This window comes from Streptomyces sp. NPDC014764, from assembly GCF_043082785.1.
Classification (GTDB): Bacteria; Actinomycetota; Actinomycetes; order Streptomycetales; family Streptomycetaceae; genus Streptomyces; species Streptomyces althioticus.
In genome coordinates this window covers 115,344-165,829 of record NZ_JBIBXY010000014.1, presented here as the reverse complement: position 1 = coordinate 165,829, position 50,486 = coordinate 115,344, and the positions used below count along the sequence as shown (strand labels likewise).

Genomic DNA, 50,486 nt, shown 5'->3' with positions numbered 1-50,486 from the left:
GCAAGACGCTCGACTGGGATACCCCAGCCGAGCGTCTACGTGATCTACTCACCACCTGAAACCAGGCGGTGTTGCGACGACCCCTTGAACCCAAGCGGAGACGGGGGCCTTCCGCGTGCTCGTTCACTCCGGCTCGCGTCCGGTGCGAGGGTCGGTTCGGAGGTGGGTGCGGACGCCCTGGAGGCCGAAGAGGACGAGGAGTTCGACGGCCTTGCCGTCGGCGGTGCCCAGCCAGTGCGGCAAGGAGGTGTCGAACTCGGCCGCCTCGCCGGGTGACAGGGTCAGGTCGCGCTCACCGACGAGGAGCCGCAGACGGCCGGTGAGGACGTAGAGCCACTCGAAGCCCTCGTGGGTCTGCGGCGTCGGCGCCGCGGGCGCGGACCGGGCGGGGATCATGAGCTTGAAGGCGTGCACGCCGCCCGGGCGGCGGGACAGCGGTACGAAGGTCATCCCGAACCGGGTGACGGGCTTCAGGTGGATCCGCGGGTCGCCGGTGCGGGGCGCCCCCACCAGGTCGTCCAGCGGCACGTCGTAGACGCGGGACAGCGGCAGCAGCAGTTCGAGCGTCGCCCGGCGCCGGCCGCTCTCCAGCCGGGACAGGGTGCTCTCGGAGACGCCGGTGACGGCCGCCACGTCGGCCAGTGTGAGTCCGCGGTCACGGCGCAGCGCGCGCAGCCTCGGGCCCACGGCGTCCAGTACCTCGTCGTCCGTCGTGCCGTCCATCGCGCCAGCTTGCCACAACGGCAAGATTCCGTGCCGTTGCGGTGGTCGGCTGCCGAGACTGGGCGCATCGACGACGACCTGAGGGAGTTCCCGATGAGCAGCACCAGCGCGGTCACGTTCTGGGACGGCGTCCACGCCGCCCGCCCCGCGACGGACAGCCCGTCCCCCAACGTCCGGCTGACGGAGACGGTGACGGGTCTGCCGCCCGGCGAGGCCCTGGACCTCGGGTGCGGCAACGGCGGTGACGCGCTGTGGCTGGCCCGTGCCGGGTGGCGGGTCACCGCGGCCGACATCTCGGCCGTCGCGGTCGACCGGCTCACCGCGCTCGCCCGCACGCACGGCGTCCACGACCGGGTCACCGCCGTACGGACCGACCTGCGGACGTCGTTCCCGGCCGGTGCGTTCGAGCTGGTGAGCGCCCACTATCTGCACACCCCGTACGACCTGGACCGGTCGGCCGTGCTGCGCGCGGCGGCACACGCGCTGCGGCCGGGCGGGCGCCTGCTGGTCGTGGATCACGGCTCGACGGCGCCCTGGTCGTGGAACCAGGATCCGGGCGCTCGCCATCCGTCCCCGCGGGAGGTCGCCGCGGGGATCGGGCTCGACCCGGCGGTCTGGACGGTGGAGCGGGCCGACGCGTCCCGCCGGACCGCGACGGGCCCGGACGGCGTCACGGCCGAGGTGACCGACCATGTCCTGCTCGTCCGCCGGGCCGGGTGAGGGTCAGGACACGGGTGTCGCGGCCAGGAAGTCACGGATCTCGCGGACGACGCGGTCGGGCGCGTCCTCCATGAGGAAGTGGCCGGCGTGGGGCACGACGACGAGTTCGGCGCCGGGGATGTCGTCGCGCAGGCGCTCCGCGTAGTGGACGGGCTGCCACTGGTCCTCCGCGCCCCAGAGGATGCGCACGGGCATCGTGAGCTCCCCGAGCCGGCCGGCGATCTCCTGGGTGTAGCGCGCGTCGTAGTGGCGCACCTGGTGCTCGAAGAAGGAGGTGCGGCCGAGCCGTGACGTGTGGGGCGCGAGGTACGCGCGCAGGACGTCGCCGCTCATCCGCGACGTGTCGGCCACCGTCATGGAGAGCTGACGGGTCAGCAGGGCGTCGAACTCCTCCTGCGGCAGGGCCGCGTGCGAGTCCAGCTCCTCGTCGATGATCCGGCGCCAGGTGGGCGAGGGCCAGGAGTCGTAGCTCACCGAATCCATGATCATCAGGCGGCGCACCCGTCCGGGGTGGGCGAGGGCGAAGCGTAGGGCGACGGCTCCGCCGATGTCGTGCGCCACCAGGGTCGCCTCCTCGACGCCGAGGGCGTCGAGGAGGTGTCCGAGCAGGTCGGTCTGGCCGGCGACGGAGGTGTCCCGGTGGACGGGTCGTTCGGAGAGGCCGTACCCCAGCAGGTCGTACGCGACGACGCGGTGGCCGGCCGCCTCGATGCGGGGGACGACGTCGCGCCACTCGTAGGAGTGGGAGGGCGTGCCGTGGAGGAAGACGACCGGCTCTCCGCTTCCGCTGTCGCGGTAGGCCAGGCGTACTCCGTCGACGACGACGTTGTCGGTCAGGAACGACATGGTGCCCTCCTCGGGGCCGGGGGCGGTGGAGCCATCGGAGTGACACCGACGGTAGACTAGGTAGACCAGTCTACCCAGAGAGGGGTGCGTCATGTCGAGGGAGCAGGACCCGGCGGCAGCGGTCCGGCCGGAGAGGAGACGCCCGGCGCGGGAGCGGATCCTGCGGGCGGCGGCGCGGCGCTTCTACCAGGAGGGCGTGACGGCCACGGGCATCGACACCATCACCGCCGAGGCCGGCGTGGCGAAAATGAGTCTCTACAACAACTTCTCCTCCAAGGCGGACCTCGTCAGGGCGTACCTGGACGACCGGCACGAGGACTGGCTGGTGCGGTACCGGGAGCGCGTGGGGACGGAACCGGACCCCCGCGACGGCGTGCTGGGCGTCTTCGACACCTACATCGACGGCGCGGACGCCCCTCCCACGGGCGACTTCCGGGGGTGCGGACTGCTCAACGCGGCCTCGGAGATGCCCGCCGGGCACGAGGGGCGGGCGCAGGTGCGCCGGCAGAAGGAAGAGGTGGAGCGGATGATCGAGGAGCATGTCACGGCACTGCTTCCCGGCTCTCCCGCCGCCGCCCGGGCCACGGCACGGCAGATCGCCTTCCTGCTGGAGGGCGCGATGGTGCGGGCGGGCCTGGAGGGCGACAGCCGCTGCCTGCGGGACGCGCGGGCGATGGCGGAGCGGCTGCTGGACCGGGGGTGACCGTTCGGTGAACAGGACGCGGCCGGTGTCCGGCGGGGCAGCCGCTGGGCGCGGTGGTGGGTGCGCAGCACCTTCCGGGGTGCCGGCGCGGTGACCATGCGGGCGAATCCCGGGTCGTCCGCGTTGCCGCCGGGACGCCGGGTGGTACATCGCTGGAGATGTCCACGCCCCCGGATCCGGCCGCCTCACCCCCGCCCGGCCCGCGCACGCGACCCACTGCCGCGCGGGTGCCGGGTGCTCTGCGCACGGCCGCCGCGTACGCATGGCGGCTGATCGCGGTCGGGGTCGTCGTACGGGCCGCGTTCTCGGTGCTGGGGCAGTTCCACCGCATCGCGGTCGCCGTCTTCCTGGGCCTGGTCTTCACGGCGGTGCTGCGGCCGGTGGCGGACCTGTTCGCGCGGTTCGTGCCGCGCGCGCTCGCCGTGGCGGGCGCGGTCGTCGGCGGTGTGCTGCTGGTGGTGGGCGGGCTGGCCCTGGTCGGCGAGGCGATCGCGGGTCAACGCACCACGCTGGAGCGGGAGTTCGTCTCGGGGGTGGAACGGATCGAACGCCGGCTGGAGCAGCCGCCGTTCCGGTTGTCGCCGACCGTGTTCGACGACCTTCAGTCCCGCGCCGGCGAGCTGCTGTCCAGTCACCGTGCCACGGTGCTCAGCACGGCGCTGAGCGGGGTGGGACGCGTGGTGGAGGTCCTCACCGTGCTCGCCCTGGCGCTGTTCTGCGCGGTCTTCTTCGTCCACTCCGGGGACCGGTACTGGCGGTGGTTCTGCGAGCAGGTGCCCACGCCGGCACGACGGACGTGGTCGGTGGCGGGCGACACCGCGTGGCGGACGTTCACCGGGTACACGCACGGCATCCTGCTGGTCGCCGTGACCAACGCGGTCCTCGTCGGTCTGGCCCTGTTCGCGCTGGGCGTCCCGCTCGCCGTGCCGCTGGCGGTGCTGGAGTTCGTCGCCGCCTTCGTACCGCTGATCGGCTCCCCCGTCGCCCTGGCGGTCGCCGCGGTCGTCGCCCTCGCCACGAAAGGGCCGGTGACCGCCTTGGTCGTGGTGGCGCTCATCGTGGTCATCGCACAACTGGAGGGCCATCTCCTGCACCCGCTGGTCCTGAGCTGGGCCGTCCGTCTCCACCCCGTCGTGGTCGCATTGTCGGTGGTGGCGGGCGCGGTGGCGGCGGGCGTCGTGGGCGCGGTGGTGGCCGTACCGCTGGTGGCGACGGTGTGGTCGGTCGGGAAGGCGCTGCGGGAGAAGGGGGCGGCGGGGACCTGAGGTCGGGGCGGAGTGCCGGCACCGGTCGCCGGAGCACGGGACCACCGGGCGTTTGCAGGCGTTCCGTACCCTGGTGGGCATGCGCGTGCGCCCCACTTTGAGATGGACCCCGGCGGAGGACCTGCCGCCGGCCACCACGGACCTGGAACCCGTTGTCGACGCGCTGCGTGCCGGTGGGGTGCTGGTGCTCAGCGGGGCCGGGATCTCCACGGAGTCCGGGATCCCCGACTACCGCGGCGAGGGCGGGAGTCTGAGCCGGCACACCCCGATGACGTTCCAGGAGTTCGTGGGCGGGGGCGCCGCCCGGCGCCGGTACTGGGCGCGGAGCCATATGGGGTGGCGGACCTTCGGCCATGCCCTGCCCAACGCCGGGCACCGGGCGGTGGCCGCGTTCGGCCGCGACGGCCTGGTGTCGGGTGTGATCACCCAGAACGTGGACGGGCTGCACCAGGCCGCCGGCAGCCAGGGTGTGGTGGAGCTGCACGGGAGCCTGGACCGGGTGGTCTGCCTCTCGTGCGGGCGCATGAGCCCGCGCAGTGAACTCGCGGAGCGGCTGGAGGCGGCGAACCCCGGCTTCTCGCCGGTGGCCGCCGGGATCAACCCCGACGGCGACGCCGACCTCACCGACGACCAGGTCGTCGGCTTCCGTGTGGTGCCGTGCGCGGTGTGCGGCGGCGTCCTCAAGCCGGACGTGGTCTTCTTCGGGGAGACGGTGCCGCCGCAGCGGGTCGAGCTGTGCCGGCAGATGGTGCGGGAGTCGGAGTCCCTGCTGGTCCTGGGTTCCTCGCTGACCGTGATGTCGGGGCTGCGGTTCGTGCGGCTGGCGGCGGAGAGCGGCAAGCCCGTGCTGATCGTCAACCGGGATCCGACCCGCGGCGACCGGCACGCCCGGGCTCGGGTGGGGCTGCCGCTGGGCGCGGCGCTCACCACCGTGGCCGGGCGTCTGGGCGTCACCGTCGAGGAGGCGGCCGCCTGAGCGGCGGGCGCGCCCCCCGTGGTCACGGGGCGGCGGCCGCCAGGCGTCGCCTGATTTCGTCCTCGCTCACGTCCTCGAGGTGGGTCAGGAACACCCACAGGTGCCCCGACGGGTCCCGCAGGATCACCGTGCGGTCGCCGTGGAACATGTCCGTCGGCGGCTGGAGGATCTCCGCTCCCTCCGCTTCCGCCCGCGCGGCCAGCGCGTCGACGTCCGGCACGAAAACGTGCAGCGTGACGGAGGTGCCGCCGCCGAGGAAGGCGGGCGCCGTGAAGGACGCGTCCTCCGCCTCCTTCACGCTCGCGTCCCCCAGCATCAGCGCCGACCGCCCGATGGTGATCTCGGCGTGCAGCACTCCCCCGCCCGGCGCCTCCAGCCGGAAGTCTTCCCGCGCGCCGAACGCCCGCCGGTAGAAGTCGATCGCGGCCGCGGCGTCGTCGACCATGATGTGCGGGACCACCGCGTATTGGTAGCGCGCGGGAATCTCCGCATCGACCGTACGCTCGTCCATGACAGGGCTCCTCGTGGGGCGCCGCGGCCCGTCGCCGCGGCTCTCGAGGACGAACGTAGGAACTCAAGCGGGGTTGAGGTCAACTCCCCCGGACGGACCGGCCGGCCGGCCGGTCCCTGACGGGACCCGACGGGCCGCGCGGCCCGCAGAGGCGACAGAGGCAGCAGAGGCGGCAGGCGTTCCCGTACCGCACCACCTCGCCGACGGGTTCCGCGCCGTGGCGGCGCAGTCGGGCGACCGTGTCGTCCAGGTCGTCGACGACAACGGCCACGTCGTCCGTCACGTCGGATCGCCACGTATCGCTCCCTGTCGCGTCGCGCGGTGCGTTCCGGCCCCTCGGTACACCCGGGGCGCGGCCCGTGCTCCGCTGTCGCGCGAACGGCGCGTGCGTCAGTCGAGGGCGGCGTCGAAGGCGTCGCGGGCCCGCTCGATGTCGGGCATGTGGGCCGTGGCCCACTCCAGCAGCACGTCGACCGGGCGTCGCATGGTCTTGCCGAGCGGCGTGATGCGGTACTCCACGGCGACGGGGCGCGAGCTGACGACCTCGCGCTCGACGATGCCGTTGCGTTCGAGTCTGCGCAGGGTCGCGGTGAGCGACTTCTGGGTGACCGTGGGGATGGCACGGCGCAGGTCGTTGAAACGGCAGGGCCGCTCGCAGAGTTCGTTGAGGACGCTGAGCGACCACTTGTCCAGCACCTGGTCGAGCAGCTCGCGGTGCGCGTTGTCGATACGCAGCTCGCCGCTCGCGCGGCCGCCTTCGGTTTCCGGCACGATACCTGGTCTCCTTGAAGTGTCCTTCGGCCACCAAGTATCAAGGGTATACCTACTGCTTCGACACGAGGAGACCCCCGTGACCGTCCGCCGTTTCACGCCCGAAGGCATGCTGCAGCCCACCCCGTACGAGCACGTCGCCGTGGGGACGGGCACCCGCCACGTGCACGTCAGCGGGCAGGTCGCCCGCGCCGCCGACGGCACTCCGCTCGCGCCGGGGGATCTCGCCGGGCAGGTCGCCCACGCGCTCCGGGCCACGGCGCGGGGCCTGCACGGCGCCGGCGCCTCCTTCGACGACGTCCTGCGCCTCACCTTCTACGTCACCGGCTGGGCGCCCGAGAAGATCGGCCCGTTCATGGCGGGCGTGGAGGAGGTCGCCGAAGAGATCGGACTGCGCCTGCCGCTCCCGCCGTCGTCCCTCATCGGCGTCGACCATCTCTTCGAGCCGGACGTGCTGGTCGAGGTGGAGGCGACGGCGATCCTCGACTGAGCCCGCAGCACCGCCGTTCACGGCTTTACCTTCTCTTTGCAACCTGGGCCCCCGCTCCCCCGTCTCTCCGCACGATCCATCCCCCAGCCCGCCGGACGACCGTGCGGGCGGACCCAGGAAAGAGAGCATTCCATGCGCCGAAACGTCCTGAGCGCGGCGGCACTCGCGTGCACCGCCGTGCTGGCCACCGCGATGCCGGCGTTCGCCGACGATCCCTCCCCGGTCCCCGACACGACGGCGGCGCCCACCGACTCCGGCGAGCAGGCGGCCGAGACCGGCCCGAGCCCGGTCCCGTCCGACCGCGGTGCCGCCGAGGCCACTCCGGCTCCGGCGGAGGACACCGACGGGGTCACCGTGGTGCCGCGCGGTGCGCCGGACACCGGTGACGCGCCGGCCGGACAGTCCGGCGGCGACGGCCTGCTGATCGGCGGGGGCGCCGCCGCGGTGCTCGCCGCGGGCGGCGCGGCGGTCTTCGTCGTACGCCGCCGGGCGTCCGGGGCATGACCCCGTTCTCCAGGCGCGCCGTCGCCGCCATGGCCGTGGCCTGCCTGGTCACGGGATGTGGCGGTGGCGGTTCCGCCGACGACGGGCCTGCCGCGACGGCGACGCCGGGCGACCGGCCGCCCGCCGCGGCGGGGTCACCCGTCCCCGGGCCGCGTCCCCTGGCGCGTTCGGTGCCGGTCGGTCTGGAGATCCCCGCCGTCGGGGTCGACACCCCGGTCGTACGGCTGGGTCTGGCCCCGGACCGCACGGTGGAGGTCCCCCCGATCACGGCGGACGACCCGGCCGGCTGGTACCGGTACTCACCCACGCCCGGCCGGCCGGGTCCCTCGGTGATCCTCGGCCATGTCACGGTCGGCGCCCACGGCGACGGAGTCTTCCGTCACCTGGCGGAGCTGCGGAGGGACGACGGGATCACGGTGCGTCTGGAGAACGGCAGGGCGGCGCGGTTCGCCGTCACCTCGGTCCGCACGGTCGCCAAGGCCGACTTCCCCACGGAGGACGTCTACGGCGACACCGCACAGCCCGAGCTGCGGCTCATCACGTGCGGCGGGCCGCTGGAGGACGGCGAGTACCGCGACAACGTGATCGTCTTCGCGGCGCTCCGCGCCACCGCCCCCTGATCCGGCGTCCGGGTGCCGGGCCGTCGTAGCGACGGCCCGGCACGCACGCCGTCCCCGCGTCCACGAGCGGTGCCCCGTCACCGGGGCCGCCCCGACCATGGAGAGCATTGAAACGGTCCCGCGAGCAGGCAGCGTCCGAGCTCTTCGCCGCCCTCTACCCGCGCCTCGCCGGCTGGTGCCGCCGTCTGGTCGACGACGACGAGACGGCCCACGAGATCGCCTCCGAGGCGTTCACCCGTCTGTGGTCGCGCTGGACGTCCGTGTCGGAACCACGGGCCTTCCTGTACGTCACCGCGGCCAATCTGGTGCGCGACCACTGGCGACGGCTCGACCGCGAGCGCAGAACCGTGCGCCGGGTCGGCACCGAGGCCGCCGTACGCCCGCACACGGAACCCTCCGACCCGTCGGTGCGGATGCTGGTGCAGGCGCTGCCGGAGCGGCTGCGGGTGCCGATCCTGCTGCACTACTACGCTGACCTGCCGGTCCGCGAGGTGTCCGCGGTGACCGGACGCAAGGAAGGAACCATCAAGGCCGATCTTCACGCGGCCAGGGAGCTGCTCCGTGCCCACCTGAGGAGAAACCTTGATCACTCACGCTGACGAGGACCCCGAGTTCGAGCCGGGCGATCCGCTCGCCGAACTCCTGCGGCCCACGGCCGAGCGTCTCGGCCCGCCGCCAGGCGGATTCGAGGCGATCCGCCGCCGTGCCGCGCGGCGACGGCTGGTCCGCACGACGGTCGGCGCCGGTCTCACATGCGCCATGGCCCTGCTCGTCGCGCTGCCGCTGCAGAACGCGACGACCTCCGACCGGCCCGTCACCCCGACCGTCCCGCTGGCCCCGCCGCCGGTGACCACCACGCCCTCCCCCACGACAGGGCCCACGGTGTCGCCCCGGCCCGCCGAGTCCCCCGTCGACGACCACCCCGGCACGAGCGGCCCGCGGTCACGCGCCTCGGAGCCACGGGCCCGTGATCTCGTCGTGCCCACACCAGGGCCGGTGGTGTCGGACACGGCCCCGGAGGACCGGCGGAGGCGCTGACGCGAGGTCGAGGGGTGGTACTCGCGGGCGGAGTGCGGCTCGGGCCGCCCGGGAGGCCGGCGGGCGGATCGGGTCGGGAGGCCGGCGGGCCGTTCGGGGTCAGCCCAGCTTCAGGACGTAGCCCGCGTGGTGCAGTTCGTCGCCCTTGAACTCGCCGTAGGCCCAGAAGCCGAGGTCGTCGAGGTAGTCGATGCGGTCGCCGTCGATCCAGAACCGGCCCTGGTAGGCGTGCGGCCGGCCGCCACGGGTCTCGTCGTAGCGGCCGTCGGCGCCGAGCTCCTGGTGCAGGAAGTCGTTGACGTCGATCCAGACACCGACGCGCGGGCTGCCGGTCAGGTCCGGAGCGGCGGGGACGCCCGCCCCGGGCGCTGCGGCCCGGCCCGGGACGTCCGCTCCCGACCACAGGACGGGACGGCCTGCCGCGATCAGGGCGCGGACCTCGTCCCGCCGGGACAGGAGGGTGGCCACCGCGCCGGGTACGTCCGCGGCGAGCGCGTCGGGCACCACCAGGAAGTCGGCGGTGTTGCCCGGGGTGAGCGTCGCGACGTACTCCGAGCGGTGGCCGCGTCCGCCGGCCAGCGCCACGGCGTCCACGACGGCGGGGACGACGGTCATGCCCGTGCAGTCGACGACCACGGCGCCGTCGTCCTCCGCCGCGGTGACGATGCCGGGGCCGACGCCCACGATCAGGTCGCCGACGAGCAGGATGTCGGCGCCGGTCATGGTTCCGATCAGCGGGTCCGCCGTCACGATGCGGGCGTGGGTGAACAGGACGGGACGGCCGCCGTCGTTCGCGACGATCTCGTCCAGAGCCGAACGGTTCCAGCTCACGGTGTCGGTGAGGGTCATGGTGGGCGTTCCTCGGGTAGGTCCGGTTCTTCGGTGGGCGGCGACGCACGGGCGAGCGGGGGCGGCTGCGGAGGTGGCAGCGGCTCGACGGTCGCGGAGTGCCGCGTGACTCCCAGGTTCGTCGCGGTGCGGCACCGGAACCAGGCCGCCGTCTGCCCGGGTGTGCGACCCCCACCCACCCCGTGCCCGGGTGTGCGGCACCCAGGGAAACGGCGACCTGGTGGCCCTCCGCACGCCGGGCCGACCATGGCGTCATGACCAGCAACGACACACCCCGCGCCCCGCACCCGCACGTCGGAATGTGGGTGACCGCGGACGGACACATCCGCCAGGAGCTGCTGCCGAACGGCCGCTACGACGAGGCCCGCGGGGACCGCCGGAGCGCCTACACCGGCCGCTACACCGTCACCGGTGATCACATCGACTACGTGGACGACACCGGTTTCACCGCCACCGGCGACGTCCGCGACGGCATCCTGTACCACGAACATCTGGTCCTCCACCGCGAGGACGACCGGCGCGCCCGGGAGGGAAGACGCGCGTCGCGCGGCTGACCGGTCACGTACAAGCGCCGGCTCCGGGAGCACCGTTCGGTGCTCCCGGAGCCGGCGCTGCCGTGAGCTCGGGGTGATCGCCCCTGTGCACGCCCGGTATGTGTTCAGTCGCGGGTGGCGTCCGACGCGGTGTCCGGTGCGGGCACGGAAGCGTCGCCGGGCACGGCGCTGAGGGAGCCGAGCAGGGCGAGGGCGTCGGCGGAGGGTGTTCCTGGTTCGGCCTGGTAGACGACGAGCTGTTGGGCGGGGGCGCTGTTGACGGTGAACGTCTCGTAGTGCAGGTCCAGGTCGCCGACCTGGGTGTGATGGAGCAGCTTGGCGTCGTGGGTCTTGCCGCGTACGTCGTGTCGGGCCCACAGCACGCGGAAGTCCGGGCTCTTCATGGACAGTTCACCCACGAGCAGGCACAGCCGCTCGTTGTCGGGGTCGATGCCGGCCGCTTGCCGCAGGGTCGCGACGGTCGACTCGGCGGCCCGCTCCCAGTCGCGGTAGAAGTGCGCTGCCGCCCGGTCCAGGAACGCCATACGCAGCAGGTTGTCGGCGTGGGTGAAGTCGGCGAACAGGGCGTGCGCGAGCCGGTTGCGGGCCAGGATGTCCAGGGCGGGGCCGAGGACGAAGGCGGGTGTGTCGTTCCACGTGTCCAGGAGCCGTCGCAGGGGCGGCGCGACGCGTTCGGTGCGCTGCGCCCGGCGCACCCGGCGGGGGGCCGGGCCGGCGACGCGGTGGAGGTGGGCCATCGCCTCGTCGTCCAGCCGCAGGACCCGCGCGACGGCCTCGAGTATCTGCCGCGAGGGGTGGCGTTCACGGCCCTGTTCCAGGCGCGTGTAGTAGTCGGTGCTCACTCCGGCGAGCATGGCGACCTCCTCGCGGCGCAGACCGGGCACCCTGCGGCGGCCGGTCGAGGCGACGCCCACGTCCTCGGGGCGCAGCCGTGCGCGCCGTGCGCGGAGGAAGTCTCCCGTCGCGTTCTCGGCGGTGGGGTCCCTGTCTGAGTCCATGTGTCGAGGCTAGAGCTTCGAAGTGCCAGGTTGGAGGGCTGAAGGGGGGTGCGCTTCACCCAGGGTCCGCGCACCCCCGGGACGGGGGGTGAGGTGCTCAGGCGGCCGGCGTGTTGAGCACGTGCGCCCGGGAGGCGTGGACCTCGTCGCGCAGGGCGGTGAGGTCGACGCCGAGGACCCTGCCGTCCCACTTGCGGGGCTCGCCGTCGACGAGGACGGCGGTGATGTTGCGTGCGTCGGAGCCCAGGACGACGGTGCCGATCGGATCGTTGAGCGGCATGTTGTTGATGTCCTCGGCCCCGATCACCAGCAGGTCGGCCTTCTTGCCCGGGGTGAGTGAGCCGGTGACGCCGGCGAGACCGTTGGTGCGGGCGCCCTGGAGAGTGGCGAAGTCCAGGACGTCACGGGTGGTGATGCGGCGGGGCGCCTCGTCGGTGCCGTACGTGGCGTTGACGGCGCGCATCCGCTGGAGGGTGTGCAGGGCCCGCATCTGCGTGAACATGTCGCCGGCCAGGGCGACCTCGACGTCGATGCTCAGTCCGGGGCGGATGCCGGCGGCCAGTGCCTCGTCGACGGCGGGAACCGCGGTCTCCAGGCCGATCTGGGCGTCGGAGGTGGGGGCGAGTGCCACGGTGGTGCCGGTCTCCCCCATCGCCTTCCACGCCTCCGGGGTCAGCCCGGTCGCGTGGATCAGGGTCACGTCGGGGCCGAGGAGGCCGCCCTCGGTCCAGCGCGCGATCGCCTCGGAGGAGGTGGCGCCGAAGACGGCGTCCACGCTGACCCCGATGCCCAGGTCGTCCGCGACGCGCGCGAGTCGGGGACCGAAGGCGAGGGCCGGTCCGGCGACCTCGTCGGTGGCCAGGGCCGCCAGTCGGAGGGTCAGCAGCTGGTCGTCGCTGCTGAAGTACTGGTCCCTGAGGCGCGCGAGGTCGCCGGGCCACTGCCCGTCCCAGTCCCCGAAGTGCGGGCCCATGGAGGCGTGCACGCCCCGGATGCCGGTGTCACGGAGCGCCTCGACGGCGGCGTCGGAGTGCGCGCGGGAACGGGAGTTGTGGGAGAAGTCGAGCATGGTGGTGATGCCGCTGTCGATCGCGGTGAGGGCGGCGAGCTTGGTGCCGGTGTACATGTCCTCGGGCCGGTAGACGGTGGCGTAGCCGGCCAGCGTGGACATCACGTAGCCGCCGAGGTCGTCGACGTCCGGCATGATCCGCCGCAACTGGGCCTCCCAGGCATGCCGGTGGGTGTCTACGAACCCGGGGCTGAGGATGCTGCCGGTGACGTCGACGACGACGGCGTCCCCGGCGCTGAGGTCCGTCCCGACGGCGGTGACGGTGTCGCCCTCGACGAGGAGGTCTCCGTGGTCGATGACGCCGAGGTCAGGGTCCATGGTGACGAGGGTCGCGCCCCGGAACAGCACCCGGCGTTCCGCGGTGGGGCGACGCCGGAGCTGTTCGAGGACGGCGGCGCTGGTGGTGTCGTTGACGTGCATGGCGGATCCTTGTCAGGTGGGCTGCGGCGTGGTCACCGCTCGGCACTCAGCCTCGATCGCCCCGGCCACGACAACCAGACCGCCGTCATCCCAGGTGCCGGGCACCCTGGGTGAGGGCGGTGCGGCTCGGTCCTTCGAGCGGGCCCGCGGCGGGCCCGGCCTGCCGACCGTCCCGGTGGTGCACCGGCACGGTCAGCGCGGGTCCCTTCGTCCCGGGGCCCGGTCCCGCGCGGCCCCCAGATCGGCCGAGATGTCGGCAGCCGCCTTGGTGACGCACTCCCCCAGCCGCTCCGTGCGGTCCCCGTCGAACATCGCCTTCGTCCCGCACACCGAGACCGAGCCGACGACCTGCCCGGTCGCGCCGTACACGGCGGCCGCGATACTTCCCGTCTCCGCCTGCCGTTCCCCGTAGCTCGCCGCGTAGCCGAGCCCGCGGATCCTGGTGATCTCCTCGTGGAGCGTGGCCGCCGAGGTGATCGTGGCGTCGGTGACGCCGTCCAGCCGGTGGTGGGCGATGTAGGCGTCCACCTCGGAGTCGGGCAGCGCGGCCAGGATGGCCTTCGACGACGACCCTGCGTGCAGCGGATGGCTGGTGCCCAGCGCCACGGAGATGCGGATCTCCTGGTGGGACAGGACCTGGTCCACGTATGTCCGGGACCAGCCCTGCCGTACCGAGAGCGTTGCCGTGTGGCCGGTGCGCTCGGACAGCGTCACCAGGTGGCGGTGCGCGACGGCGGGCAGGTCCAGCTCACGCATGGCGGCGAGCCCAACGTTCAGGGCGCCGGAGCCGAGCCGGTAGACCTTGGTCTCCTCGTCGAACCGCAAGAACTGCCCTGCGACCAGTTCCCGCAGGATGCGGTGTGCCACGGCCTTCGGCAGACCCGTCTCGCGTGCGATCACCGAGACACCCTGGCTCTGGGGTGATCGGCTGATGGCGTCGATCACGGCCAGGACACGGGCGATGCCGGAGCGGGTACGCCCCTGCTGCTCGTCGCTGTCGTCGATGGTCATGAGAACCTCGGGTTGCTCGGACGGCTGCCCTTGCGGGCGCCGCATGGACTGGGTCACGCCATAAGGTCTAGGCGCCCGCCGGCCCGGCCGCTGCCGATCACGTCGGTTGTGACCTCGATGTTGCCGTGCACCGCGGTGGCGCGCGGGCAGACGGCATCCGCGAGGGACGCCAACCGGTCCAGCCGCGCCGGCGGACGGCCAGGAGCGCTCACCTTCAGCCGGACGGCAAGAGCCTACCCCCCGCCGGGGGTTGTACCAGGGTTGACCGACGCGGTGACGGTGACCGGACCGGCCGCGGTCCGCTCCCCGCGCCCGGCCGCACCGAGAGCCCCGCGGAAACGCGCGGCGAAGCCGGCCGCGGACAACTCCTCTCGAACGGTTCCGGCAGCCTGCTCATTGCGCCCCGCCGGCCGCGTCCGGCCCTGCGAGCGAACCGGTCCGCGAGCGGCCCGTGCCCCCGCGTCCGCCGGCGGCGTCGGCCGTCGCCGTGTACACGGGCGTGAACGGGGGCGGGCTTGCGAGGGCGGGCGCGTGTGCCAGCACGTGCTCGGCGACCGCGGCCGCGAACACCTCGGGCTGCTCTTCGGCGACGAAGTCGGTTCCGCCCGGGATCGTGACCAGCGGCGCGTGGGGGAACGCCGCGGTGACCACGTCGTTCATCCGGTCGAGGACATCCTCGGTGCCGTGCAGGAGGAGAGTGGGGATACCGGCCAGCGCCGCGGGGTCCACCTGATACCGGAACACCGCCGGATAGGCCACCCCGTAGCGGGGGCCGACGCTCAGGTACTCGGCGACCTGCCGGCTCGCGGAGTCGGCCGAGATCGTCGGGTACAGGCCGCGGATACGGTCCCAGATCACCTTCAGGTGGCCGCCGTCCGCGTCCGTGGTGTAACTCGGGGCGTAGGTTTCGGCCTTCTCGGCCCGTTCCTCGTCCGTGTACAGCGGGATCCCCTGGAAGATCAGGCCGCTGACCCGCTCCCGGCCGGAAAGGGCCGCCTCCGCCGCGATCAGGGCGCCGGTGTGCTGGCCGAGCAGATGCACGGTGCCCAGGCCCAGCGCGTCGACGGCCTGCCAGACGGACGCGGCGTACTCGGACATGCTCCACTGCCCGGGCGTGGCGTCGGACATCCCGAACCCGGGGGTGTCCAGGGCTACGACCTGGATCCCGTGCCCGGCGAGCAGTTCCATCACGGGCTCGTACGTCGCGGACGACAGTGGCGACTGGTGCAGGACGACCAGCGCGGGGGCTCCGCTGCGGCCTGCCTCGCGGTAGTGGACCTGACCGTGCGGAAGGTCGAGGTAGCCGCGTCGCGAAGTGCCCTTCATGTGCGTGGTCATCGGGCCACCGCCGGCGGGGCCGTGATCTCGACGACGTGTTTGATGCCCATGCGGTAGTCCTCCAAGCGGTACGGCGGTCAGGACGGGTGGGCGGCTCGATCGGACGAGCCGGATCTCGACTTCGGCGGACGCCGTCGCGGGCAGGCCGGGGGTGACGTCGTCGCGGTCGCGGTCGCCGGTGAAACCGTGACGGGTCGGACGGGTGCGGACGGCCTCCACGACGGTGGCGTCGTGGTCACTCTTCTCCAGGTGAAGCCGGACCACACGACGAGCGACGGCGCGGGACCCGCCTGCCCGGTGTTCCCATGGGCATGAGGGCCCGCCCCTCCTTACCGCTCGTCGCGTGCCCATGGCTACTTGGCGGCCTTCGCTGCGGTGATCACAGCGGTGGAGTCGAAGTCGTTCGCTTCCTTCAGCAGGCTGCCGTCCCACACCTCGGAGAGCTTGATGTCCCTGGTGATCTGGCCCGACGCCTTGGTGTAGGCCGCCGTCTTGTTCCAGACCTCCTCGCTCATCGCACCCCAGTCCTTGAAGCTCTCCGGCTCACCGGTGGCGGGAATCGCCGTCGCGACCCACGCGTAGAGGTTCTTGCTGTCGTCGGCGATACGGTCCTCGGGCTTCTTGCCGGCCAGCAGCTGCGGGAACACCTTGTAACCGTCACGCATGGCGGCCTCGGGGCTCACCGAGGAGAACAGCAGGGCCTTGTAGGAGGCGCGCAGGTAGCGGGCCAGCACGTCCTTGTTGTCCTTGAGGGTCTTCTCGGTCACCGCGAAGGTCAGGGAACGGATGCCCTCGAAGGCATCGGAGTTGTCCAGGTAGCGGAACTCCTTGCCGGTGTTCTCGATCGTCGTGTACGCCTGGGTGTACAGCGCCAACACGTCGACCTTGCCGTCCTCCAGCGCGGAGAGGGCCTGGGCGCCGACGCCGACCGGCAGCAGCTCGACATCCTTGGCCGGGTCGAGGCCGGCGTCCTGGGCGTACGCCCGGGCGTAGATGGCCGAGCCCGAGGCGAGGCTGATGACCCCGACCTTCTTGCCCTTGAGGTCCGCCGGGTTCTTGATCTCGCTGCCCGGCTGAACGGCCATGCGCCAGGGCCAGTTCTGCACGAGGCCGCCGATGGCCACGACCGGGACGCCCTTCTCCCGTGCGGCGAGGATGGCGCCCGCGTCGGCGGGGGCGATGTCGGCGCTGCCCGAGGCGACGGCCTGGACCGCGGCGACCGAACCGTCGGTGCTGATCATGTTGACCTTGAGCTTCTCCTCGGAGAAGTACCCCTCGGCCTCGGCCACGGCATAGGTGGCGACCTCTTCCTTGGGGCCGATGATGGCCGAGGCGACGGCGAGGTCGAGCGTGGCCTGACCCGCGGCCTTGTCCTTGGACGACGAGGTGGTGGCGGAGCCGCCGCAGGCGGAGAGCGCCGCGAGCGCGGCAAGGGTGACGGCGCTGACGCCGAGTCTCAGGGAGCGCTTCATGTTCGGTACCTCGATTGCTCTGGTGGGAAAGGGTTTTGTCGACTGCTCGGGATGTAAGTCCCGGCCTCGGTCAGGTCGTTGTGGGCGCGCTGCCCCGGCGAGGGGACTGCCGCGGAGCGCGAAAGCGTGGGCGTACCGGACGACGCCCTCCGAGGTTTTTCGCCGGGCGGGTCCTCGCCGTACGGGATGCCGGGCGAGGTGGAGGGTGCGGGCGCCGTCCGGGGACAACGCCCTTGAAGCAGAGGTCACGGGGTGTGCGAACCCACCGGCAGCGCCCGCGCTGGGCAGCCGCCGTCCCGGTGGGCGAGCCGTGGGTCTCTCTACGGGGTGGGACGGTCCGTGTCGCGGGTGCGAGCGGTTCCGCCGCCCGGCAGGACCACCTCGCCACCGCGGTTCACGACCGCGTCGCGGGTGATCTTCCACGGCGCGGGGCAGAGCGTGTCGGACGAGCGCATGCGCTGCGCCAGGATGCAGTCGGCCGCCGGGCGTTCGTCGAGGGTCATCCGGTCCTCGATGTCGATCATCTTGCCTCTCCTGTCCGGGGGTGGAACGGCCGTTGCACTTCCGCCCCGGGGCAGGGGCGGCGGGGGAACGGCACGGCGCGGCGGGGGGAAAGACGTGCGGTGGGAGCCGGTCCGGGCCTGGTCGGGCGGCGGGCCGTGCGCTGCCGGTGGATCGGGTCCGGGCGCGGGGTTCAGCTGGTCCTGGCGAGTAGGTCGAGGCCGGTCACGGCGTCGGTGAGGAAGGTGCCGACGTGCCGTCCCTCGTGGGGAGTGCTTCCGGCGTGACGCGCGGGGCGTCGGTGTCGTCGGCGGCATGTGCGTGAGGTTCTGCGGACAGGCGCCGGGCGCCCGGCGGGCCTCGTTCGCGGCGACGGGATTCCCGGCGCCGGCCACGGCGGTCGTCCCGTCCGGATGTTCGGTGTCCCCGCAGAGGGTGTCGCGGGGATTCGGTCGCCGTCCACCGGGCCGAGCGAGCGCAGCTGGTGTGTGTGCCCGGCCCTCGGCTCACTCAGGTGGTGGGGTGGTGCGCCGTGCCGGCCTGGACCGCGTGGAGCCTGGCGAGGCCGGTGGCGCGGTGGGCGACGCCAGGTGGACCCGGGCGCCGCTCCTGGTGAGGAACGGATGTGTGTCCCGGCCGTCCGGACGGTGACGCCCGGGTCCCTGGCGGCCGTTCGGGTCGGGACGCCGCCGGCCTGGCGGCCCGTGTGCGGGAGTTGCGCGAAGGTCCGGGCACCGGGACGCGGGGATGGCACCGGCCGTGCCCGCATGCGCCGGGATGGAGGAGTCGCCGAAGCCGCCGAGCCCGGTCTTCCGTCCCGCACGGGTCGAGTGGCCCCGGGTCCCCTCGGTGGTGATCAGCCCTCCCCCTCCGCGGGCGCCTTCTCCGTGGTGGGCGGGGTGGCGGCCGGCCGGTCGGATTCCCTGGCCGAAACACGTGGTACATCCGGGCGCGGACGCCCGGTGACCCAGGAGCACCGGGCCAGGACCGACAGGCGACAGCGGCAGTGCCACATCAGGAATTGCCATCTGCACCCTCCCCATTTATCCGTTACTGCCCATATCATTGTTCGACTGGGCCGTACGGCGTTCACTGTGGCGGGACACTAGGGGGCACATGTGACGCCGTCAACGAATACCCATCAGTAACTTCCAAGGGCAATAATCCGCCACCAGCACACACCCCGACCGAGTAGCCACGTCACCCGGTAGCCCCCGCTCCTCAGGGCCCCCAAGGAGCTCCCCCCGCCGCCGCGCACCGCCCGGTTCCACACAAGAAGCACCACCGGCCACACAGTTGACCCGGGCCTCACACCCCCGGAGTGACGACACCGGCGACGTCGACGCCTGTCCCTGCCTGTACGTCGGCAAAGACGAACGCGACGCCACCGTGCCCACTCCGGCCGAAGAGAAGACCTCCGACCGCAGACCGCCCGACAGCGAGCCCGAACTCCGCACCGATCCGGCAGTTCGAGCACGGCCGGGTGCTGCATGCGACGGCCCAGGACCCGTTCCAGTTGCGGGTGGATCGGATCTGAACGAACAGGCCCCGCCGCCGGTTCGGCCGACGAGTCGCTTCCGTGGCGAGGCCGTCGACACCCGACACCCGACACCCGACAGAAGGGATGCACGGCATGGCATCGAACGTGGACAACACACCGATCGTCCCCACGACGTTCGCCGAACTCCGTACCGAGACGTACGAGGACCACGACGAACCGTGGCAGTGGAACTGGCAGCCCGGCACCGAGCGGACGGTCATCTCGACGGACGCCGCCACGGGCGCGAGCACCTACCTGCTGCGGTTCCCCCCGGGGTACGACCGCGGTATGCGCCACCGGCCCGACGGCGTCGCCGAGCAGTTCGAGTGGCACAACGTCCACGAGGAAGTCTTCTGCGTAGAAGGCCGGCTCACCTTCGGCGAGTGGTTCGAACTGCCCTCGCCCGGCTACCTCAACCACCCACCGCGCTGGCTGCACCCCGCCAACCAGTACAGCGACGAGGGCTGCGTGCTGCTGATCAAGAACTCGTCGCCGTTCGACTTCTGCTATACCGACGTGCCGCAGGACTGGAACGGGGTCGAGCACCTCGTGGACCGCGATCCTGACCAGCCCGCGGCCCCCGGTGACCTCCCCGCGGTCACGGCCCTCGCGGTGAATGACCTGCCCCGCCGCCCGGTGCGGACCTGCGCAGGCAAGGACACCGGGCTCACGGCAGCCGCCGTGTACCACAACCCCGTCAGCGGCTGGACCACGTGGACGGCCGAGGTCCCCGCCGGCTGGACCGGAGCGGCGTTCGACGGTGGGACGGACGCGGAAAGCACCTTCGTCCTCGACGGTGAGATCGACCTCGACGGCCGTCGCATCGGCAAATGGGGATACGGCTCCGCGGAGCACGGCCTGCTCACGTCACCCTCAGCGGCCTCACCCACCGGCGCGACAGTCCTCTGCTGGACACGCTCGCTCGGCAGCGTGGTGACCGGCCTCACGGAGGACCCGGTGGACCGCCTGACGAACGGCCAAGGCGGCCACACTCCGGCCGCCGACACTTCGAGGTAACCTCCGCGGCCGGGACCTCCGGGTCCCTCCGGTCTTCATCAGAGAGCGCACCACCAACGGGCTCCTCCCCCCGCGCCCGAACCCGCGGGTCCGAAGCCACGGCACCCGGCCCGGCCCGGCTCGGCTCGGACAGCCGTCGGACGGTGTCGGTTCCCGGGGGCCGTGTGCGTCCGCCAGGCGGCAACTCCCACTCTGCGGAGTCACGTTGCCGTGGGCCAGGATCAACCTCAGCCGACGACGGCACCGTTCCACCGGACTCGTCGGCACTCGTCGGCGTTCCCTGCTGTGAAAGGGCCCCGGTGAAGAGGGCAGTGGCGTCCGCCCGCGCGGAGCCCGGGAACGCCTGAGCGCCCGGTGTCCGTGGTCGGACACCGGGCGCTCGGCCGGGCGTGTCCTCCGCACCGGACACGCCCGGGGTGGCCAGGCAGGCACCGCCCGCCGCACCGGGACACGCCGGCCACCCTCTTCCCGGGGCCTCGCCGCCCCGGGAGCTGCAGGGCGGGCACAAGGCGGCAGGCGTCCCGACCCGCACCGGCGGCGGTCCCGGCGCGCCGGGACCGCCGGCCGTCCGCCGACGGCGCCGCCGAACGGGCCGACACCTGCGACGCCCTCCGCCGGTCCCGGGCCGAGCCCGGCAGGTGCAGGGCTTCCCGATGCGGGCCCGGACCCGGCCCGCGCGTCCAGGGCCCGTAGCTGCGGGCACCTCTCGGACGTACGGGCCGGACCGGGTGGACCAGGTGGCCGCCGGCCCTACCACCGGCCGCCACCCGGCCGCACCGACACCCGTCAGCGCCCCGACGGCACCGCCGCCAGGATGCGGCGTGCTCCGCGTATCACGGCCTCGTCGATCATGCGGCCGGAGTCGTCCCGGGTCACGCCCGAGCCGGCCTCCTCGAAGCGCCTGACCAGGGCGCGGGCCCCCTCCACCTCCTCCGGACTCGGGGTGAACACCTCGTTCACCACGGGAATCTGCGCCGGGTGGATGCACGAACGGCCGCCGAAACCGAGACGCTTGAGTGCCCGGGTCGACTCCCTCAGCGCGTCGAGGTTGCGGAAGTCGGTGCTGACCGGGGCCAGCGGGGCGGCCAGCCCGGCCGCCGCGCACGCCAGAACCAACTGAGTGCGCGGCCACAGCAGTTCGCGCTCGTCCGGCCCGGGCTCGATGCCCGCGTCGGCGCACAGATCCGCCTCCCCCAACTGCATGCGCGTGACCCGCGGGCCGCGGGCGACGAGCGGCGCCGACAGCAGCGCCGACGCGCTCTCCAGCAGGGGGCACAGGCTGATCCAGGGGGCCGCCTCCAGCTCACCGGCGACGGCCACGAGGTCACCCACCCGCTCGGTCTTGGCCACGATCAGCCCGGTGACGGCCGGTGAGGCCACGGCGCGCGCGTCGTCGCGGCCCAGGGCCCCCGGGTTGACGCGGACCCAGATCTCCGGGCCGCCCGGCCGCTCGTCCGCCGGCGGCAGCCCTTCCAGCCACGCGGCACAGATGCCGCGGGCCGTCTCCTTGGCGTCGGGCGCGACGGCGTCCTCCAGGTCCACGATCAGGCTGTCGGCTCCCCTGTCGAGGGCCTTGGCCAGCATGTCCGGGCGGTCGGCCGGCACGTAGAGGGCGGATCTCACGGGTCTCCTCCTTCGCGGGTGCCGGTGTGTCAGTTGCCGGTCGGGCGGTGCAGGTAGGTGCCGACCGGCTCGCCCGTCACCTTGCCGTCGGCGAAGACGCGGTTGCCCCGCAGGAAGGTGTCGGTGACGCGGGCGCTCAGCTCGAAGCCCTCGAACGGCGTGTACTCCTGGGTGGACTCGGAGTCGGCGGCGCGCACCGTCCAGGTCTCGCTGGGGTCGACGAGCGCGATGTCCGCGTCGAAGCCCTCCGCGATGCGGCCCTTGGTGGGCAGGCCGTAGCGGCGCGAGGGGTTGTAGGAGGTGAGGGCGGCGATGCGGCCCAGCGGCAGACCGCGGCGGGTGCCCTCGGTGACCATGCCGGCGAGCAGGTACTCGGCGCCGCCGAAGCCCGACTTGGCGAGGAAGATGTCGTCCTTCGGGTCGCCGAACTTGGCCTCCTCGCGGCAGCAGGCGTGGTCCGAGACGACCCAGTCGATGGTGCCGTCGAGCACGTACTCCCACAGCGCCTCGACGTCCTCGCGCGGGCGCAGCGGAGGGTTGACCTTGCCGCCGAGGCCGTGCGCGGTGTCGATGTCGGCGAGGAGGTGGCCGACCGTGACCTCGCGGCGGAAGTCGATGTGCGGGAACGCCTTGCTCATCCGGACGGCGGCGTCGACGGCCTTGCGGGACGTCAGGTGCAGCAGGTTGATGGTGGGCAGGCCGGTCTCGTGGGCCAGGTAGGAGGCGATGGAGACGGCCAGGCCCTCGGAGTGCTGCGGGCGGGAGGCACTGTAGGCGGCGAGGCCCGTCAGGTCGCCGGCCTCCTCGACCAGCTTGGTGTAGGCGGTCATGATCTCGGCGGTCTCGCAGTGCAGCGAGAGGGAGATCTGGTCGGCGATGTCCGGGTACTGCTCGCGGGCGGCCTGGATGCCGCGCATGACGAACTCGAAGTGGGCGTAGTCGTAGCGCTCGCCCTCCGGGGTCATCAGGAAGGAGCTCTGGTCGGCGGAGCGGCCGTGCAGGCCGTGGCTGCCGTAGAACATGAACACCTTGAAGGAGGTGACGCCGTGCTCGCCGATGAGGGCGGGGATCTCGGAGATGTGCTCCTTGGACATGGGCGCCAGGTGGTAGGCGTAGTCCACGTGGGCGCGGTTCTCGGTCAGGCCGAGGACGTCCGGGAAGAAGTCGGCGTAGGAGCCGCCCTTGTTGAGGTAGTAGCGGCCGGTGCGCATGTAGCTGAGGGCGGTGGTGACGCCGCCCTGGGCGCAGGCCTTGCTCTCGCTGACGGCGTCCTCGTCGAGCGGGTTGTAGATGCCCCAGTGCTGGTGGGCGTCGACGACGCCGGGGAAGGCGAGCTTGCCGCCGCCGTCGACGACCTGGGCGGCGCGGGCGGGGTCGATGCCGGGCTCGACGGCGATTATCTTTCCGTCGCGGACGGCGATGTCGGCGTTCTTCGGGTCGTCCTGCTCGTCGGTCACGACGCGGACGTTGGTCAGGACGAGGTCGAAGTCAGTCACGGGGGCCTCCAGCCAGGTTGGTCAGCTCGGCGAGGGGGGCGAGCAGATCGTGGATACGGTCGAGTTCGCCGAGGCGTCTGCCTCGGTCCATCACCAGGTCGATGTCGGGTTCCGACAGCCGGCCCCGGGCGTTGTCGCGGAACTTCAGCTCCAGCTCGTCGTCGGAGAGCGGGCGGAGCGAGCCGCCGCGGTTGCTGAGCACCTCTTCGCGCCAGACACGTCCGTCGGTGTCGTGGGCGGTGAGGACGGCGGGGAACTGCGCGGGGAAGATCGCGGTGGCCGTGTCGTCCTCCACCACCTCCACCTTCGCCATCAGCTCCCGGCGGACCGGGTCGCGGGCGAGGTCGTCGGTGAAGTCGTCCAGGCCGAGGCCCAGTCCGCCGCCTCCGCCGAGGAGTCCCGCGGCGACCATGTACGGGCCGGAGAACTGCGCCTGGTAGCCGGTCTCGGGGGCGCGCTTGCCCTCGATGGGCTGGCCGATGGTGCGGATCACCGGGCCGGGCACGCCGAGGACGAGGCGTTCGACGCGGGCCGGGTCCAGGCCTCTGTCCCGCAGCGCCATGGCGGCGTCGGCGGCGGTGTGGGTGAAGTGGTTGGCCGGGTACGGCTTGAAGAAGATGCCGGGGACGGCCCACTCGGTGCCCAGGCCCTCGGTGACGGCGGTGGGGTCGTAGACGCCGTGGAGCCACGCCTCGAAGAACCCGAAGCGCCCTTCGAGGACGGTGGGCGGGCCGGTGAAGCCCCGCCGGACGAGCTGGGCGGCGGTGACGGCGGACTGGGCGGCCAGCCCGCAGTGCAGCCGCTTGACGGTGCCACCGGTGCGGTTGGCCTCGATGATGCCGCCGGCCATGGAGGCGGCGATGCCGAGCACGCTCTCCAGTCCGTCCTCGTCGAGGCCCAGGAGCAGTCCGGCGGCGACGGCACCGCCGAGGGCTCCGCAGATGGAGGTGGCGTGCTGTCCGTGCTCGAAGAAGGTCGAGTTGCCGGCCTCGCGGTCGTAGCCCGCCATGCCGAGCCGGACGCAGACCTCCAGGCCGACGGCGATGGCGTGGACGGTGCCGCGGCCGTCGGCGCCGGACGATTCCGCCGCGGCGAGGGCGGCGGGCACGACCGAGGCGCTGGGGTGCAGCACGGACGGCAGGTGGGTGTCGTCGTAGTCCAGCGAGTGCGCGAGGACACCGTTGGCGAGGGCGGCGAGCGGTGCGGGCAGCGGGGTGGCGCCGCCGATGACCGTGGCCTGGGGCCGGCCGCCCTGTTCGCGGACGTGCTCGACGATGGCGGTGGAGGTGGGCAGCCGGTGGGCGGCCACGCACAGTCCGAGGACGTCGACGACCCGCTTGCGGACGCTGTCGACGACGTCGGCCGGCAGGGTCTCGTAGGAGGTCTGGGTGGCGAACTCGGCAAGCCGGCGGGCGAGGGTGTGCTCAGCCACGGTCCTCGTCCTCCTGCGCGGTGCCGACCACGGCGAGCGGGCGCACCGGGGAGCCGGTGGCGCCGAACAGCGGCAGCGGGGAGAGCACGAAGGTGAACTCGTGGACCTGCTGTGCGGCGATCTCCTCCAGGTCGAGGGTCTCGATGATGTAGATGCCGGCTTCGACGAGGAGGACGCGGTGGGCGGGGAGGCTGGCGTGTCCGGCGCCGGGGGCGAGGTGTTCGAAGGCGATGGTGTCGGCGCCTGCGGCGTGCACCTGGCGGGCGGCGAGCCACTGGGCGCCGGCCTCGCCGATGCCGGGGACGCCGGAGTCGTGGCCGATGTAGGTGTCGCGGTCGGGTGCGTCGAACTGGCGGCCCCAGCCGCTGCGGACGAGGACGACGTCGCCGCTGCCGACGGGGGTGCCCTGGCGCTGTTCGGTGGCCTCCAGGTCGGCGACGGTGATCTCGTAGCCGGGCTCGCAGACCTCGGCGCCGAGCGCCCGGGGGACGTCGAGGAGGACGCCGCGGCGGACCATGGGGGCGATGGTGTGCGCGCCGTGGTCGGGGTAGACGCCGTTCTGGTTGGCCTCCTGCGCGTCGGCGCCGCCGAAGAGTTTGCCGTTGTGGGAGACGTGGGCGAAGGCGTCGATGTGGGTGCCGACGTGGGTGCCCATGACGAGCATGTCGTTGGCCGCGGAGCCGCCGTCGGCGCGGGTGCGGTCGCCGTGGCGGCGCGGCAGGGTGTGCCAGTAGGCGGGGTGGTTCGGCGACTGCGGCATCCCGATGTAGAGCCTGCGGCCGAGGTCGAGCACGCGCACACCCCGGGTGACCGCCGCGAGCAGCGGGTCCGGTGTTCTGGTCTGCGTGGGGGTGATGGAAGCGGGGCCAGTCATGTGCGGGCCGTCCTTCTTTCTGAATAGGAGCGCTCGTGCCGGTCCTGAGGGGTCAGGAGACGGCCTTGCGCTGACGGAGTTCGGCGACCTTGCCGGGGTCGATACCGAGTTCGCCGACGAGGACGTCGTCGGTGTCGGCTCCCAGGGCGCGCCCGGTGAAGCGGATCCGGCCGGGGGTGTCGGACATGCGCCACATGACGTTGTGCATGAGGAGCGGGCCGAAGTCCTCGTCCTCGACGGTGGTGAGCATGTCGGTGGCGCGGATGTGGGGATCGTTGACTAGGTCGTGTGCGTCGTACACCGGTGCCACGGCGGCGCCGGCATCGGTGAACTCGTTGATGACCTTCTCCCGGGTGCGTTCGGCGATCCAGCCGCCGACGAGGTCGTCGAGGAGGTCGGCGTGTGCGGCACGGCCGTGTCCGGTGGCGAACCAGTCCTCTTCGACGATCTCGGGGTGCCCCACCAGTTCCATGACGCGTTCGGCGATGCGCTGCGCGCTGGTGGAGACGGCCACCCAGTGGCCGTCGCTGGTGCGGTAGGTGTTGCGGGGTGCGTTGTTGGTGGAGCGGTTGCCGTGCCGCTGCTTGACGATGCCGAGCTGGTCGTAGACGGTCGGCGAGGGTCCCACGGCGGTCATGATCGGTTCGATGAGGCTCATGTCGACGACCTGGCCGCGGTGTTCGGGGTCGCGGTCGCGGTGGTACAGGGCCATGGTGGTGGCCGAGGAGGCGGCGATACCGCAGATGGTGTCGGCGAGGCCGAACGCCGGGAGGGTCGGCGGGCCGTCGGATTCACCGGTGAGGTGGGCGAAGCCGCTCATGGCCTCGGCGAGGGTGCCGAAGCCGGCCCGGGCGGCATAGGGGCCCTGCTGGCCGAAGCCGGTGATACGCACGATCACCAGTCCCGGGTTGAGCTCGTGCAGGACGTCGGGACCGAGGCCCCAGCGCTCCAGGGTGCCGGGGCGGAAGTTCTCGACCAGGACGTCGGCGGTGGCCGCGAGCCGGCGGAAGATCTCGGCGCCGTCGGCGTCGGACAGGCTCAGGCCGATGGTGCGCTTGTTGCGGGAAAGTTCCTTCCACCACAGCGGGATGCCGTTCTTGGACTCGCCGTGGCCGCGCATCCCGTCCCCGGCGACGGGATGCTCGATCTTGATGACCTCGGCGCCGTAGTCGCCGAGCAGTTGGGCGCACAGCGGTCCGGCGAGGATGGTGGAGGCGTCGATGACCCGGATCCCCTCCAGGGGACCCGAGGCGGGGCCGGGAGCCTGCTCGGTGCGTGCCTTCATGGGGTGTCCTTTCGTTCCTCGGCGGTGTCCCGTACGGCACCGAGGTCGGCGGAGATGTCGGAGGCCGCCCGGGCGACGTGCTCCCCGAGGCGGGAGCTGCTGGTCTCGCCGAACATGCCCTTGGTCCCGCAGATGGAGACCGAGCCCACGACCTGGCCTATCGGCCCGTACACACAGGCCGCCACGCTGGCCGCCTCGACCTGCCGTTCGCCGACGCTGACCGCGTAGCCGACCGCCCTGATGGCCTTGATCTCGTCGCGCAGGGTGGTCGCCGAGGTGATGGTGGCGTCGGTGACGCCGTCGAGGCGGTGGTGGGCGATGTAGTCCTCCACCTCGATGTCGGGCAGGGCGGCGAGGATCGCCTTCGAGGACGAGCCGGCGTGCAGCGGGTGGCTGGTGCCGAGCGCGACCGACATGCGGATCTCCTGGCGGGAGAGGACCTGGTCGACGTAGACGCGCGACCAGCCCTGCCGCAGGGAGAGGGTGGTGGTCTGGCCGGTCCGCTCGGCGAGGGCCACCAGGTGTCGGTGGGCGATGGAGGGCACGTCCAGTTCGCGCATCGCGGCGAGTCCGATGTTCAACGCGCCGGGGCCCATCCGGTAGGCCTTGGTGGTCTCCTCGAAGGAGAGGAAGTTCTCCGCGACGAGTTCCCGCAGGATGCGGTGGGCGACCGCCTTGGGCAGTCCCGTTTCGCGTGCGATCACCGAGACGCCCTGGCCGTGCGGGGCACGGGCGATGGCGTCGATCACGGCGAGCGCCCGGGAGATCCCCGAACGGCTGCGGGTCGTGGAGTCGGCGGCGTCGTCGATGATCATCGGAACCTCGATCGGTCGGCCGGCCCGCGGGTGCGGGCCGGCGTGAATGGGTCGCTCACGCGAAGGGCCTATGGCGTCAACTGGTGCCGTTGGCCTCGGTGATGACCGCGATGTTGCCCCGGACCGCGTTGGAGTAGGGGCAGACCGTGTGCGTGATGGCCACCAGTTCCTCCAGGACCTCCTGGGGGCACTCCGGGGCGCTGACCACCAGACGGGCCGCGATGCCGTAGGTCCCGCCCGGCCTGGTGCCGAGGGTGACGGAGGCGGTGACGGTGACCGGTCCCGCGGTGACCCTCTTGCGGCGCTCGGCGACGCCGAGGGCGCTGGCGAAGCAGGCGGCGTAGCCGGCGGCGAACAGCTCCTCGGGGTCGGTGCCGGTGTCGCCCTCGGTGCGCTCGGCGGGACGCGTCAGCTTCACGTCGAGGGCGCCGGTGGTGGAGCGGGCGCGGCCGGCACGGCCGCCCGTCACCTCGACGGTGGCGGTGTAGACGGGCGTGAACTTCGGCTTGGGCGCGGCGGCGTGGGCGAGGACGTGGGCGGCGACGGAGTCGGCGAACACCTCCGGCTGCTCCTCGGCGACGAAGTCCGTGCCGCCCGGGATGCGGACCAGGGGTGCGTGCGGGAACGCGGCCGTGACGACGTCGTTCATCCGGTCCAGGACGTCCTCGCTGCCGTGCAGCAGCAGGGTGGGGACGTCGGCTACGGCGGCGATGTCCGGCTTGTGCGCGAAGACCGCGCGGTAGGCGACGCCGTAGTCGGGGCCGACGCTGAGGTACTCGGCGACCTGGCGGCTCGCGGACTCCGCCGAGATGGTCGGGTAGAGCCAGCGGACGCGGTCCCAGATGACCTTCAGGTGGCTGCCGTCGATGGCGGGGGTGTAGCCGGGCGCGTAACCCTCGGCCTTCTTCACCCGCTCCTCGTCGCTGTAGAGCGGGATGCCCTGGAAGATCAGACTGAGGACGCGGTCGCGCTTCTGGCGGGTGGCCTCGGCGGAGATGATCGCGCCGGTGTGCTGGCCGAGGAGGTGCACCTTCTGCAGGCCGAGGGCGTCGACGATCTCCCACAGGGCGCCGGCGTAGTCGGGGATCGACCACTGCTCGGGTGTGGCGTCGGACATTCCGAAGCCGGGGATGTCGATGGCGACGACGTTCAGGCCGTGGGCGCCGAGGGCAGCCATGGCCGGCTCGTACGTGGCGGACGACAGGGGCGACTGGTGGACGATCACCAGGGCGGGGCCGTCGGGGTCGCCGGCGCGGCGGTGGTGGACCTGACCCCAGGGCAGTTCCAGGTACGCGCGGTGCGAGGACCCCCTCATGTGGGTGGCGTGCGTGGTCACTTGTTCACCGCCAGCGCGGCCATGATCTGCACCACGTGCTTGATGCCCATGCGGTAGTCCTCCAGTCGGATGTGCTCGTTGGGCCCGTCGATGCCGGCGTCGGCACGGGAGACGCCCACGCCCACGATCGGTACGTCCTTCAGGGAGCCCTGGTTGCCGATCCACTGCGTGTAGGGCTCGATGAGGGGTTCGGCGCCGTAGGCGGTGCGGGCGGTCTCGGCGACGAGGGCGACGAACGGGTCGTTGTGGTCGGTGTGGTGAGGGCTGCTGGTGGCCATGACCTCGACGTCGACGTCGTCGAAGCCCTTCTTGGTGAGGTGGGCGCGGACGGCCTCCAGCACGCGCTCCGGGCTCTGGCCGGGGACCAGGCGGATCTCGACCTTGGCGGAGGCGGTGGCGGGGATGCCGAGGGTGACGTCGTCGCGGACGTCGCCGCCCTCGATGCCGGCGAGGGTGATGGTGGGCACCGTGCGGATGGCGACGGCCGCCTCGGTGTCGGAGAGGCCGCCGAGGAAGGCGTCGACTCCGGCGCGGTTCTTGAGGAAGTCGCCGTCGAAGGGCATCTGCTCCAGCAGGGTGCGCTCGGCGTCGGTGGGGACGCGGGCGTCGTCGGCGAAGCCCTCGACGGCGGGGGTGCCGTCGAGGTTGACCAGGGAGGCCAGCGCCTGGGTCAGGCGGGTGGTGGCGGACGGCAGAAGTACCGTGTTCTGGCTGGTCAGTTCGCGGGTGAGGGTGGTGGAGGTGAGGCGCAGGTACAGGATGCCCTTCTCGCCCAGCTTGAGCAGCGGGCGGCCCTCACCGTCGGACCAGGAGTTCTCCCAGAGGGCGGCGTCGGCGGCGAGCCGCTCGGCGTGCGCCTCGATGAATGTGCCCAGGCCGGGGCTGTGCAGCCACTGCTTGCCCTCCATGATGTAGCGGCTGGTGACCGGGGGCTCCTGGCCGGACAGGCGCCAGGCGGCCGCGGCATGCAGACGGGACATCAGCGCGCCCTTGTCGTCGGCGACACCGCGGGCGTAGAGGCGGCCGTCGTGGATCTCGGCGGCGTAGGGCGGGCTGATCCAGGCGTCGTCGTCTCCGGTGGGCTCGACCTCGACGTCGTAGTGGTTGAAGTGCAGCAGGCGCTTGTCGCCGCCGGCGATCTCGGCGAGGACGTAGGGGTGGGACTTCTCCCACTCGATGATCTCGGCGGTACCGCCCCAGCGCTCGGTGGACGTCTTGAGGAACTCGGCGGTGGCGACCATCTGGTCGGGCTCCTGGCGGCGGCTGCGGATGCGGCACAGCTCCTGGAGCTCGGCGACGAAGGTGTCGAAGTGTTCGTCGACCGCGTCGAGAGCGGCCTGGAGGTCGAACTCGGGCATGTGGTGCTCCAAATCTCCGGGGGGTGCGGGGGCCGGGACGTCTGCCCGGCGGCCGGCGGGGCGAGGGGACGGACCCCGCCGGCCGCGGGCGGACTAGTGGATGACGACTCCGCCGTCGACGAAGATCGTCTGACCGGTCGTCATGGCGGCGGCGGGGCTGAGGAGGTGGGTGACGGTGAGGGCCACGTCGCGCGGGCCGGCCATGCGGCCGAGGGGGATGCTCGCCATCTTGTCCTCCATGTAGGCACCGTCGGCGCGGACGTCCTCGGTCATGGCGGTGGGCACGATGGTCGGTCCGACGGCGTTGACGCGGATGTTGTCCGGGGCCCACTCGAGTGCCAGGACGCGGGCCATGTGCATGACGCCGGCCTTGCTGACGCAGTAGGCGAGGGTGTTGAGGACGGCGATGTGACCGTTGGTGGAGCCGATGTTGACGACGCTGGCGTGCTCCCCCTCCTTCAGGGCGGGGTAGGCGGCCTGCGACATCCGGAAGGTGCCGGTGAGGTTGACGTCGAGGACGTGGGTGAAGTCCTCCTCGGTGGTGGTGGCCGCCGGGCCTCGCCGGACGACGCCGGCGTTGTTCACCAGGTGGTCGAGCCTGCCGTGGGCCTGGAGGACCTCGTCGACCGTGGACGTGCAGGAGGTCGCGGAGGTGATGTCCACGTGGTGCCGGGTGTGCGGGCCGCCTGCGGGGAGGGCGTCCTCCCACCGGTCCTGGGGCAGGATGTCGGCGGCGGCGACGGTGGCGCCGAGTTCGGCGAGCCGGGCGGCGATGGCGGCGCCGATCCCGCGGGCGGCCCCGGTCACCAGGGCCACCCTCCCGTCGAACCGTACGGGGTCGCCGGCGGGCAGTGCGTCGGTGTTCACGCGCCGATCACCGTGTTGTCCTCGGCCCAGAAGGCGAAGCGCTTCTGGGCGGTGCGGATGATGAAGTGCGCGATCAGACCGAGCACCGACAGAACCACGAGCACCGCGAACATGCCGGCGATGTCGAAGTTGTAGTTGGTCTGCAGCAGGAGGTAGCCCAGGCCCTCCTTGGCACCGATGAACTCGCCGACGACCGCGCCGAGGATGGCGAAGACGATGCCGATGTCGAGGCCGGCGAAGATGAACGGCAGTGCGCTGGGCAGCCGCACGCGGCGGAAGATGTCGAACTTGCTGGCCCCGAACACGGTCATCATCTGGACCTTGTCGTTGTCGGCGGAGCGCAGGCCCTCGACGACGTTGACGAGCATCGGGAAGAAGGAGATGACCGCGGCCATCACGACCTTGCTGGTCATACCGAAGCCGAACCAGACCACGAACAGCGGCGCGAGGGCCACCTTCGGGACCGTCTGGAAGGCCACGATGTACGGCATCAGGGTCTTCTCGATGAGCCTCACCTGGGAGATCGCCGTGCCGAGCAGCAGCGCGGTGCCGACGCCCAGGACGAAGCCGTACAGCGACTCCAGCAGGGTCACCTTCATGTGTGTCCAGAACATGCTGTCGGACAGCTGTGTCCCGAGCGCGTCGACGATCTGGGACGGGACCGGAAGGATGTACTCGTCGATGCCGAGGGCGGGGACGAGGAACTCCCACAGGAGCACGACCGTCACGAAGACGGCGGGAACCAGGATCCACTCGGGGTGATCGCGCAGGTCGCCGCGCTTGCGGGCGGGCTTGGCCGCAGGGGTCGCGGGAGCGGCGGGCGCTGCCTCCCCGGAGGTGGACGCGGCGCCGGGCGCGGTGCCGCCGGTCTCCTGGTCTTTGTCGGTAGTCGTCATGAGCGGCCTCATCAGTCGATCACGCCTTGGGCGTTGAAGTAGGTGCGGATGCGCTCGACGTAGACGCCGGCGCGGTCGGAAGCCATGACGCTCAGGTCGCGCGGCCGTTCCAGGTCGATGTCGATGACCTCGGCGATACGGCCCGGGCGGGGGCTGAGGACGACGACCCGGTCGGAGAGGAACACCGCCTCCGGGATGGAGTGGGTGACCAGGACGACGGTCTTGCCGCTCTCCCGCCAGATCCGCAGGAGTTCGACGTTCATGTACTCGCGGGTCATGGCGTCCAGCGCGCCGAACGGCTCGTCCATGAGCAGGACCGCCGGGTCGTGCACCAGGGCCCGGCAGATGCCGGCCCGCTGCTGCATGCCGCCGCTCAGTTCGTCGGGGTACTTGTTCTCGAACCCGCCGAGCCCGACCATCTCCAGCAGCTGGTCGGCGCGCCTGCCGTACTCCGCCCGGTCCAGACGCTGGATCTCGACCGGGATCATCACGTTCTGCAGGATGGTGCGCCAGGGCAGGAGGGTGGCGGCCTGGAAGACCATGCCGACCTCGGGCAGCGGCCCGTCCACGTCTCGCCCAGCGACCCGGACGACGCCCTCGGTCCGGGGGATCAGCCCGGCGAGGATCTTCAGCAGTGTCGTCTTGCCGCAACCGGAGGGTCCGACGATCGAGATGAACTCGCCTCGCTTGACCTTCAGGTTGATGTCCGACAGGGCGTGTGTCGGTTCGGACTTGCGGGGCCGGTAGATCTTGTGCAGCCCGTCCAGCTCGATCCAGCTGTCGTCGTCGGCTTCCGCGGCGGCCGCTGCCGCTCGCGTGCGGCGGCCGAGGGTCTTGATGGCCATCCTGGGCTCCTGCCTTCCTGCTCCTGGCGTCGCCGCCGGCTACTTGGTGGCGCTCTGGGCCTTGCTGATCACTGCCGACGGGTCGAAGTCGTTGGCACCCTTCAGCAGGCTGTCGTTCCACAGGGCCTTGAGGTCGGGGTCCTTGGTGATCTGACCGGCGGACTTCATGTACTCGGCGGTCTTGGTCCAGGCCTCGTCGCTGATGACGCCCCAGTCCTTGAAGGAGGCGGGCTCACCTTCGGCGGGCGTGGCGGTGGCCACCCAGGTCTTGAGGATCTCCGCGTCGTTCTTGATGCGGTCGTCCGCCTTCTGGCCGGAGAGGATCGCCGGGAAGACGGCGTACCCGTCGCGCATGGCCGCCTCGGGGTTCACCGCGGAGAAGAGCATGCCCTTGTAGGACGCCCGCAGGAAACGCTCGATGGCGTCGCCCTTCTTCTTGAGCGTGTCCTCGCGCACCGCGTAGGTCAGCGAGCGGATGCCGTCGAACCGCTCGCCGTTCTCCAGGTAGGCGAACTTCTTCCCGGTGAGCTCGATGGTCGTGTACGCCTGCGTGTACAGGGCGAGCGCGTCCACCTTGCCGCTCTCCAGCGCCGACAGCGCCTGGGTGCCGACACCGACCGGCACCAGGTCGACGTCCTTCTCCGGGTTCAGGCCGGCGTCCTCGACGAAGGCCCGGGCGTACGGGGCGGAGCCGGACGCCAGGCTGATGACGCCGATCTTCTTGCCCTTGAGGTCCTCGGCGCTCTTGACCTTGCTGTCCGGGGTCGTGGCGATCCGCCACGGCCAGTTCTGCACCAGGCCGCCGACCGCGACGACCGGGACGCCCTTCTCGCGGGCGGCGAGAATGGCGCCGGCGTCGGAGGGGGTGATGTCGGCGCTGCCGGAGGCGACCGCCTGCACAGCGGCGACCGACCCGTCGGCGTTGATGGTGTTGACGGTGAGGTTCTCCTCCTTGAGAAACCCCTCCTCCTTGGCCACCGCGTAGGTGGCGACCTCTTCCTTCGGGCCGGTGACCGCGGAGGCGACAGCCAACTGGATCGTCGCGGCCTTGTTGCCCGAGGCGTCCGTGGATCCGCTGTCGGAGTCGGAGTCACTGCCGCAGGCAGTGAGGGCGAGGAGGGCTGACAGCGTCACCGCGCCGGCCCCGACTCTGAGGGTCTGCTTCATGGTGCCTACCTCTTGCTGTTCGTTCGGTGGAGAAGTTCAGCCGCGGACCGGGGCGCTTACCCCGGAGTCGGCGAGGTCGTTGTAGACGTGCTGTTCGGCGATGAGTCCGTCGCGCAGGACGAACACGTCGACGTAGCGCACCCCCTCGAAGGGGCGTCCTTCCATGTCCTGGCCGTAGAGGGTGCCGAGCGAGGTGACGGTCACCAGACCGTCGGGGGTCCGGCCCTCGTGGTAGAGGTCCCGGTGCTTGCGGACCCACTGGTAGCGCCCGCGCTGGTCGGCGACCATCTCGGCGAGCGAGCCGTACGCGGCGCCGCCGGGGAAGACGATCCGCGGGGACTCCGCGAGCATCTCCTGCGCCTTGTCCAGCTCGCGGTCCTCGCAGAACTGCAGGTACCGGTCGACGGTCTCCGCCGGCGGGAGCGGTGCGGCGGCCATCAGCCGGTCTTCCGGAGAGTCGATTCCCACTGGTCGCGCAGCGGGTGCTCGGCCGGGCCGCTCTCGGTGACGATCCGCATAAGGCGGGCGATCACACGGTCGCGCTGCTCGTCGAGTATGCGCTGCTCCTCCTCCGTGGGCTCCAGCGCGGAGAGTTCGCCTGCGGAGAGCACTCCGTGGCGGACCAGCAGCGCCTCCATGGCGTGCAGTCGCTGGTGGGTGACGTGGAGTTCGTTGCTCACCTGGAGGACCAGGTCGAACAGCTTGCCGATGTTGCGGTCGCGGAAGTAGTTGAACTCTTCGGACATGGTTCGCCTCAGTTCTCCGGCTTGGTGGCGGTCAGGACGGCCCAGGGGAAGTGCCACTCGCGGCGGTCTCCCCAGCCCTCGGGGCGCTTGCCCTCGCGGCGCTCGTCGAACGGGGTCCACGTGGCGCCGGTCAGGCCGGCCTCGGCGCAGACCTTCAGCAGGTCCGAGCCGAACAGGTCGCGGAAGAAGGGCTCGTTGTTGCGCTCGGCGTGCTCGTACACCGTGGCGTCGCGGAAGATGTCCCCGGTGGGGTGGAACTCCAGGAAGGCCATCGTGCCGCCGGGCTTGAGCAGCCGGGCCGCCTCCAGGACGGTCTCGCGGATGGCGTCGCCGGGCATCTCGTGCAGCACCATCGTGCCGGTGACGACGTCGCAGGACGCCTCCTCCAGGCCGGTCTTGCGGCCGTCGCCCTGGCGGTAGCTGATGGCGGCGCCGTCGGCCTCGGCCTCGGCGTGGGCCAGGCGCAGACCGGGGGCGGCGAGGTCGATGCCGATGACCTCGGCCGTCGGGTACTTGTTGACGAGCGGGCGGGTGCTCTTGCCGAAGCCGCAGCCGATGTCCACGACGCGGGCGGCGTCGGGGATGTCGGGCAGGGCGGTCTCGGTGAACAGCCGGTGGAACTTGTAGCCGTCGTTGTCGCGGAGCATCACGATCCGCGCGCCCAGCTCGTAGACGTAGGCGCTCAGGTCGTCGGAGTAGAAGCTGCCGGGCTGGATGTGGATGTCGTAGTCCGTGTACCAGTCGGGCAGTTCGAGGTCCGAGGACAGCCGCAGGTCGCCCTGGGGCTCGGCGGGGATCTCGTCGAGCTGCTCGCGCAGCGCCGCCGAGCGGTCGACGACGGCCTCGCCGACGGTCTTCCACAGCATCTTCTGCTGCACCCGCTCCAGGTGGCTGTACCAGGGGTAGAGGCTCAGCTCGTGCAGGCGGTCGGTGGCACCGTCGAGGTCGGCGGCGACGGGGCCGGTGCCCTGGTACTCCTCGGCGAGGGCCGGGTAGAGGGTGTCGGACCAGCGCTTGCGCAGGGCGAGGACGAAGTCCACCGCGGAACGTTCGTCGAGTGTGAGCTGGTTCTCGATGTCGATCATCAGTCTCTCCTTTTGCGATCGGTGCTGCGGTCGTGCGGGAGCGGCTCACCGCGGACGGGGTGCGACCGTCGTCGGGCGTGTGCGGGTGCGGGCCTTCGCCGGCGCGACGCGAGGGTGGACGTCGGCCGTGGGGGGGGGCGGGTGCTGCCGGCTCCGGAACGCGGACGAGATGGAGCCGTCGTGAGGAGTGCGCGCGGTCCGGGGTGCGTCCGGAGGCGGGCGCCGCGAACGGAGCTGCGAGGAGGCGCCGTGTGCGTCGGGCGCCGGTGGAGAGCGGGCCGGGAGGACGGGATGTGCCCTGCGGGCCCGGTGGGGGGATCGGCCGGAGGGCCGTCCCGTCGGCACGCGCGGTGGGGCGTGCTCCGGGAAGTTCGGGGGTGGTGCGGTGGGTGGTGCGGGTCAGACCGTGCGGGCGAGGAGTTCGGCGCCGCTGACGGCGTCGGTCAGGAAGGTTCCGGCGAGCCGGCCTTCGTACACGGCCTCCAGCGCGGTGCGCGGGGCGTTGGCGTCGCCGACGACGTGGACGCGCGGGGCGCCTTCACGGGCGTCGAGTTCTCGGTAGATGCCGTCGTCGGCCACCGGCAGCGCGACGTCCACGACGGCGGTGATGCCGGTGAGTTCCTCGGTGTGTCCGCTCAGGGTGTCGCGCAGGACGAGGGTGGTCCCTTCGGCTCCGTCCACGTCGCGCATGACGTGGGCGCGGATCCCGAGTTCTCCCAAGCGCTTGGTCAGCGCCAGCTTGGAGTAGGTGGTGATCTTCGCGGCGAACGAGGCCGTCGGCGACAGGATGTGCACCTGGGCACCTTCGCGAGCGAGTGCCTCGGCGAGCGAGGCCGCGGTCCAGGTGCCCTGGTCGTCGCGGACGAGGACCGTTCCGCGCAACGGCTCGGAGCCGCCGGCGGTGAGGGCCTCGACGGTTTCCTCCACATCGAGCACCGGGGGTCCGCCGGGGAGTTCGCGCTTGGTGGGGCGGGCCCCGGTGGCGACGACGACGTCGTCGAAACCGTCGAGCCGGCCACCGGGCAGCACGTCGGCCGAGGTCACCTTCTCCCCGAGCCGTATCGTGACGTCGCTGTCGGCGAGTTCGCGGGTCAGGTCGGCGATCATCAGGCCGAGCCGTTCCCTGCCGGGCACGGACGCCGCGGTGGTGACCTGTCCGCCGAGTTCCCGGCCGGCCTCGGCGAGGGTGACCTCGTGGCCGGCACGGCAGGACGCCAGCGCGGCCTCCATGCCGGACGGGCCGCCGCCGACGACGAGCACGCGCCGGGTGGGAGCGGTGCCGGTGGAGCGCACCCGCGCCCACTCACGTTCGGCTCCGACCTCCGGGTTGACCACGCAGGAGATCGGCAGGTTGGCCTCCAACCGGCCGACGCAGCCCTGGTTGCAGGCGAGGCAGGAACGGACCTCGTGGGCGCGTCCTTCCTCGGCGCGACGCACCAGGTAGGGGTCCGCGATGTGCGGGCGAGCGAGTCCGACCAGGTCGGCCTCGCCGGCCGTGACCAGTTCCGCGGCCTCGGGCAGGCTGTCCAGACGGCAGACGGCGAGCACGGGGAGACCCGGGATCTCCTTCTTGAACAGGGCCGCGTGGTGGCGGAACTGCGCGTGCCCGAAGCTCATGTCGGCCATCTGCGTGCCGAGCGAGTAGCTGCCGTGGTAGGCGGCGTGGCTGGCGTGGACGTACAGCAGCGGGAACTCCTGGCGCAGCAGGTCGACGATCTCGACCATGTCGGGGGGCGTGAGCCCGCCGGGCAGGAACTCGTCGGTGCTGACCCGGATCCCCATGGGGAGGTCCGGCGCCTGCTCCTGCACCGCGGCCAGTACCTCGCGGGTGAAGCGGAGGCGCCCGTCGAGGCTGCCGCCGTAGGCGTCGGTGCGGGTGTTGCTGAAGGGCGAGAGGAACTGCTCGATGAGGTGGCCGTGGCCGAGGTGGATCTCGACACCGTCGTAACCGGCCTGCTGCATGCGCCTTGCGGCGGCGCCGAATGCCTGCACGACGATGGCGATGTCGGTGGGTCCCATCGCGTGCGGGATGTGCGTGCCGGCAGCCCACGGCGTGGTGCCGGGCGACCAGGCGGCGGTGCGGGTGGCGTCGCCGTTGGCCTGCCGGCCGGTGTGCAGGAGCTGGGCGAACAGCTTCGTGCCGTGCGCCTGGACCGCTTCGGCGACAGCCGCATAGGCGGGGATCGAGTCGTCGTCGAAACTGCCGAGGCTGATGTGCCGTCCCGCGCTCGTGGGGTGGACGCGGATGCCTTCGGTGATGATCAGGCCGACTCCCCCCTTGGCCCGCTCGCCGTGGTAGGCGACGTGACGGTCCGTCGGGTTGTTGGCGTGACCGAAATTCGTCGTGTGCCCGGGCACGAACACCCGGTTCCTCAGGTGGACAGAGCCAAGACTGAACGGAGAGAGTAGGGACGTTACGTCCGCTTTTATCACTTGCGATCCCCCAATCCGAGGGCCTAAGCGCCTCCAGCGTTCCGATGATCGGTACACCGTTCGATTGATCGGAACAGTAAGGAATTCTTGATTGGGACGTCAATACATTACTAGCGAGTAGCTTTCATTAGTAACATTCGGACGATCCCACCACTTCGGCCAGCAGATCCAGCCAGCCCCGCGACAGGACCCACCGAACTCTTCACTCCTGGCGGACACCGAGTTCGTCGAGGATCACACGATAGAGCCGGGCCCAGACCCGGTCCCGGCTCCACTGGGCAAACCGGCGGTAGTCCGTCTGCCAGGCCGGACCGAACACGGGCGGCAGCTGCCGCCACGTGCAGCCCGACGTCGCCACGAAGATGATCGCCGCCAGGGCCTCCCGGTCACTTGCTCGACGTCGGCCACCGCCCTGCATACGTATCACCTCAGTCGGTGGCACCACCCGCCGGAACAGCACCCACAACTCGTCCGGCACCAATCGCTCAACCAGATACGTCATGCACGGTTCAACGAACGACCACGCCATAAGAAGCGACGTCTCAAGGGCTCCGGCGACCGGACCAACCCGCGGCACAGGACCCCGCACGCGGAAGTGGCTGTGCGCGGCACGCGCCCACGACTCAGGCCCGCTCCGCCCTGACGGCCGGCATGGCCTGCTGCGGCCGCCCGCCGGGCCGTCCCGGTAAATGAGTCGACAGTGTCTCTCCGTACGCGGCAGAGTGGCCGTCCGTGACGACCAGTGAGCTGTGGAGCCGTGCGGCCGCCGAGCGCTATGACGCCGAGGACACCGAGATGTTCTCGGCCGCCGTCCTCGGGCCGACCGTGGACTTCCTCGCGGCGCTGGCCGGGGACGGCCGGGCCCTGGAGTTCGCCATCGGGACCGGGCGCGTGGGGGTACCTCTGCGGGAACGTGGTGTGCCGGTGACGGGCATCGAACTGTCCGAGCCCATGGCGGCCGTACTGCGGCGGAAGGTCGACGAGGACACACTCCCCGTCGTCATCGGGGACATGGCCACCACCGTCGTGCCCGGATCCTTCACCCTCGTCTATCTCGTCTACAACACCGTCTCCAACCTGCTCACGCAGGACGAGCAGGTCGAGTGCTTCCGCAACGCCGCACGTCACCTGGCACCCGGTGGCCGATTCGTCGTCGAGCTGGGCGTGCCTCCGTTGCGTTCGCTGCCGCTCGGGCAGGTCGCCGTGCCGTTCGACGTCAGCGAGCGGCACCTGGGCTTCGACACGTTCGACCTCGTCGAGCAGATGCTCGTCTCGCATCACTTCACCCGCGACGGGGACGACGGCCGCTACCGCCGCGACGCCTCCCGGCACCGCTACGCCTGGCCGGCGGAACTCGACCTCATGGCGCGGATCGCCGGGCTCGGACTGGAACGCCGCGTCGCGGACTGGGACGGGTCACCGTTCGCCCAGGACTCCCCCAAGCACATCTCGGTGTGGCGCAGGCCGGCCTGAGCCGGGCCACCACGTACACGCCCGCTCCCGCACGGCGTGCCACTCCCCTGGTGACCCCAGGCTCCCGTCCGCACGAAGTCCCGGACGACGCCCCACGCCGCTCCGGATGCACGCGCTGACTCTTCCGCCCCGTCGGCGATGACTTTGCTGCGAGGTGAGGGTCTGACCCAAAACGGCACAGCTGACGACGGGAGTGCAGGGGCTTATGAGTCGTTCGGTACCGGCAGCACGGCGGCCACGTGACACCGAGGTGTGGGGCCTGGTTCACGCCGAGCGGGCCGCCTTGGCCGACGATCTCCGTGAGCTCACGGACGATCAGTGGGCGACGCCCTCGCTCTGCGACGGGCTGACCGTACGCGAGGTGCTGGCGCATTTGACCGCGGGGGCGAGTCTCGACACCGTCAGGTGGCTCGCGGGCGTCGTCCGCTGCCGGTTCGACTTCGACCGGCAGGTCGCCATGCGCCTGGCCGGGCAGTTGGGCTCGGGGCCCGCCGACACCCTGGACCGCTTCCGGCGCGTGATACCGAGCACGACCAAGCCTCCCCTGCCCGCCCTCGCCATGCTCGGCGAGACCCTCGTGCACGGGGAGGACATCCGGCGGCCGCTCGGCATACGGCGGACGTACCCGGTGGAAACCGTGACCGCCGTGGCCGAGTACTACCGGGGCACCGACCTCGTGGTCGTCGCGAAGGGGCGGATCGGCGGGCTGCGGCTCGCCGCCGACGACGGACCGTTCGCGACCGGGGACGGGCCCCTCGTCACCGGAACGACCCTGGCCCTCGTCATGGCGATGACAGGGCGCGCCGCCTGCTGCGACGAACTCGACGGCGACGGAGTCGGCACACTCCGCCGCCGCGCCGGTATGCGGTGACGCCCGCGAGCCCGACCCCCTGTCCCCCCACGGGCAGGGAGTCGGGCTCGCGGAGTTCGGGTCAGGCCGCGGGGAGGACGCCCGTGCGGGCGATCTCCGCGTACCAGCGCGCACTGGCCTTCGGGATGCGCTTGCCGGTCGGGTAGTCGACGTACACCGCGCCGAAGCGCTTGCTGTATCCGTGCGCCCACTCGAAGTTGTCGAGCAGGGACCACAGGAAGTAGCCGCGGACGTCCGAGCCGTCGAGGATGGCGCGGTGGACGGCGGCCAGGTGGTCGCGGACGTACGCGATGCGGGCGGGGTCGTTGACGTTGCCCTCGGGGTCGGCGTAGTCGTCGAAGGCGGCGCCGTTCTCGGTGATGACCAGCGGCAGCTTCGGGAAGTCGGACGACAGCCGGCGCAGCAGGTCGTACAGGCCGGTGGCGTCGACGGCCCAGCCCATGGCGGTGCGCTCGCCGGGCGGCTGGTGGAAGGCGACCTTGTCGGCGGCCGGCCAGGGGCTGTGCGAGCTGTTGCCGTGGCCGTCGGAGGTGTGGGTGCCGCTGCCGTCGGTCTCGGAGACGACCGTCGGCGTGTAGTAGTTGACGCCGAGGAAGTCGAGCGGCTGGTTGATCTGCTCCAGGTCGCCGTCCTTCACGAAGGACCAGTCGGTCAGGCCGGCGGTGTCCTTGAGGAGGTCCTCCGGGTAGGCGCCCTCCAGCATCGGGCCCGTGAAGACGCGGTTGGCGAGCGCGTCGATGCGGCGGGCCGCGTCCTCGTCGCCCTCGGTGCCGGTGAGCGGGCGCACATGGTGGATGTTGAGGGTGACCGAGCACTGGGCGGCGGCCGGGAGGCGGTCGCGCAGGGCCTGCACGGCGAGGCCGTGACCGAGGTTGAGGTGGTGGGCGGCGCGCAGGGCGGCGACCGGGTCGGTGCGGCCGGGGGCGTGCACGCCGGAGCCGTAGCCGAGGAAGGCGCTGCACCAGGGCTCGTTCAGCGTGGTCCACGTCTTGACGCGGTCGCCGAGGGCGTCCGCGGCGAGGGCGGCGTACTCGGCGAAGCGTTCGGCGGTGGCGCGCTCGGGCCAGCCGCCGGCGTCCTCCAGCTCCTGGGGCAGGTCCCAGTGGTAGAGGGTGGCGACGGGCTCGATGCCCTTCTCCAGCAGCTCGTCGGTCAGACGGCGGTAGAAGTCGAGGCCCTTCTGGACGGCCGGGCCGCGTCCGGTGGGCTGGATGCGGGGCCAGGCGAGGGAGAACCGGTAGGCGCCGAGGCCGAGTTCGGCCATGAGGGCGACGTCCTCACGCCAGCGGTGGTAGTGGTCGGTGGCGACGTCGCCGGTGTCGCCGTTGCGGACCCGGCCCGGGGTGCGGGCGTAGGTGTCCCAGATGGACGGGGTGCGTCCGTCTTCCGAGGCGGCGCCCTCGATCTGGTAGGAGGCGGTGGCCGAACCCCAGAGGAAGCCCTTGGGGAAGGTGCGGGCGGCGTCCGGGGTGGACGCGGTCTGCTGTGCTGCGGTGACCACGTAAGTCCTTTCGGGGTGGTGGGGCCGGTTCGCGGGGTGTGCGGAGGGCCCGGTGGGGGTGTCGGATCGGGGCCTGCGGGGAGCGGTCAGCCCTTGACGGCGCCGGCCATGATGCCGCTGACGATCTGCCGGCCGAAGACGATGAACATCGCCAGCAGCGGCAGGGTGCCGAGCAGGGCGCCGGCCATGATGAGCGACTGGTCTCGGACGTAGCCCGCGCTGAGCTGGGTGAGCGCCACGGGGACGGTCGGGTTGGTCATGTCGAGCACCACGAACGGCCAGAAGAAGTCGTTCCAGGCGTGCACGAACGTGATCATGAAGATCACGGCCATGGCGGGCCGGGCCACGGGCAGCACGATGCTCCAGAAGATGCGCAGCGAGTGCGCGCCGTCGACCCGTCCGGCCTCGACGAGTTCGTCGGGCAGCGCCTCGGAGAGATACTGCCGCATGAAGAACACGCCGACGGCGCTGACCAGCGTCGGGAAGATGACTGCGGGCAGCTGCTGCGACCAGCCGAGCTCCGACATCATCATGAACAGCGGGACGACGCCGAGCTGCGGCGGCACCATCATGGTGCCGATCACCAGCATGAGCAGGACGTTGCGGCCCTTGAACCGCAGTTTGGCGAAGGCGAATCCGGCGAGCGTCGCGAAGAACACCGTGGACAGGGCGATCACGCCGGCCACGATGGTGCTGTTGATCATCGCCTTGCCCATGGCCGCCTCGTCCCAGGCGCGGGCGAGGTTGCTGAACAGGTTGGGTCCCGGCAGGAACGGCGGCGGGGTCTGACTGACCCGGGTGTTGTCCGTGGAGGCGGCCACCATCGTCCAGTACAGCGGGAAGATGGACAGGACCGCCATGACGACGAGCAGGATGTAGGCGAGCGGTCCCGCGTGGTGGGTGCGCCCGGCGCGTTCGCGCAGCAGGCGGCGGCCGCCGCGGGCCGGCTTCTCGGGTGCGGTCCGGGCCGGGGCGTCCGTCCGGGCCGGGAGGCTTTGAGTGGTCATGGCGTCTCCAGGTCAGGACGTGCGGGAGCGCAGGCGCTTGATCAGTCGCTGTGCCACGAAGGCGAGGACCAGCACCATGAACATCGCCCAGGCGACGGTCGCCGAGCGGCCCATCTGGTAGTTCTTCCAGCCCTCCTCGTACAGCAGCAGGCCCAGCGTCTGGTACTGGTTGTTCGCGCCGCCGGTGACGCCGTTGGGGCCCTGACCGAAGATCAGCGGCTCACCGAACAGCTGGGTGGCGCCGATCGTCGAGAGCACGATGGTGAAGACGATCGTGGAGCGGATGCCGGGCACGGTGACGTGCCGGAACTGCTGCCAGCGGGAGGCGCCGTCCAGGGAGGCGGCCTCGTAGCGGTCGGCGGGGATGGCCTGCATCGCGGCCAGGTAGAGCAGGGCGTTGTAGCCGGTCCAGCGCCAGATGACGATGGTGGAGATGGCCGCCTGCGCGGGCCACTTGTCGGCCTCCCAGTTCACCGGGTCGATGCCGACCAGGCCGAGCCCCCAGTTGATCATGCCGAAGTCACGCTCGAAGATCATGGTGAAGACGAGCGCGGCCGCGCCGACGGACGTGGCGTACGGCACCAGCGACGCGACGCGGAAGAACAGCGAGGCGCGCATGCGGTAGTTGAGCAGGTGCGCGATGCCCAGGGCCATCAGCAGCTGCGGCACCGTGGAGATGATGCCGATGGTGATGGTGTTCTGCAGGGCGTTCCAGAACCGCGAATCACCCCACAGATCGACGTAGTTGTCGAACGCCACCCACTCCATGACGTCGAGCGTGGCCAGTTCCACGTCGTGCAGGGAGATCCACGACGTGTAGATGAGCGGGTAGAAGCTGAACGCGGCGAAGACCACGAAGAACGGGGCGACGAACGCGTACGGCGCGCCCTTGACGTCGAGGCGGTGCAGCCAGGCGCCGCGCCGCCGTGAGGTCTCCTTGCCGTCCCGGGCGGGGGACGGGCCCGGCGGCTCCTCGCCGGCCAGGGCCTTGGTGGTGGAGGTGGCCACCGGACTTCCTTCCTGAGGGCGGATGGGGGAGCCGTCCCGGGCCCGCGTGCCCGAGGTGGGCGGGCGGGCCCGGGACGGCCGCTGGGCCTGCGGTCAGCGGACCGCCTTCTGGATGCGCTCCGAGGTGGTCTTCCATGCCTCGTCACGCGGCGTCCCCTGCTCGACCAGGGCCAGTCCCTGCGAGAAGGTGTCCTTGATGGTGCCGTCCTTGCGGCCGAGGACCTGCTTGTCCGGGATGTCCTGCGCCGCGGCGCCGAAGATCTCACCCAGCGGCGCGCCGCTGAAGTAGTCGTTCTTCACGGCCTTCACGCTCGGGTCCTCGAGGGCCTTCGCCGAGGACGGGATGTTGCCGAGGTCCTTGAAGATGCGGGCCTGCTGCTCGGGCGCGGTCAGCCAGGCGACGAGCTTCTGCGCCTCCTCCTTCACCGGGCTCTCCTCGATCACGCCGAGGAAGGAACCGCCCCAGTTGGCGCCCTTGGGGGCACGGGCGACGTCCCACTTGCCCTTGTTGACCTCGCCGGCCTTCTCGCTGATGTGGCTCAGCATCCAGGCCGGGCAGACCGCGGTCGCGAACGTGCCGTTGGACAGACCGGGGTCCCAGCCGGGCTGGAACTGGCGCAGCTTGGCGGTCAGGTCCTCGTCGGCGGCGTCCGACGCGAGCTCCCATGCCTCCTTGACGGCCGGGTTCTTGTCGTAGATCAGGTCGCCCTGCTCGTTGTAGTACTGCTCGGGGTAGCCGTAGACCATGGCGTTGAACAGGCCGCTGGCGGAGTCGGTGTAGGCGACGTCGCCGCCCTTGAAGTCCTTCTTGAAGGTGCGGCCGACCTCGACGTACTTCTTCCAGTCGCCCTCCCACAGCTTGCCGACCTCTTCGCGGTCGGTGGGCAGTCCGGCCTTCTCGAAGTAGTCCTTGCGGTAACAGACCGCCATGGGGCCGATGTCGGTGCCGAGGCCCAGCACCTTGCCGTCGGTCGTGGTGATCTGGGACTGCTTCCAGGGCAGGAAGTGGTCGGTGCCCTCGACCTTCGAGAAGTCGGCGAACATGTCCGCCCGGGTCTCGGTGATCTCCTTGGCACGGCCGATCTCGATGCCCTGGATGTCCTTCAGGCCCTTGCCGGCGGCGAGCTTGGTCTGCAGCGCGGTGTAGTAGGTCTGCTCGTCACCGGCTATCTCGGCCTTGATCGTGACGCCGGGGTTCTGCTTCTCGTACTCCTCGAGGAGACCGGTCTCCTTGATGCCCATGACGCCGAACAGGCCCATGGTGATGGTCACCTTGTCGCCGTCCTTGCTGCCACCCGTGACCGAGTCGCTGTCACCGCTGCAGCCGACGACGAGCGACAGCGCCCCGACGGCCGCGGCTGTCGCCACTGCCTTTCTGCGCAACGAACCGAGAGTGCCCATGGATCTCCTCCTAGCGACGGCGCTGACACATCGGAGTGACGAGTTCTGCGATGACTACAGCGGCTCTGGATCGAGGTGGGAACGTGCCCAACTCCGGGTGGGCACGTTCCCACCGCTGCACGAAGACTTGTATCAGCGACGCAATCTGTCAATAACTTGAAAGCAACTTCTCTGTGGGAACCGAGCCTTCCGTTCGCCTTCCGGACCCTGGGGGTGCTTCGCCGTCCCCGGCGTCTGCAAGAATTGCCGCAGGTCACCTCCGCGGCAGAGAACGCCGCCGCGGCCGCTGAGGGGGGAGTGCATGACGGGCAACCGCCGTCCCACGATCAAGACCGTCGCCGCCCGCGCCGGCGTGGGCCGCACCACGGTCTCCCGCGTCGTCAACGGCTCCGACCTGGTCAGCGCCGACGCCCGGGCGCGGGTCCTGGCGGCGATCAAAGAACTGAACTACGTCCCCAACTCCGTGGCCCGCGGTCTGGTCACCAACCGCACCAACGCCGTGGCCCTGGTGATCCCGGAGTCGGAGAGCCGGCTGGGCTCGGAGCCGTTCTTCGCCGCGCTGATCCGCGGCGTGAGCGGCGCGCTCGCCGAGAGCGGCACACAGTTGCAGCTGATGCTGGTCCGTGACCAGGCCGAACGCGACCAGCTCACCGAGTCGGTGGCCACCCGCCGGGTGGACGGCGTGCTGCTGGTCTCCGTGCACGCCGAGGACCGGCTGCCCGGCATCCTCGAGGAGATGGGCCTGCCCACGGTGCTCGCCGGCCGCCGCGACGCGGGCGAGCAGCTGAGCTACGTCGACTCCGACAACGCGGGCGGCGCCGCCGAAGCCGTCCGGCATCTGCTGGGCCGCGGGCGTAGGCGGATCGCGACGATCACCGGCCCGCAGGACATGGACGTCGGCCGCGCGCGCCTCGCGGGGTGGCACGCCGCGCACAAGGAAGCGGGCGTTCCGGCGGACGAGTCGCTGATCGAGCCGGGTGACTTCTCCGAGGACAGCGGCGGCCGGGCCATGCGTTTGCTTCTTGAACGCATACCGGATCTGGACGCCGTGTTCGCCGCGTCGGACCTCATGGCGGTCGGCGCGCTGGCCGAATTGCGCCGGCAGAAGCGCCGGGTGCCGGACGACGTGGCCGTGGTCGGCTTCGAGGACTCGGTGCTCGCCCGGCACACCAACCCCCCGCTGACGACGGTGCGTCAGCCGGTGGAGGAGCTGGGCCGTACGATGGCTTGCATCCTCACCGACATCACTCTGAACGACCGGCCCCGGCAGCAGATCACGCTGCCCACGGAACTGGTCGTCCGTGAATCCTCCTAGGGGCGCACGATGGTACGGGGCTGGTTGCTGCCGCTGCTGCTGACGGCAGCCGGGGTGCTGGGGGCGGCGGGCCTGTTCACCGACGGGAACACGATCGCTGCGGCCGCGGTCCTTACAGCGTGCGTCGCGTTCGCGGTGGTGAACTCACCGCTGGTGTTCCCGGCGTCTCTCGGCGCCGAGGAGGCGCGGCGCCGCAGCGCGGCGGACGGGCGCCCGGTGATCTACTGGCGGCCGGGGTGCGCCTACTGCAGGCGGCTGCGATTCCGGCTGGGCCGGGACGCGCGCCGCGCCCACTGGGTCGACATCTGGCGCGACCCGGCCGCCGCGGCGGCGGTGCGGGCGGTGGCGGACGGGAACGAGACGGTGCCGACGGTGGTCCTGCCGGACGGGCGGGCGCGGGTCAATCCCGATGCGGACTGGGTGCGCGAACGGTTGTGAAGGGCGCGGCCGTTCCGCCCTCCTGGTCCTCCACCCCGGTCACATCGCCCGGGACTACGACGGCGTGTCCAGCTGGTGGTCGGCCCAGACGTACGTGTGCGGGAGGAGGGCCGCGACCGGGACCGCGCGGAGGCCGGCGGGGGTGGGGACGACGACCTGGAGGGCGGGGAAGTAGTCCAGGAGCGCCTGGCGGCAGCGGCCGCACGGGGGGACGACTCCGCGGTCGCGGTCGCCCACCGCGACGATGGTCCTCAGGCCGTGAACGCCCTGGGCGGCGGCCGTGCCGACGACGACCAGTTCGGCGCACGGGCCGCCGGTGAAGTGGTAGGCGTTCACCCCGGTGACGATCCGGCCGTCCGTGGCGCGGGCCGCCGCGGCCACGGTGTGGTTGTCGCCCCGGCAGCGGGTGCGGGCAACCTCGGCCGCGGCCGCCACGAGTTCCTCGTCGACGTCGTGCGTGTGCATGGTCCGGTGTGCCTTCCGTGGCGGTGATCCCGTGCGCCACGACGACCGTGGTGCATGACAGCCGCGGCGCGCAAGCCGGTTGCGCGGGTCAGGTGCGGCCGGGGCGGGCGCCATCCGGCCCGGTGGGTCCGGCTCAGGCCCGGTGGGTCCGGCTCGGGCCCGGTGGGTCAAGTGCGGCCGGTGAGGTGCGGCCGGTGGGTCAAGTGCGGCCGGTGAGGTGCGGCCGGTGGGCAGGTGCGGGCCCGGTGGGCGGGGCTCCCGAGGGAGGCTCGAGCGCGTAACCGACGGCCTCTCACTCGGCGCGTCATAGTCATGGACACGTCGTGCGGATCATGGGATAAGGTCCGGAAGTCGATCACTCGTTCGTGATCATCTCGCGGCGTTCCTGGGGAGAGCGCGCCGCATCTCCACCGCACTTCTCAGGGGGGTCCTCATGGCTCATCCGTCCTTGCCCAGGCGCCCGATGCTCGGGCCGCTGCTCGTGCTGCGCTCACCGATCGGTCTCGCGCACGCCGTGACCGCGCTGCTCGCCGTCGTGATCGTCGCCGACGTGCTGAACATCGGGGCGGCGGCCTACATGATGTCGGTGATGGGCGACCTGGCGTCCGGCGGCGAGGACGTCGGCGTCGGTGCGGTGAACCGGGCGGACTGGGCGGTCACCTCGACCACCGGGCTGTACCTGCTCGGCCTGCTCGGCACGGCGACGCTGTTCATCATCTGGTTCCACCGGGTGCGTCACAACGCGGAGGTGTTCGCGCCGGACGTGCAGCGCCGCACGCCGGGCTGGGCGATCGGCGGCTGGTTCATCCCGTTCGCCAACCTGTTCATCCCACGCGGCATCGCCAAGGACGTCCTGCGCGCCAGCCAGCCGGACCCCTACGCGTCCGAGGTGCGGCACCGGGGCCTGCTCGACGCCTGGTGGGGCATGTGGATCGCGTCGGGCATCTTCACCCAGTTCGTCACTGACCGGTACAACGAAGCGAGTGACCCGCAGGCGATCCATGACGCCGCGGGGTGGCTGATGACGGGGTCGGCCGTCGACATCGTTTCCGCGGTACTGGCCCTGCTCTTCGTCCGCAGACTGACGGCGGCTCAGAACGAGAAGGCGATGACGGGGCGACAGCCGCTCCAGCCGCCCGCGCCGCAGTATCCGGCGGCGGGCGGCCCGGTCACGGGCGGCAGCCCGGTCCCGGGCGCGTGACGATCCGTGCCCGGACGTCCCGTGACGGCGCGTTCCGGATCGCCGGTGCGCGCCGGGCGGACCAGGCGCGTCGCGCAGTTGACGCGCGCCGCGCAGGTCTAGCGCCCCGCGTGGGCACACGCCCACGCGGACATTCCCTGGATCCGGGCGAGGCGTTCGGCCACAGCGATCTGTTCCTTGCGCGTCGCGAGGTCGGCCCGTGGCGCGTACGTGAGCCCGCCTGCCGCGACCCAGCTCGACTGCGAGAACTGCAGTCCGCCGTAGTGGCCGTTGCCCGTGTTGGCCTTCCAGTTGCCGCCGGACTCGCACCGGGCGATGGCGTCCCAGTCGGTTCCGGGGCGGGCCGAGGCCGACGCGACCGCCTCGGTGGTGGTCGTGCCCAGGGCTGTTGCGGCGGCCAGGGCCACCAGCGCGGCGCGGACACGCATTCCGGAGGCACGGCGCTCGGTGACCTGAGGGACGGTGTGTCTCGATGTCATAGACCCACTGTTATGCCACCCGGGGCCGTCACGGCATGCCGGCCGCCGAGTCGCTACGCCGGCCGGGGGACCGTGTGTCCGCCACTCGTGAACACGTCATGGTCTAGCCTGCCTGCCATTCCCTCGACCGGAAGGTGAGTTCGTGAGTGCGACACAGAGCGGCATGGCGGGACCGGGCGACGCGGAGGCACCGCGCGGACGGACGCGTTGGGGCGTGGTGACGGCGATCCTGGGACTTCCGCCGCTGGCCGTGGGCGCCTTTCTGCTGATGATGGCGGTCTGGGTGCTCGCCTCCTGAGCCCCGTGCGGCGTCCGGGCAGCCCGGCGTCGCGGGCCCGCGGAGGTCAGGGCGCCGGGGCACGACAAGTCCGGGCAGCCTGTGCCGGGCAGCCTGTGCCGGGCAGCCTGTGCCGGGCAGTCGGCCGGAGCGGCCGACGGCCCGGCGGGTCATGCGGGTGGGTCAGGAGGAGGCCTCGACGGCCTCCTTGATGCGCCGCCCGAAGGCGGGGGCGTCCTTGCGGGACGCGCCCGCCGCGAGCGGGAGCAGCATCTTGCCCACGCCGTGCCCTTCGAGCACGTTGAACAGGCGCACCCTGGTGCCGCCGTCAGGTGTGGGTTCGAGGTCGTACCCGCCGTCCTGGGCGGTGATGGAGTTGTGCGACACCTCGTGCCAGCGCATACGGGTCGGTGCGCTCAACTCGTAGATCTCGAACTCCCGTTCGGAGCGCATTCCGGCGTCCTTCACCGTGCTGTGGAACACCGTGCCCACATGGGTGTCGCCGTCGGGGCTCTTCTCCATCTTCAGGACGCGGGGACTGAACTCGGGATCGTTCCGGCCGTCGGCGAGGTAGGCGAAGACGTCCTCGATGGGCCGGTCGACATCCACGACGACCTCGAACTGAGTACTCATGGTCTCTCTCCCGGATATTCCGGGGCGACACCCCGGACGAAGGGGACATCTCCACCGTAACCGGATGTCTCCGGGCTGCCCAACGCTCAGTCGGCGACGTCGTCGAGTCCCTTGCGCAGGGCCGCCGCCGTGACGGCGGGGTCGTAGCCCTCGGGGACGCCGTCGATCAGGATGACGTCGCCCTCAATGTGCCGGGAGCGCAGCGGTGCGATCTCCCGGTAGG

52 protein-coding genes and 1 pseudogene (1 of these 53 only partly in view) are annotated in these 50,486 nt (G+C 71.6%); 17 read left to right on the top strand and 36 right to left on the bottom strand.

Features of this window, described 5'->3' with window-relative positions; all coding sequences use genetic code 11:
- Positions 1-123: 123 nt before the first annotated feature.
- Positions 124-723, bottom strand: coding sequence for an XRE family transcriptional regulator (locus ACF1AG_RS27065; protein ID WP_359607266.1), 600 nt, complete (start codon positions 721-723; stop codon positions 124-126).
- 93 nt (positions 724-816) lie between these two features.
- Here ACF1AG_RS27065 and ACF1AG_RS27060 point away from each other — a divergent pair, with 93 nt between their 5' ends.
- Positions 817-1,443, top strand: a complete 627-nt coding sequence (locus ACF1AG_RS27060; RefSeq protein ID WP_359607268.1) for a class I SAM-dependent methyltransferase — start codon at positions 817-819, stop codon at positions 1,441-1,443.
- A 3-nt stretch (positions 1,444-1,446) separates the two neighbouring features.
- On the opposite strand, the gene ACF1AG_RS27055 is transcribed toward ACF1AG_RS27060, so the two are convergent.
- Positions 1,447-2,289: an alpha/beta hydrolase gene (locus tag ACF1AG_RS27055; protein ID WP_359607270.1), complete on the bottom strand. Its 843-nt coding sequence runs from the start codon at positions 2,287-2,289 to the stop codon at positions 1,447-1,449.
- 91 nt (positions 2,290-2,380) lie between these two features.
- On the opposite strand from ACF1AG_RS27055, the gene ACF1AG_RS27050 reads away from it, so the two are divergent.
- From ACF1AG_RS27050 to ACF1AG_RS27040, 3 genes are all read left to right on the top strand, one after another.
- Entirely contained in the window at positions 2,381-2,992 is a 612-nt protein-coding gene (locus ACF1AG_RS27050; RefSeq protein ID WP_359607272.1) for a TetR/AcrR family transcriptional regulator, read from the top strand.
- Positions 2,993-3,150: 158 nt separating this feature from the next.
- A complete protein-coding gene (locus tag ACF1AG_RS27045) occupies positions 3,151-4,257 on the top strand; it encodes an AI-2E family transporter (protein WP_359607274.1) in 1,107 nt (368 codons plus the stop codon).
- Between the two features lie 79 nt (positions 4,258-4,336).
- Entirely contained in the window at positions 4,337-5,233 is an 897-nt protein-coding gene (locus ACF1AG_RS27040) for an NAD-dependent protein deacetylase (protein ID WP_359607276.1), read from the top strand.
- Positions 5,234-5,255: 22 nt separating this feature from the next.
- Here the strand turns inward: ACF1AG_RS27040 and ACF1AG_RS27035 are convergent, their stop codons facing one another.
- Positions 5,256-5,744 carry a VOC family protein gene (locus ACF1AG_RS27035; protein WP_359607278.1) on the bottom strand — a complete coding sequence of 163 codons (489 nt, stop codon included), beginning with the start codon at positions 5,742-5,744 and terminating at the stop codon, positions 5,256-5,258.
- 390 nt (positions 5,745-6,134) lie between these two features.
- Positions 6,135-6,515 (bottom strand): helix-turn-helix domain-containing protein, encoded by a 381-nt coding sequence (locus ACF1AG_RS27030; RefSeq protein ID WP_359607280.1) that lies wholly within the window; start codon positions 6,513-6,515, stop codon positions 6,135-6,137.
- A 79-nt stretch (positions 6,516-6,594) separates the two neighbouring features.
- On the opposite strand from ACF1AG_RS27030, the gene ACF1AG_RS27025 reads away from it, so the two are divergent.
- From ACF1AG_RS27025 to ACF1AG_RS27005, 5 genes are all read left to right on the top strand, one after another.
- Complete coding sequence (locus ACF1AG_RS27025) at positions 6,595-7,005, top strand: Rid family hydrolase (protein WP_359607282.1); 411 nt, start codon at positions 6,595-6,597, stop codon at positions 7,003-7,005.
- A 132-nt stretch (positions 7,006-7,137) separates the two neighbouring features.
- Positions 7,138-7,509 (top strand): sortase-dependent protein, encoded by a 372-nt coding sequence (locus tag ACF1AG_RS27020; RefSeq protein ID WP_359607283.1) that lies wholly within the window; start codon positions 7,138-7,140, stop codon positions 7,507-7,509.
- Entirely contained in the window at positions 7,506-8,129 is a 624-nt protein-coding gene (locus ACF1AG_RS27015; RefSeq protein WP_359607285.1) for a class F sortase, read from the top strand. Before ACF1AG_RS27020 ends, ACF1AG_RS27015 begins: the two co-directional genes overlap by 4 nt.
- Positions 8,130-8,236: 107 nt before the next feature.
- Complete coding sequence (locus tag ACF1AG_RS27010) at positions 8,237-8,728, top strand: RNA polymerase sigma factor (RefSeq protein ID WP_033273507.1); 492 nt, start codon at positions 8,237-8,239, stop codon at positions 8,726-8,728.
- Positions 8,712-9,167, top strand: a complete 456-nt coding sequence (locus ACF1AG_RS27005) for a hypothetical protein (RefSeq protein ID WP_359607287.1) — start codon at positions 8,712-8,714, stop codon at positions 9,165-9,167. The genes ACF1AG_RS27010 and ACF1AG_RS27005 overlap by 17 nt, the downstream gene beginning before the upstream one ends.
- A 99-nt stretch (positions 9,168-9,266) precedes the next feature.
- Here ACF1AG_RS27005 and ACF1AG_RS27000 read toward each other — a convergent pair whose 3' ends face one another.
- Positions 9,267-10,016 carry an Atu4866 domain-containing protein gene (locus ACF1AG_RS27000; RefSeq protein WP_387795080.1) on the bottom strand — a complete coding sequence of 250 codons (750 nt, stop codon included), beginning with the start codon at positions 10,014-10,016 and terminating at the stop codon, positions 9,267-9,269.
- A gap of 254 nt (positions 10,017-10,270) precedes the next feature.
- On the opposite strand from ACF1AG_RS27000, the gene ACF1AG_RS26995 reads away from it, so the two are divergent.
- Complete coding sequence (locus tag ACF1AG_RS26995) at positions 10,271-10,570, top strand: Atu4866 domain-containing protein (protein ID WP_359608214.1); 300 nt, start codon at positions 10,271-10,273, stop codon at positions 10,568-10,570.
- Between the two features lie 104 nt (positions 10,571-10,674).
- On the opposite strand, the gene ACF1AG_RS26990 is transcribed toward ACF1AG_RS26995, so the two are convergent.
- The 6 genes from ACF1AG_RS26990 to ACF1AG_RS26965 all read right to left on the bottom strand — a co-directional run bounded on the left by ACF1AG_RS26990 (position 10,675) and on the right by ACF1AG_RS26965 (position 17,402).
- Positions 10,675-11,568, bottom strand: coding sequence for a helix-turn-helix transcriptional regulator (locus ACF1AG_RS26990; protein ID WP_359607249.1), 894 nt, complete (start codon positions 11,566-11,568; stop codon positions 10,675-10,677).
- 97 nt (positions 11,569-11,665) lie between these two features.
- A complete protein-coding gene (locus ACF1AG_RS26985; protein ID WP_359607247.1) occupies positions 11,666-13,057 on the bottom strand; it encodes an amidohydrolase family protein in 1,392 nt (463 codons plus the stop codon).
- A 192-nt stretch (positions 13,058-13,249) separates the two neighbouring features.
- Complete coding sequence (locus ACF1AG_RS26980) at positions 13,250-14,068, bottom strand: IclR family transcriptional regulator (RefSeq protein ID WP_359607245.1); 819 nt, start codon at positions 14,066-14,068, stop codon at positions 13,250-13,252.
- A 393-nt stretch (positions 14,069-14,461) separates the two neighbouring features.
- Entirely contained in the window at positions 14,462-15,406 is a 945-nt protein-coding gene (locus tag ACF1AG_RS26975) for an alpha/beta fold hydrolase (RefSeq protein WP_359607243.1), read from the bottom strand.
- Between the two features lie 353 nt (positions 15,407-15,759).
- Positions 15,760-16,878, bottom strand: coding sequence for an ABC transporter substrate-binding protein (locus tag ACF1AG_RS26970; RefSeq protein WP_359607241.1), 1,119 nt, complete (start codon positions 16,876-16,878; stop codon positions 15,760-15,762).
- A 320-nt stretch (positions 16,879-17,198) separates the two neighbouring features.
- Positions 17,199-17,402, bottom strand: coding sequence for a hypothetical protein (locus ACF1AG_RS26965; RefSeq protein ID WP_359607239.1), 204 nt, complete (start codon positions 17,400-17,402; stop codon positions 17,199-17,201).
- Between the two features lie 1,610 nt (positions 17,403-19,012).
- On the opposite strand from ACF1AG_RS26965, the gene ACF1AG_RS26960 reads away from it, so the two are divergent.
- Positions 19,013-19,936: a hypothetical protein gene (locus ACF1AG_RS26960; protein ID WP_359607237.1), complete on the top strand. Its 924-nt coding sequence runs from the start codon at positions 19,013-19,015 to the stop codon at positions 19,934-19,936.
- A 786-nt stretch (positions 19,937-20,722) separates the two neighbouring features.
- Here the strand turns inward: ACF1AG_RS26960 and ACF1AG_RS26955 are convergent.
- The 17 genes and pseudogenes from ACF1AG_RS26955 to ACF1AG_RS26875 form a co-directional block, all read right to left on the bottom strand.
- Entirely contained in the window at positions 20,723-21,559 is an 837-nt protein-coding gene (locus tag ACF1AG_RS26955) for a CoA ester lyase (protein ID WP_359604500.1), read from the bottom strand.
- Between the two features lie 29 nt (positions 21,560-21,588).
- Positions 21,589-23,055, bottom strand: a complete 1,467-nt coding sequence (locus ACF1AG_RS26950) for a dihydroorotase family protein (RefSeq protein ID WP_151782108.1) — start codon at positions 23,053-23,055, stop codon at positions 21,589-21,591.
- Positions 23,048-24,487 (bottom strand): MmgE/PrpD family protein, encoded by a 1,440-nt coding sequence (locus ACF1AG_RS26945; RefSeq protein ID WP_359604502.1) that lies wholly within the window; start codon positions 24,485-24,487, stop codon positions 23,048-23,050. Before ACF1AG_RS26945 ends, ACF1AG_RS26950 begins: the two co-directional genes overlap by 8 nt.
- Positions 24,480-25,361 carry a cyclase family protein gene (locus tag ACF1AG_RS26940; RefSeq protein ID WP_391810534.1) on the bottom strand — a complete coding sequence of 294 codons (882 nt, stop codon included), beginning with the start codon at positions 25,359-25,361 and terminating at the stop codon, positions 24,480-24,482. Before ACF1AG_RS26940 ends, ACF1AG_RS26945 begins: the two co-directional genes overlap by 8 nt.
- 52 nt (positions 25,362-25,413) lie before the next feature.
- A complete protein-coding gene (locus tag ACF1AG_RS26935) occupies positions 25,414-26,646 on the bottom strand; it encodes a CaiB/BaiF CoA transferase family protein (RefSeq protein ID WP_391810533.1) in 1,233 nt (410 codons plus the stop codon).
- A complete protein-coding gene (locus ACF1AG_RS26930; protein WP_151782112.1) occupies positions 26,643-27,461 on the bottom strand; it encodes an IclR family transcriptional regulator in 819 nt (272 codons plus the stop codon). The genes ACF1AG_RS26935 and ACF1AG_RS26930 overlap by 4 nt, the downstream gene beginning before the upstream one ends.
- Positions 27,462-27,537: 76 nt before the next feature.
- Complete coding sequence (locus tag ACF1AG_RS26925; protein WP_391810532.1) at positions 27,538-28,797, bottom strand: Ohr family peroxiredoxin; 1,260 nt, start codon at positions 28,795-28,797, stop codon at positions 27,538-27,540.
- The gene (locus ACF1AG_RS26920) at positions 28,794-30,155 is read right to left on the bottom strand and encodes a M20/M25/M40 family metallo-hydrolase (RefSeq protein ID WP_359604510.1); all 1,362 of its coding nucleotides are present in this window, start codon (positions 30,153-30,155) and stop codon (positions 28,794-28,796) included. The genes ACF1AG_RS26925 and ACF1AG_RS26920 overlap by 4 nt, the downstream gene beginning before the upstream one ends.
- A 93-nt stretch (positions 30,156-30,248) precedes the next feature.
- Entirely contained in the window at positions 30,249-31,022 is a 774-nt protein-coding gene (locus ACF1AG_RS26915; RefSeq protein ID WP_359604512.1) for an SDR family oxidoreductase, read from the bottom strand.
- The gene (locus ACF1AG_RS26910) at positions 31,019-31,918 is read right to left on the bottom strand and encodes an ABC transporter permease (RefSeq protein WP_359604514.1); all 900 of its coding nucleotides are present in this window, start codon (positions 31,916-31,918) and stop codon (positions 31,019-31,021) included. The genes ACF1AG_RS26915 and ACF1AG_RS26910 overlap by 4 nt, the downstream gene beginning before the upstream one ends.
- A gap of 11 nt (positions 31,919-31,929) precedes the next feature.
- Positions 31,930-32,763, bottom strand: a complete 834-nt coding sequence (locus ACF1AG_RS26905) for an ABC transporter ATP-binding protein (RefSeq protein WP_359604516.1) — start codon at positions 32,761-32,763, stop codon at positions 31,930-31,932.
- Between the two features lie 39 nt (positions 32,764-32,802).
- Positions 32,803-33,930 carry an ABC transporter substrate-binding protein gene (locus ACF1AG_RS26900; protein ID WP_359604518.1) on the bottom strand — a complete coding sequence of 376 codons (1,128 nt, stop codon included), beginning with the start codon at positions 33,928-33,930 and terminating at the stop codon, positions 32,803-32,805.
- 36 nt (positions 33,931-33,966) lie between these two features.
- The gene (locus ACF1AG_RS26895; RefSeq protein ID WP_359604520.1) at positions 33,967-34,368 is read right to left on the bottom strand and encodes a nuclear transport factor 2 family protein; all 402 of its coding nucleotides are present in this window, start codon (positions 34,366-34,368) and stop codon (positions 33,967-33,969) included.
- The gene (locus ACF1AG_RS26890) at positions 34,368-34,676 is read right to left on the bottom strand and encodes a hypothetical protein (protein WP_359604522.1); all 309 of its coding nucleotides are present in this window, start codon (positions 34,674-34,676) and stop codon (positions 34,368-34,370) included. Before ACF1AG_RS26890 ends, ACF1AG_RS26895 begins: the two co-directional genes overlap by 1 nt.
- Before the next feature lie 8 nt (positions 34,677-34,684).
- Positions 34,685-35,761 (bottom strand): class I SAM-dependent methyltransferase, encoded by a 1,077-nt coding sequence (locus ACF1AG_RS26885; protein ID WP_359604523.1) that lies wholly within the window; start codon positions 35,759-35,761, stop codon positions 34,685-34,687.
- Positions 35,762-36,160: 399 nt separating this feature from the next.
- The gene (locus ACF1AG_RS26880; protein WP_391810531.1) at positions 36,161-38,194 is read right to left on the bottom strand and encodes an FAD-dependent oxidoreductase; all 2,034 of its coding nucleotides are present in this window, start codon (positions 38,192-38,194) and stop codon (positions 36,161-36,163) included.
- Positions 38,195-38,399: 205 nt separating this feature from the next.
- Positions 38,400-38,696 (bottom strand): annotated as a pseudogene (locus ACF1AG_RS26875) (transposase); the annotation flags it as partial.
- A 230-nt stretch (positions 38,697-38,926) separates the two neighbouring features.
- Between ACF1AG_RS26875 and ACF1AG_RS26870 the strand changes: the two are divergent.
- Positions 38,927-39,667 (top strand): class I SAM-dependent methyltransferase, encoded by a 741-nt coding sequence (locus tag ACF1AG_RS26870; protein ID WP_359604527.1) that lies wholly within the window; start codon positions 38,927-38,929, stop codon positions 39,665-39,667.
- A 205-nt stretch (positions 39,668-39,872) separates the two neighbouring features.
- Positions 39,873-40,538: a maleylpyruvate isomerase family mycothiol-dependent enzyme gene (locus ACF1AG_RS26865; protein ID WP_359604528.1), complete on the top strand. Its 666-nt coding sequence runs from the start codon at positions 39,873-39,875 to the stop codon at positions 40,536-40,538.
- 61 nt (positions 40,539-40,599) lie between these two features.
- On the opposite strand, the gene ACF1AG_RS26860 is transcribed toward ACF1AG_RS26865, so the two are convergent.
- The 4 genes from ACF1AG_RS26860 to ACF1AG_RS26845 all read right to left on the bottom strand — a co-directional run bounded on the left by ACF1AG_RS26860 (position 40,600) and on the right by ACF1AG_RS26845 (position 45,455).
- Positions 40,600-42,039, bottom strand: a complete 1,440-nt coding sequence (locus tag ACF1AG_RS26860; RefSeq protein WP_359604530.1) for a GH1 family beta-glucosidase — start codon at positions 42,037-42,039, stop codon at positions 40,600-40,602.
- 86 nt (positions 42,040-42,125) lie between these two features.
- Entirely contained in the window at positions 42,126-43,046 is a 921-nt protein-coding gene (locus tag ACF1AG_RS26855; RefSeq protein ID WP_391810530.1) for a carbohydrate ABC transporter permease, read from the bottom strand.
- A gap of 12 nt (positions 43,047-43,058) precedes the next feature.
- Positions 43,059-44,054: a sugar ABC transporter permease gene (locus ACF1AG_RS26850; RefSeq protein WP_359604534.1), complete on the bottom strand. Its 996-nt coding sequence runs from the start codon at positions 44,052-44,054 to the stop codon at positions 43,059-43,061.
- A gap of 93 nt (positions 44,055-44,147) precedes the next feature.
- Positions 44,148-45,455: an ABC transporter substrate-binding protein gene (locus tag ACF1AG_RS26845; protein WP_359608063.1), complete on the bottom strand. Its 1,308-nt coding sequence runs from the start codon at positions 45,453-45,455 to the stop codon at positions 44,148-44,150.
- A 301-nt stretch (positions 45,456-45,756) separates the two neighbouring features.
- Between ACF1AG_RS26845 and ACF1AG_RS26840 the strand changes: the two genes are divergently transcribed.
- Positions 45,757-46,770, top strand: coding sequence for a LacI family DNA-binding transcriptional regulator (locus ACF1AG_RS26840; RefSeq protein WP_359608061.1), 1,014 nt, complete (start codon positions 45,757-45,759; stop codon positions 46,768-46,770).
- A gap of 9 nt (positions 46,771-46,779) precedes the next feature.
- Entirely contained in the window at positions 46,780-47,208 is a 429-nt protein-coding gene (locus tag ACF1AG_RS26835; protein ID WP_387795084.1) for a glutaredoxin domain-containing protein, read from the top strand.
- 54 nt (positions 47,209-47,262) lie between these two features.
- Here the strand turns inward: ACF1AG_RS26835 and ACF1AG_RS26830 are convergent, their stop codons facing one another.
- Positions 47,263-47,673, bottom strand: a complete 411-nt coding sequence (locus ACF1AG_RS26830) for a cytidine deaminase (protein ID WP_359749967.1) — start codon at positions 47,671-47,673, stop codon at positions 47,263-47,265.
- A gap of 433 nt (positions 47,674-48,106) precedes the next feature.
- Here ACF1AG_RS26830 and ACF1AG_RS26825 point away from each other — a divergent pair, with 433 nt between their 5' ends.
- Positions 48,107-48,874, top strand: a complete 768-nt coding sequence (locus ACF1AG_RS26825; protein WP_391810529.1) for a DUF4328 domain-containing protein — start codon at positions 48,107-48,109, stop codon at positions 48,872-48,874.
- Between the two features lie 98 nt (positions 48,875-48,972).
- On the opposite strand, the gene ACF1AG_RS26820 is transcribed toward ACF1AG_RS26825, so the two are convergent.
- Positions 48,973-49,302, bottom strand: a complete 330-nt coding sequence (locus ACF1AG_RS26820) for a transglycosylase family protein (protein ID WP_387795283.1) — start codon at positions 49,300-49,302, stop codon at positions 48,973-48,975.
- Positions 49,303-49,495: 193 nt separating this feature from the next.
- Here ACF1AG_RS26820 and ACF1AG_RS26815 point away from each other — a divergent pair, with 193 nt between their 5' ends.
- Positions 49,496-49,651 (top strand): hypothetical protein, encoded by a 156-nt coding sequence (locus ACF1AG_RS26815; RefSeq protein ID WP_391810528.1) that lies wholly within the window; start codon positions 49,496-49,498, stop codon positions 49,649-49,651.
- A gap of 162 nt (positions 49,652-49,813) precedes the next feature.
- Here ACF1AG_RS26815 and ACF1AG_RS26810 read toward each other — a convergent pair whose 3' ends face one another.
- Positions 49,814-50,263 carry an SRPBCC family protein gene (locus ACF1AG_RS26810; RefSeq protein WP_359607932.1) on the bottom strand — a complete coding sequence of 150 codons (450 nt, stop codon included), beginning with the start codon at positions 50,261-50,263 and terminating at the stop codon, positions 49,814-49,816.
- Between the two features lie 86 nt (positions 50,264-50,349).
- A protein-coding gene (locus tag ACF1AG_RS26805; protein ID WP_359607930.1) for a DUF1330 domain-containing protein crosses the window boundary here: on the bottom strand, positions 50,350-50,486 show its 3' portion. 217 nt of this gene lie beyond the right edge of the window; 137 of the gene's 354 nt are visible here — the last part of the coding sequence; its start codon lies beyond the right edge, outside the window; it ends in the stop codon at positions 50,350-50,352.

What these genes read in the sequence shown, in the direction of transcription:
- ACF1AG_RS27065 (WP_359607266.1), bottom strand. Translation starts at nt 723, where the DNA reads ATGGACGGCACGACGGACGACGAGGTACTGGACGCCGTGGGCCCGAGG.
- ACF1AG_RS27060 (WP_359607268.1), top strand. Translation starts at nt 817, where the DNA reads ATGAGCAGCACCAGCGCGGTCACGTTCTGGGACGGCGTCCACGCCGCC.
- ACF1AG_RS27055 (WP_359607270.1), bottom strand. Translation starts at nt 2,289, where the DNA reads ATGTCGTTCCTGACCGACAACGTCGTCGTCGACGGAGTACGCCTGGCC.
- ACF1AG_RS27050 (WP_359607272.1), top strand. Translation starts at nt 2,381, where the DNA reads ATGTCGAGGGAGCAGGACCCGGCGGCAGCGGTCCGGCCGGAGAGGAGA.
- ACF1AG_RS27045 (WP_359607274.1), top strand. Translation starts at nt 3,151, where the DNA reads ATGTCCACGCCCCCGGATCCGGCCGCCTCACCCCCGCCCGGCCCGCGC.
- ACF1AG_RS27040 (WP_359607276.1), top strand. Translation starts at nt 4,337, where the DNA reads ATGCGCGTGCGCCCCACTTTGAGATGGACCCCGGCGGAGGACCTGCCG.
- ACF1AG_RS27035 (WP_359607278.1), bottom strand. Translation starts at nt 5,744, where the DNA reads ATGGACGAGCGTACGGTCGATGCGGAGATTCCCGCGCGCTACCAATAC.
- ACF1AG_RS27020 (WP_359607283.1), top strand. Translation starts at nt 7,138, where the DNA reads ATGCGCCGAAACGTCCTGAGCGCGGCGGCACTCGCGTGCACCGCCGTG.
- ACF1AG_RS27015 (WP_359607285.1), top strand. Translation starts at nt 7,506, where the DNA reads ATGACCCCGTTCTCCAGGCGCGCCGTCGCCGCCATGGCCGTGGCCTGC.
- ACF1AG_RS27000 (WP_387795080.1), bottom strand. Translation starts at nt 10,016, where the DNA reads ATGACCCTCACCGACACCGTGAGCTGGAACCGTTCGGCTCTGGACGAG.
- ACF1AG_RS26995 (WP_359608214.1), top strand. Translation starts at nt 10,271, where the DNA reads ATGACCAGCAACGACACACCCCGCGCCCCGCACCCGCACGTCGGAATG.
- ACF1AG_RS26990 (WP_359607249.1), bottom strand. Translation starts at nt 11,568, where the DNA reads ATGGACTCAGACAGGGACCCCACCGCCGAGAACGCGACGGGAGACTTC.
- ACF1AG_RS26985 (WP_359607247.1), bottom strand. Translation starts at nt 13,057, where the DNA reads ATGCACGTCAACGACACCACCAGCGCCGCCGTCCTCGAACAGCTCCGG.
- ACF1AG_RS26980 (WP_359607245.1), bottom strand. Translation starts at nt 14,068, where the DNA reads ATGACCATCGACGACAGCGACGAGCAGCAGGGGCGTACCCGCTCCGGC.
- ACF1AG_RS26975 (WP_359607243.1), bottom strand. Translation starts at nt 15,406, where the DNA reads ATGACCACGCACATGAAGGGCACTTCGCGACGCGGCTACCTCGACCTT.
- ACF1AG_RS26970 (WP_359607241.1), bottom strand. Translation starts at nt 16,878, where the DNA reads ATGAAGCGCTCCCTGAGACTCGGCGTCAGCGCCGTCACCCTTGCCGCG.
- ACF1AG_RS26965 (WP_359607239.1), bottom strand. Translation starts at nt 17,402, where the DNA reads ATGATCGACATCGAGGACCGGATGACCCTCGACGAACGCCCGGCGGCC.
- ACF1AG_RS26960 (WP_359607237.1), top strand. Translation starts at nt 19,013, where the DNA reads ATGGCATCGAACGTGGACAACACACCGATCGTCCCCACGACGTTCGCC.
- ACF1AG_RS26940 (WP_391810534.1), bottom strand. Translation starts at nt 25,361, where the DNA reads ATGACTGGCCCCGCTTCCATCACCCCCACGCAGACCAGAACACCGGAC.
- ACF1AG_RS26935 (WP_391810533.1), bottom strand. Translation starts at nt 26,646, where the DNA reads ATGAAGGCACGCACCGAGCAGGCTCCCGGCCCCGCCTCGGGTCCCCTG.
- ACF1AG_RS26930 (WP_151782112.1), bottom strand. Translation starts at nt 27,461, where the DNA reads ATGATCATCGACGACGCCGCCGACTCCACGACCCGCAGCCGTTCGGGG.
- ACF1AG_RS26920 (WP_359604510.1), bottom strand. Translation starts at nt 30,155, where the DNA reads ATGCCCGAGTTCGACCTCCAGGCCGCTCTCGACGCGGTCGACGAACAC.
- ACF1AG_RS26910 (WP_359604514.1), bottom strand. Translation starts at nt 31,918, where the DNA reads ATGACGACTACCGACAAAGACCAGGAGACCGGCGGCACCGCGCCCGGC.
- ACF1AG_RS26905 (WP_359604516.1), bottom strand. Translation starts at nt 32,763, where the DNA reads ATGGCCATCAAGACCCTCGGCCGCCGCACGCGAGCGGCAGCGGCCGCC.
- ACF1AG_RS26900 (WP_359604518.1), bottom strand. Translation starts at nt 33,930, where the DNA reads ATGAAGCAGACCCTCAGAGTCGGGGCCGGCGCGGTGACGCTGTCAGCC.
- ACF1AG_RS26895 (WP_359604520.1), bottom strand. Translation starts at nt 34,368, where the DNA reads ATGGCCGCCGCACCGCTCCCGCCGGCGGAGACCGTCGACCGGTACCTG.
- ACF1AG_RS26890 (WP_359604522.1), bottom strand. Translation starts at nt 34,676, where the DNA reads ATGTCCGAAGAGTTCAACTACTTCCGCGACCGCAACATCGGCAAGCTG.
- ACF1AG_RS26885 (WP_359604523.1), bottom strand. Translation starts at nt 35,761, where the DNA reads ATGATCGACATCGAGAACCAGCTCACACTCGACGAACGTTCCGCGGTG.
- ACF1AG_RS26865 (WP_359604528.1), top strand. Translation starts at nt 39,873, where the DNA reads ATGAGTCGTTCGGTACCGGCAGCACGGCGGCCACGTGACACCGAGGTG.
- ACF1AG_RS26855 (WP_391810530.1), bottom strand. Translation starts at nt 43,046, where the DNA reads ATGACCACTCAAAGCCTCCCGGCCCGGACGGACGCCCCGGCCCGGACC.
- ACF1AG_RS26845 (WP_359608063.1), bottom strand. Translation starts at nt 45,455, where the DNA reads ATGGGCACTCTCGGTTCGTTGCGCAGAAAGGCAGTGGCGACAGCCGCG.
- ACF1AG_RS26840 (WP_359608061.1), top strand. Translation starts at nt 45,757, where the DNA reads ATGACGGGCAACCGCCGTCCCACGATCAAGACCGTCGCCGCCCGCGCC.
- ACF1AG_RS26835 (WP_387795084.1), top strand. Translation starts at nt 46,780, where the DNA reads ATGGTACGGGGCTGGTTGCTGCCGCTGCTGCTGACGGCAGCCGGGGTG.
- ACF1AG_RS26830 (WP_359749967.1), bottom strand. Translation starts at nt 47,673, where the DNA reads ATGCACACGCACGACGTCGACGAGGAACTCGTGGCGGCCGCGGCCGAG.
- ACF1AG_RS26825 (WP_391810529.1), top strand. Translation starts at nt 48,107, where the DNA reads ATGGCTCATCCGTCCTTGCCCAGGCGCCCGATGCTCGGGCCGCTGCTC.
- ACF1AG_RS26820 (WP_387795283.1), bottom strand. Translation starts at nt 49,302, where the DNA reads ATGCGTGTCCGCGCCGCGCTGGTGGCCCTGGCCGCCGCAACAGCCCTG.
- ACF1AG_RS26810 (WP_359607932.1), bottom strand. Translation starts at nt 50,263, where the DNA reads ATGAGTACTCAGTTCGAGGTCGTCGTGGATGTCGACCGGCCCATCGAG.